This is a genomic window from Geotoga petraea (genome assembly GCF_900102615.1).
Classification (GTDB): domain Bacteria; phylum Thermotogota; class Thermotogae; order Petrotogales; family Petrotogaceae; genus Geotoga; species Geotoga petraea.
The window spans coordinates 57,672-115,342 of the sequence record NZ_FMYV01000006.1 but is presented as its reverse complement, the minus strand read 5'-3'; the positions used below and the strand labels follow the sequence as shown (position 1 = coordinate 115,342).

Sequence of the window (57,671 nt, the reverse complement as noted above, 5' to 3'; positions counted from 1 at the left end):
GGATAGTGTTAGGAAGTCTCTTAAAGCCAATATGACAGCCAAAGAAAGTCGTACCCTTATGCGTGAGAGGTATATCCTTCTTAAACGAAAGCATGACTTGAATGAACGAGATTCATTCCTTTTGGATACTTGGTTAAGTAATTTACCTGAACTAAAAGAAGCCTACGAACTTAAAGAAGAGTTCTACTTGATATGGGATACAGATGACCTTGAGCAAGCCAAAGATCGTTACAGGTATTGGAGACAATGCTGTTTATCCAGCAACTCTAAAAACGCCTATAAAGACCTATTAAGAGCCGTAGACAACTGGCAGGATGAAATCTTCAATTACTTTGATAAAAGGCTCACTAACGCTTATACAGAGTCTATAAATAGCATCATTAGGCAAGTAGAACGAATGGGTAGAGGGTACTCATTTGAAGCCTTACGAGCTAAAATAATTTTTAATGAAAAGCTCCATAAAAAGAGGAAGCCACGATTTAATTCAAGTGCATTCAGCAAAGCTATGTTATACGATAGTTTCAATTCGTATCAAATAACAGACCGAGACAAAACAGGCAACTATGGTGTAGATTTTTCCACACTTATTAAGAAATTGGAAAAGAGTAACTTATAGGCCCTTTTCCACCATAAAATCCGAATACCCAAAATTAATTCTTATAATAGTTTTGAGTTTGATTCAAGTTCTTTTTATTATGGTAGAAAAAAGTTAATAGAAGCCTTTTTTAATGATTTTAATAAAAAATATTTATTTGATTTTATAAAAATTTATTGTAATCTTAGCTTTCAAGAAAAAGATGTTTTAGAAAAATTTATAAGAAATTATAAAAGATATGATTTTAAAAATATACCAAAAGTTATGTTACCTAAACCAAATAAAGAGTTTATTCCTTTTATTCAAAAATTTGGATTAAATAAAAGACTTTCTTCAACATCTTTTTGGTGTTTTGAGGAAAAAGATAGGAAAGATTTCATTGAGATAATTAATAAGTTTTTATAATTTTCATCCTCTCTTTTTTCATATATTTTTATTACCAAAACTTCTTTTAAAAATTGATTGAGACGCAAACAAAATTATTAATCCTACTACTATAACCAATAATCTACTAAACAAAAAAGAAGTGCTAAAATTAAAGTTTTCCAATAAAAATGTTTTCGTCACTTTTTGCCACGTGAAAATAATCAGACTATAATTTGTATAATCGAGATTTTGCTTATTCCTAATATATCTAATGCCCATTTACCATTTGTATTTAAATATATCGGTATTAATATTTGAGAAAAATAGAGAAATATGAATGCTATTAATCCAAAAATTCTTTTTAAAAAAGGTACTACTTGAAATAATATAGAAAGAGTAGCAGTAAAATACATCAAAGGCAATATGATTATCAGCCAAGGCGTCAACAATTCTATTAAGTTAAGAGGATTTTCTCCTCTTATTACTTGCATTATTCCTCCCAAAACAAAAATTATTAAAGTAATTAATGATAGAATAATAAAATTTGAAAAGTGTTTATATATTATATAGTTTTTATTCTCATATGTTTTATCATTTTTTATTTTGCCATTACTTCTCATCATATTATTCTTTAAAAATAAAAATCCTAATGGATATATAAAGAGTATTGTTATAATACTCATTTTCAAACCAACCCAAACAGAGTTGTTTATTCCTCTTCCTAACTCACCAGATACAATAACTTGAAGATCAAAAATATATCCAAACATACTTAAAAAAACTGCTATTAAAGATATCAAAATCATAAAAATAAATTCTCCACTTTTTATGAACTTAATCGAATCAACAAAAGACTTTTTTACTATATTTTTCATTAAATCCCCCCTAAATACAATTTATCCTCTGAAATATTTTACGAGTTATTACCTATTTTGATTTCTCTATCAAAATTTTTTAAAGAAGAATTTCTATGACTAATGCATAAAATAGTTTTATTTTTAAATTTAGAAAGTATTTTATTCAATATTTTTGATTCAGTTATTTCATCCACACTACTTAACGATTCATCTATAAGTATTAGATCAGGATTTTTAAATAAATTTTGAGCTAAACTTATTCTTGATTTTTCTCCTCCAGATAATACATTATTGTTTATTCTTTTTTCTGATTTATAATTTAATATTTCATTTAACTCGGAAATTTCAATTATTTCTGATAGATCTTCCTCATTTTTCCCCAATAAAATATTTTCTTTTATGCTTCCAGAATAAACTTCCTGACCTTGAAATGATATTCCTACTATATTTCTAACACTTTTTGAAGAAATCTTTTTTAAATCTATTCCATTTATTTTAATTTCTCCACTGTAATCATTTCTAAGTTTTAAAAGAGTTTCAAAAAAAGAGCTTTTACCTATTCCACTTTCACCAGATACTAAAATTTTTTCTCCTTTTTTAATATTCATATCTGGTATATCCAATAATCTACCTTCAGATATTTTTATCTTTAAATCCTTTGTTTCTAAACTTTCAAAATTATCTATGTAAATACCTTCAACATTTTCTTGATCTAGTTTTTCTAACTCGTCTAAACTTTTTAAATATGGTTTTGAGCTAAAAAATTCCATTATTAAAGAATAAAAACTTTTAAAACTGGATAAAAATAAGGGTATAAATGAATATAAAACTATTATATTTCCAACAGAAATATTCAATAAGTTAGTAAATTTCATTATTAAGTATATTATTGTTATTGGCACCAAGGAATTTATTAAAGAACTGACATAAGACCAATAATTTTCTACAACAGCTGATTTTATAACAGCTTTGTTTAGTTCTTCATTTTTAGCTCGTATTTTCTCTAAAAAAAAGTGATAAGCATTTTTTACTTTTATATTTTTCACTGAACTAAATGATTCAATTGCTGTTGAGGATAATTCTCTTGATTTCTCTAACATTTTCATCTGATATTCTGACATTTTGTTTTTTACTCCTAATGTCGTTAATAATATTAAAGGAATAGCTATTAAAGTAAAAACACCTGCAAATATATTTATTTTTATAAGTATATAAAAGTAAATGGTCATTTCAATTATTTTTGTACTCATATATATTATTGACGTATAAAAACCAGATACTTTCATAGAAGACATGTTTAAATTAGTCCATATTGCTGCAGAAGTCTTATTTAGAAAATAATTATAATCTGTTTTAAATAATTTTTTTGCATAGAAAACATTATAATTTTTTGCCCCTCTCCAATTCATCAAATTATTTATCACCGAAGATAAAATATTTAAGATAAAAACAAATAAAAAAATTATAAATATAATGAATAAATTTTCTTCAATGACATTCAATTTATTTTCTATGATTCCTTCATTAAAAAATAATTTTAGTTTTTCTGATAATACAAACGACAAAATACCTAATAATATAGAAGAAATAAAAGCTATTATTGAATTTAACTTGTTATTTTTTATGTATATTTTAAATTTATTCATTAAAAATCACCTTTTAATCATTAATATTCTAATAATTTGTTATTTTTAATTTCATATTTTTTATCAGCAATTTTATCAAAATCATCTAGATGACTTATAACAAAAATTATTTTGTCTTTTTTTAATTCCATTATTTTTTCAACTAACTTTTCTTTAGTTTTCTTGTCAAGGTTATTTGTAGGTTCATCAAACAAAATAATATCTTTTTCTGATTGATTGAAAATTCTTGCAAGATTAATTTTTTGTTTTTCTCCAAGAGATAATCCAATATTTTTCATATCAATAAATTTTGAACTGTTTGATATATTTAGTAATCTTTCTATGTTTTCATAATTTTCTTCTTTATCTCCAAATATTATGTTTTCTTTTACAGTACCTTCAAAGATAAAAATTTGATTTCCTTGATAAGACAAGTTACTTGAAACATCTTTGTTTATTTTAAAAATATATTCATTTTTATCTTGATTTTCTCTATAGTCATTTATTTTAGATATAAGATTAAAAAATGTTGATTTCCCAGAGCCATTATCTCCCTTGATTAAGTATAAGCCAGGTTTATTTTCTATAATTAAATTTTCTATTTTGTATAGAATTTTATCTGCTTCATTTATAACATTGTAGTTTCTTATTTCAATTAATTTATCTGTATTTTCAAAATCAATATCTTCATTGGTTCTATTGTAAAAATCATTCACTCTTTTTAAAATAGGTTTATTAGCTTTCTTTTGAATAACTGCCTGAACAATATGATGTAGTGGTTCAAAAAGCATTGTTGAGTATTGAGAAAACATTACTAAACTTCCCAAGGATAACTGATTTTGTATTACTTGGTACGATCCTACACCAAGAACCAAAAATGTTGAAATTGTGCTTAAAAAATTTGGTATTTCAACTGTGAAATTATACCAATAAGAATATTTTATTCTTTCATTCTGCCAGTTATTTTTTTTATTTTCAAATTTTTTTAAGAAAAAGTTTTCTTTATTATTCAAATTTATAGATGTTTTACCTTCTATTATTTTATTTGCCATTAAAATAAATTGATCAGCAGCTAGCCTTTCTGATAACGAATATTTTTCAAGTTTTTTTCTATTAATAACCATTGAAAATATGTAAAATGGAATAAATAATAAACTAATTATTGTTAGCTCTGGACTTATCAATAATAAAATGATATAACCAAAAATAATTCTTAAAATTGAATTAATACCTGTAGCATAATATGTCACAAAAACATTACTGTAATTACTAGAATCTTGAAGTATTATATTTAAAAGTTCTCCTTTATCAATGTTTTTATAGTCGTGTTTTTTTATATTTAAAACTTTTTTTATTATTTTTTTTCTAATTTTATTGGATAATTGAACAGGTATTTTATCCCAAAGGTATTTTTGAAAATAAAATGTATAAATATGTAAACCAACAGAAAATATGACAGTAATTATAATCCATATTTTTATTGAATTTAGATTTTGTTCCATAATTAAATCATCTATAAGATATTTTGTAAAATAAGGGATTAAATAATAAAGCGCTACCCCCAAAAAACTAAAAAGAATTAAAAAAGATATTTTTAATAAATTGCTTTTTTCCTTAAAATTTAAAATTTTTTTCATTTTTTGACTCCTTATAATAAAGCTTTATTAAATCATTTATTATATATTTTTCCGGTATACATTCATTGATTTTTTTTACTTTTAAAAAACCACATCCACCCATACACCAAGGCATAACTTTACAGTCAAAACACTTTTTTGATTCAAAAGGATCTCTTAGCATTTTATTATAAAAACTCTTAGCATTTTTAAATAATTCACCTTTGGAATTTATATCTCCTAAATAAAAAGCTTCTTCTTTTTCAGAAGAAGAACATCTATAAAATTTCCCATCTGTATTAATTAAATAAGTATTTAATCTATCAAATTCGCAATTATAGCCTTTTGTAAAGTAAAATGGTATTTTTATTTTTTTATTTAATAATAAATTATATATTAATAATAAATCCTTTGAATACTCTTTAACGCTTTGATAAAATATATCTTTATTTGTATAACTAATATCCATTTTTTTTGCTTCATTGAAATGAAAGCTAATTCTATTATTATTCAATAATTTATTTTTTTCCATTTGAATTAAAAATTTATTAATATCACTATTGTTTTTATTTACATTTATCCTTATTAAAATTTCAAAATTTGATTTTTCTAATATATTTTTTATATTTTTCAATATTTTATCATAAGTATTTTCACCCTGGTTGGTTTTCCTTGTTTTATTATGTTCATCACTATTCCCATCTATAGTTATTTGAAAAGAGTTTATTTGAGTATTTTTTAATTTTTCTATATTTTTTTTATTTAATAGATATCCATTAGTTGTCATCGAAGATTTTAAATCAATATTTTTATATTTTTTAAGTATATAATTTTCTATATCAAATATAGGTTGTGGATTAATTAAAGGTTCTCCTCCAAACCAATGTATAAAAATATATTTAATATTATCATTCTCAACTTTTTTATCAATGAAATTTTTAATTTTTAGAATTACATCATTTTCTAAATTTGTTTTTAAATGATCTTGATAGCAATACACACAATTAAAATTACAGTTATTTGTTGTTTTTATTGTTAGATTCAGATAGTCACTTGAATAAATTTTCCTCAAATATAGCATTTTTAGTTCTTTAATTTCGTCATAATCTTTATCTAACCATAAACCATATTCATAAAATTTTTGAGTTATTTTTTCTGAAACTATCTTATTATTTTTATAATATGAATAGAATTCTTCGTTTAACTCTAACATACTATTTTTAAGAGTATTATAAATAACCCAATTTCCATTTAAAGATATTTCAATGTTATATTTAGATTTTTTTATTTCATTTATATTTTTCATTTCTGCCTCCATCAATATAAGAAAGATAAGTTAAAAACTTATCTTTCTTAATTATTTTAACTTAATTTTGATGATGTCCCTGGACAACAGTTACTTACTCCTCCAACTCCACAACTATTTGTGTGATAAATAATTTTTTTTGGTTTTATAATCTCAATCATTATTTCACCTCCTTTCGATTAAAATAATTAATAAACTGAATCACTAATTTTATAGCTGTCTAAATTATTTATCTTTTCATCATTTTTATTTCCTTCTGCAAATACTATAGTATTTAGCGTTAAAACAACTACAATTAAAATAATTATTAAAATTTTTTTCATTTGTAACCCTCCATCTTAAACAGACATTTACAAAATTATAACAAATCTGATATGGTTTGCAACTTTGGATAAGATCTCTGGAACTACTATTTTATGAGGGTTTTCATTTTTTGATTTTCCTGCAATATATTAATAACTTTACTTCTTATCACTATAAATTTGTTATAATGGTATATACAGAGATTTTATTTTATTTTTGTTTTTTAAATATAATTATGTAACTATTTTGTTACTTTTTTAGAGAGGAGCTTTTTATGAATCTAAAAGAAATATTATCAATAATGAAAATGGGTTCTTTTATTTACCCAATTATAAACTTTTTTGAAAATATGGAAGAAGATGATATAACTAAATCTTTTTTTAGAATGAACTTATATAAATGGTTTGAAAAAAATAAGGATTTTTTTAAAGAAGTTGATAAAATTATTTCAATTTGTTCCGATGAAAAAACACTGTGTAAAAGATCTCATCTAAGTATTAAAATGCTTGCTTTAGTAAGAAAATCTGCTCTTTTGAGTAATAAGGAAAATAAAGAGGATGTAATTAAGATATATAAAGAGTTAAGAAATAATTTTAACAACTTACCCGATTATGTAAGAACTATTGTAGCGATATCCATGAAGAATTTATACAGTAAATTAGATACAAAAGAAATAAATGATGTTAGGATTTGGAGTGAATCTTATAAAAAAGATAAATCAAAATTATCTTTCCTTACTTTTGCAGAAGCAAAAAAAGAAATAAATAATAAAAATTATAAGAAAGGGATTGAGTTGTTTTATAAAGGAGCTATGGAGTCTTGGGATGTTCCACACCCTACAGCTATACTAAACGGTATTGATTTTGCAAGTTGGTATTCTATTGAAAAAAACTTTTTAGAGTTTTCATCACTTTATGGAGAGCTTGAATTTTTAGCAGGATATTATTATGATAAAATTTCAATTATATATGACTATCTTTATACTGTATTTAGTTCTTATAAAAAATTGGATAAGATTGACATACACAAAATCGCTTCATTTATGATAAATAACAAAAAACAAATTCAAAAAAATGAATATTATAAAAAAAGAATAGATTCAGTCAAAAAATTTTACTATGATTTAAATAAAAATTCTTATAAATTGAAAAAATCAGATATCTTATTTTTTGAAAAATGTTTTGAAGAAGATTCTATAGAAAATATTTTTATTTCAAAAGTAACAATGAACTCTATTTTAAAAAGAAAAGCTTCTTTTATTAAATCAAATACTATCCGAAAAATAATATCTTCTTATAACATTTCTTATAAAACTTCCAATCCTCAATGTATAAACAGTGAACTAATTAAAATGAATATTGAAAATAATTTTTCTCATTTTTCCAGTTTTGTATCATTTGATAATGATTTTTTTGAAAAAATCCTCTTAACATATATGTCTTTAGATAATAAAAGCATTGATATCAGCTTAATTTATAACCTAATTAATAAAAACAACAAAAAAAGTCTTATAAAAATATTTAAAAATAATTATAATTCTATGATTTTATTTAATTCTATATTTGAGTCTATTCCATTTTTCAACGCAAGAAAATATTTGATTAGATTATCTATAGACGAAATAAAAATAAAAAACAAATATCATGATTTTATATCATTTTATTTTAAGTTAGATGAGGATGAAAAATTATTACTCAATATCTTTTTTAGAAACTACCAACGATATAAAAGAACTAAATTTTCTTTTAATTTAAATAAGATTTTTAAAAACAATTCAAAAAATAAACTTTGGAAGAATAAAATTGACAAAATTTCAAGATTTTTTGGTTTTGATCAATACTTTTCTTATACATCTTTTTGGTGTTTTGAGGAAAAAGATAGGAAAGGTTTCATTGAAATAATTAATAAGTTTTTATAATTTTCATCCTCTCTTTTTTGATTTTTTATCATGAGTTATAATATAAATGGATGATTACGGAGATAATATTTTATCGTATTATTATTTGGAACTTCCAAAGGGAGGTTAGAGGGATGGAGATGGGAAAGACGAAAGAATTTTTAAAAAAAAGATTTAAAAACCCTTATGTTTTAGATGTTGGGACTGGTCTTGGAGGTTTGGTGAATGAATTTTTAGAGATTTTTCCAGAAGGGAATTTTGTTGGAATAGAAAGTGATGAAACAGTCTTTGAACATTATAAGAAGCATGGAGAAGAACCAGCTATTGAAATAAAAATTATGGATGCTGAAAAAATGGATTTTGAGGATAATTCTTTTGATATTGTTATTCTTTCAAATACTTTTCACCATATTAAAAATAAGGGGAAAATTTTTGATGAAATCAAAAGGGTTTTAAAGAATGATGGAGTTTTTATTTTGGGAGAAATGCGATCAGATGATTTGAGCCAAAAACAGAAAAACCACAGAGACTTGCATCATTTATCCGCAGAAATAGATATGCATAACGGTATTTACCATGAAAATACTTATACAGAAGAAGAGATTGTTGATTTTGTAAGTGAGTTTTTTGATGTTTTGTTGACAGATTATCTTGATTATGAAAGTGATGTTTCTGATTATACCGATATGGTGAATAGACTAAGAGATATTTTGGATAAAAAAATTGATAATTTGGATATAGGTATTGATGAAAAAAAAGTTTTATCAAATAAAGCAGATGAGATTTTAGAGAATATTCTTGAGAACGGAAAAGATATTCCAACAATGGTGATTTTAACTATGAAAAAATGAATATATAATTAAAAAGATGATTTCATAATGAAATCATCTTTTTATAATATTACCTCTAAACTGCCTTTTTTATAATTTCCTATGCCTTTTTTTAGCAAGTATTTTTCTTTTAGTTCTGAAAAAATTTCAAACATTTTTGAAATATAATCTGCTCCGAGATCAGGTGTGAAATGCCCGGAATATATCCCTTTTAATTCAGGGTAATTTTCATTCAGTCTTTTTAAAGATTGATAATACTTCACTGGATCATTATCTGGAGTGCTTGCCCACAGTTCTCCTTCGTACATAAAATCGCCTATAAAGATATACCCTCTCTCATCATAAACACTTACAGAATCATCTGTGTGGCCTGGAGTAGAGAGTATTTTTAGCTTTCTGTTTCCTAAATCGATTGTATCTCCGTCTTTTATTATCTTTGCGTTTTTTGGGTTAAAAAATGCATATTTTTCTACTATTTTTTTTGGTGGTATGTATTTTTCATCTACATTTTTTATGAGTAATTTTTTTACTTTTTTCTTTTCTTCTTCGTCGTATTGATTTATCTTATTTTTGGTTATTTCACTCATGAATATTTCTTCAAATTGGTCATTGTTTCCAAAATGATCCCAGTGATAATGTGTGTTGATTACTTTTATCTCTTTATCATCTATTTCCTTTAGATGGCTTTTAAGTTTATATAATCCCATCCCTGTGTCTATACAAACATTAAATTTTTCGCCAATTAAGTAATAAATGTTTGTTTCTTCGTAATGCTTATTTTCACTGATAACATATGTTTCATCGTCAATTTTCTCGATATCAAACCATCCCATTTTTTCATCTCCTTTTTGCTTATATTTTTATAATACCAAATTTTTGATTATAATACTTATGAAAGAAGTAATGAATTCTATTTTGAATGAGGTGTTTATTATTAAAGAAAAAATACAGGAAATTCCAATTTGGGATGCTTTTAACGAAGATAAAGAATGCCCTGTTTGTGTTTTAAAAAAGCAGGTTGAAGAGAAGATTATGACGAGAATTCTTGGGAATGATTTTTTTATAGATAACAGGTTTACAGATGATTTAAAAGTTTTTGGATTTTGTGATGTACATCTGGATAAACTTTTAAAAAAACAGGATAGACTTACTTTTGGGATTATTTTAAACAGACTAATGGAACAAGAGATTGCTCAGATTGAATCTCTGAAGAATAAGAAAAAGAATATTTTCAAAAAGAAGAAAGATGTTGAATATCTTCATGATAAAGAGTGTTATGTTTGTCATAAAATTGATGAGTTTATGGAGCTTTATTATGATTCCATTATCACTCTTTACAAAGAAAAAGATGATTTTAAAGAAAAATTTGTTAATTCTAAGGGATTTTGTCTTGAGCATTTTTGGAAACTTTATGATTCGACAAATTCAAAGTCTTTTATAAATGATCTCTTAGATGTCCAATTAAAAACCATGAAATCCACAAAAGAAGACCTCGTTTATTATTTGGATAAGTTCGACCACAAAAACGATCATTTACCCTGGAAAAATACAAGAGATTCTATAGAAAGAACTATTATTAAATTAAACGGTGAGATATGATTTGGAGATGAAGAAATGGAAATAACAAAAGATAAACAATATTATAAATTTTGTGCTTACGGTTTTTTAAAAAACCTAAGATTTTTTGAGCCCTTTTTCTTGTTATTTTTACTGGAAAAAGGCTTTTCTTTCACTCAAATAGGTGTTTTATTTGCGATCAGATCTTTACTTATTAATTTTCTTGAAATCCCTACTGGAGTTATTTCTGACTCTGTAGGAAGAAAAAGAGCCATGCTTTTTTCTTTTGCTTCTTATATTGTTTCTTTTGTTATTTTTTACCTTTCTAATAGTTTTTTATTATTTGCTTTTGCTATGATTTTTTTCTCTTTTGGAGAAACTTTCCGTTCTGGGACTCACAAAGCCATGATTATGGAGTATTTGAAACTCAAAAATTGGGAAAGTATAAAAGTCAATTATTATGGACATACGAGGTCAGCTTCTCAAATAGGTTCTGCAATTTCTTCTTTGATTGCGGCTGCACTTGTTTTTTATACCAATAGTTATTCTATTATTTTTCTTGCATCTACCATTCCTTATATTTTAGATCTTTTGAATTTAGCTACTTATCCAGCTGAACTCGATGGAGAAATAAAAAAATTGAAGTGGAGTGAAGTAAAAAAACAGTTTGTCATTGTTTCAAAAGAAACTTTTTATAGTTTTAAGAATAGAAGATATATAAAAATTCTAATTAATTCTTCTTTTTATGCTGCTTATTATAAGAGTTTGAAAGATTATATTCAACCTATCATTAAAACTATGGCTCTTGGATTTCCATTTTTGCTTGCTTATGATAATAAACAAAGAGCTGCTTTTTTTATAGGTATTATTTATTTTTTTGTTTATCTTATAAATTCTTTTGCTTCGAGAAAAGCTTCTGCTTTTCAAAATCTTTTTAAAGACAAGGATTTGCCTCTTAATTTAACCATGTTTTTTGGTTTCTTTTTGGGGATTTTGACAGGTTTTTTCTATGAATTTAATATTTATTATTTGTCTATTTTGTTTTTCATTTTTATTTTTGTCATTGAAAATGTTAGAAAACCTATGGCTGTTTCAAAAGTTTCTGATGAAATAGATAGTAAAAATATGGCTACTGGCTTGTCAGTTGAATCCCAATTGGAGAGTATTTTTACTTCTCTTATTGTTTTTATGACTGGTTTTTTTGCTGACCTTTTTAATGTTGGGGTCGCTATTTTGATTGTTTCTTTTTCTTCAGTCGTTTTTGGTTATTTTATTAGAGTTGAGGATTAATTTCTCTAACATTTTTTCTGTTTTTGAAATGCTGTAATTAGTATTGTTTATTACTTTATATTTTATTTTTAAATCGTTTAATATTTTTTGTTCTATTTTTTGTCTTTTTTTAAGCACTTCTATAGCGCCTTTTAAATCTTTTTTGTTACTTTCTTTTCCATATCCTTGATTAGTGTAATAATCTATAAAAAAATTCTTCCATTCAGTTGGTCTTTCTTCAACTATTTTTTTAAATGATTTTTCATAGTCATCTTGTTCTACGTATATCAATAAAGGATTTGAAGATATTATTTTATCTTCAATTTTTTTAATGTATTTTAGAAAATTTTGCTCTGATTCTCCTTCTCTTATGAAACTATAAGTGATTGGATTTTGTATAAAACAACATTCTATTATATAGACTTCATCTTCATTTTTTATCTTTTTTGAAAACTCATCCCATTTTTCTAAAATTAATTCTTGATGTAATTCTAATGGTAATTCGTATATATCTTTTTCCTTTATTTTTTCAAAAATATTTTTGTTTTCTTCTCTTATAAAATAATCTATTTCCTCTTTATAATTCAATAAATATCCCTTTTTATTTTTTTGGGTAATTTTCTTAATTATTTCTGAATTTTCAGGATGTTTTTTTATTATTTCTTCATACTCTTTTTCATTAAAAAAAGCAACTGATTCATAATCTGCTGGTTGATCTATTTCCCCTTCAAGGAATAATTTGCTCTTTATATTTTGTTTATGAAAAATTTGTTTTATTGTTTTGGATATTGTTGTTTTACCTACTCCGGGCAGTCCTTCAACTAATATGAGTTTATTTTTCATTTGATTCCTCCTTGATATATAAAAAAACCAGCTTTTAAAGCTGGTTTATATTATAACACTCATTTTATAATTTTTATCTTCTATTTCTTCTTTTTCTATTTTTGGTTTTGTTTTGAATTTTTCACAGGTAGCAAGGTATATATGACTTAAAACAATTCCAATGTCAAAACCATTTAGATGATTTGCAAGTAATTTTTTCATTACTCCTGGATTTTCATATACTCTTATTCTGTCTTCAAGAATTTCAAAGTTCCAAGGTTGAGAATTCATTGCAGATGGAGAAAGCATTACCAAATCCATTATTTTATCAAATTTGTCTGTTTCTTTGCTCATAATTAGTCTATTTAATGATTTTCTCTTTCTATCTGTTTTAAAAGTCAATTTTTCTTTTGGATAACCAACAGCCATCAATATTTGAGGTGTCATATTTTTTTCTATACCCAGTTTTTCATTGACTAATTTTTTGTCTATTTTACCCCCTATCCAACAGGTTCCAATTCCTTCATAGGCAAGCTTTAAAGCAAGTTGTTCTCCAACAAAACCACAATTCATCTGATAATTTTCTTTTTCTTCAGAGGATATTAAAAGGTAATTTGGAGAGGTTATTTTACCATAATTACCGACAATACCTTTAAATAAGTCCATCATTGTATTTTTATCTACAATGTCTATTCTGTACTTAATGTTTTTATTTAGTGGTATTAAATTTTTTATTTTTTCTTTCAAAATAGCACAAGAAGGATATGTTTTTTGTTCGTATTTACGGACAGATATCCTTTTTTTCATTGCTTCTATATAATTCATATTTCCACCCCCAGTAAATATTATAATAATTTTACACTGAGAGTATTAAATTATTATTAAAGTTATTATTTAAGGTAATTAAATAATTTTTTCAATTTCATTTAACAAATGTTCTTTTTATATATCTTTTAATATTAAAAGACTTGTTTTTTAAAAATCAAATATATTTTTTTGATTTTTAATGATTTTATTAACACTTATGTTTTTAATAATCAAAATATATTATTTATTTTGATATACAATTTTACCTTTGAATATTGTTTGTTGTATATTTATATTTTTATCTAATATCACTATATTAGCTATATAATTTTCTTTTATTCTGCCTTTATTTTCAATATCTAAATCTTTTAGAGCATTATATGAACTCACTTTTGCTAATTCTTTTAAAGAACATTTTGTATATTTTTGGAAATTTCTAACTCCTTGATCGAAAAGTAGTGTGGATCCAGCTATGTTTCCACTTTTTAATCTGGCTACTCCACTTTCAACAAATACATCTAATCCACCTAAGTCATATTTCCCATCTTCTAAACCTGCAGCTTCCATTGAATCAGTTATTAGTATAATTTTTTCAGGCCCTTTTATTTTATAGGTTAAATCTACAAATTCGGGAGTACAATGAACTCCATCACTAATTAGTTCTATATTAAAATCAAGATAAAGGGCTGTTCCTGTTCCGCCTAATTCCCTATGATGTAGTGTTGATAAGGCATTAGGATAATGTGTGATTCTTTTTGCACCTTTATCAAAAGATTTTTTCAAGAGTTCATAATTAGCTGTTGAATGACCAATAGAAACTTTAATGTTTTTTTCATTTAGATATTCCAAACTTTTAAAAAAGTTTTTTCTTTCGGGAGCCATTGTCATTATTTTTACTTTTTCAGGAGTTATTTCTTTTAGTTCTTCTAAAGAAGGATTTCTTATATAATTTCCATTTTGAGCACCTTTTTTATCTGGATTTATAAAAGGTCCTTCAAGATGTATACCTTCTATAGATAATACTGATTCACCCATTTTTTCCAAAACTTTTTTTATTTGATCTGTTGAAGCTGAAACTGTTGTAGGTAGAAAGGATGTCACACCATATTGAAAGTTCATTTCTGCCCATTTTTTAAATTCATAATTACTGGCTTTCATAGTGTCAATTTTTTTTAAAGCATGGGTGTGAACATCTACAAACCCCGGCATTATTATATGCTCATAATTTTTTGAATTTGTTTTTTCAATTTTTATTATTTTTTCATTTTTGATTTCTATATTTCCCGTGTACTCTCCATCAATTGGATCTACAATTAGACCATTTTTTATAATCATAAGATCACCGTTTATAAGTAGATTTTTATTGTTTTTATCTCACCTTTTTTTATTTTTATTTTCTGAATATCTTGTTTTATCGTTTCCTCTGCCATGTTTACTTCATCTATCTTTTTATAATCATGATTTAATTTTATTTCAAAATCTTTTTCATTTTCATGATTTGCAAATCTAACTATATAAGTATTTTCTTGGTCATTATAGGTTCTTTTTATTGAATAAATATTTAAACCTGAAAAATCTCCTATAACGTTTTCGTTTAATTGATTTTTTGAATTATATGCAAGAGGTTTATTTATATAGCTTTTGGCATGTTTATATATTTCATAGTCTGTTTGTTGATTTTGAAATATATACGCATATTCATATTTATATTTTCCCATACATTGAGCTTCTGGAGTTGGAAGGGTTGGCCCTGCTCCTACTTTTCTTGTTTTCAATCCATTTTTAGATAACTGCCCAACCGATCTTATTAATGTGATTTTTATTTGATTTTTGTTTTCCACCTCATATTCATGTAAACCTCTTGAAACAAAAGTAATTTTTTTATCGGTAATAAAAGATTCTGTGGCATATCTTGGGACATTTTCTTCAATATAACCATCAGAATTTAGCTGCATATAAGATGTGCCTCCACCATTTTGAGATATGGGTTCTTTATTTTCTTGAATTGTTGGATGTTCAACAAGCCCATAATATCCATCGTTATATATTTTTTCTGTAGCTTTAGATAAAGGCATTTTTATTCTTAATCTGTGATCTTTTGATTTGTTTTCATAAATTAAATCAACGTCTACTCTTGATTTTGTTTTATAGACAATATATTTTATCTTCGCTATATTAATTTCTGTTTTTTTGCTTCTTTCTGTGTTTGTGGAATAAGCGGGCAAAGGTATGTCTTTTTCAATGAAAAATTCTACAAAATCTTTGTATTCATAATAATCAAGATTTTTATATTTTGAACCAATTAATTTTTCTTCATCGTTTTCAATGTAAGAATAATTATATTCGTCTCCTACATCTGCGGAATCCCAGAAGGAATTGACTTTTTCATATTTAATTTTGTTGATTTTATCTTTAAGATCAAATGAACCATCTTCATTTATTTTAAACTCTATTAAATCATTTTCATATTTATTCTTTTTGCCAATTATTATTTGATTTTTACTTTCTTTTATTTTATATGTTTTAAAAGACAAAGCGGGGATTTTAGCCATGAACGATATTTTATAGATATTTTTATCGAGTTGACTTATGATACTTGTTTTGTTTATGTAAGAATCCATTTCTGATATAAGCTTAAAATGTTTTGTTCCTCCTAAAATTAATCTAGTTTTTTCATGGTTTAAAAGCCAATACCCTTTATTTTTTATTTTTGTAGGTATTTTTTCATCTCCATCAAAAATAGAATATTCGTCTTTATCTAGTGTCATATAGACTTCTACTTTTTCTTCTATATCAAATTCATTTGGATTAAAGAGAATTATATTGTCTCCTTTTTCTTTACTACCAGATATTTCATCCATATACATAGCTATTGTTGTATCACTTATTTGCAAGGCTTCTTCAAGTCTTGTCATAACATCTCTGTGTACTGAATCAACACTACATCCACAAATACTATCATGCGGATGCGATTTTACAAGTTTTTTAATTCCCATTTCTATCTGTTTTGTATATGATTTCTTGCCTTTAATCATTGAAATCACCGATAAAGGTTCGAGATATTTATAATAATTATTTTGATTTTCAAAATTTAATAATTTTAAATATATTCTTGTTGAAGTTATGTCTTTCAACGTTGGTTCATATGTTGGATCTCTTAATTCGCCTTTTACCGTTTCTAACTTTAAATTATTTGAAAATGTTTCTTTATAAAAGTCATCAAGAGTTGAATGTATCACTTCGTGTTCTTTAATATTTTTGAATATTTCAGGAGTTTCAAAATATATTTTTTCATGATCTACCCCATTCATAAGCAAAACGGAGTTTGATTCTGTGGTTTTTTGAAGTTCGTTTATTTCAGTATTTATTATTTCGTACATTTTTTCTTTTGAATTGTCTCCCTGATAAGCGTTTGTATAGCTTCTAAAATTATTTATTGTGTTTACATTGTCTAATCCATTTTCTGATTGCCAAATAAATTCATTTTTTCTTGAACTTGTCCCTACTCCCCTCCAAACAAGTGCCCCTTGAAGATTTAACCCTTTTATTAAAGAAGGAGTATATGCATTGTGCCCAAACATATCTGGAAGATAAGCAAGTTTCATCCTTTCTATTTCTAATTTTTCCATTATTTTTTTTGCTATTAGATAATTTCTTATGAAAGATTCTCCTGAAATAGTAAATTCATCTGGAAGAATATACCATGGACCAACGTAAACTTTTTTATCTCTTATTAATTTTAAGAGTTTTTCTTTGTTTTCTGGTCTTGCTTCTATATAATCTTCCATTGCAATTACTTGTCCATCAAGAGTAAAATATTTAAAATCTTCATATTTATCTATATTTTCTATTAATTCATCTATAAGTTTTATCAACCTGGCTCGATAAATTTCAAAAGGCATATACCATTCTCTGTCCCAATGTGTATGGGTTACAACATGAGCTTTCATTTTTTACCTCCTTAAGTTATTAAAAGTTTTCGAAAGGGATGTTAAAAAATATTAGTTTCAATCACTTTTAAAGATTACGTTTTTTTGCTAATATGGTTATATATCCCCATAGTATGGGTTTATTTAATTATAGTTTTTTTAATAATTTTAGTCAATTTACTAAATTAATTTTATTTTTTGTTTTTTTTATAAAAAAATATATAATAATAAGGACTACGAATTAATGGAGGGAATACAATGCTGTATTTTTTTGTTTTTTTGGGTGGAATCCTTTCTGGATTCATTAATGTTAATGCTGGTGGAGGTTCTTTGATAACACTCCCTTTGTTAAATTTTTTAGGTTTACCTTTGGACGTTGCAAACGGAACAAACCGTATAGGAATTTTATTTCAAAATGTGACATCAGTTTCCAAATTCAAAAAAGAAAAAGTTCTTGATTTTAAAAGGGCTCTTTTCTTGGCTATTCCTACAACAATAGGAGCTATATTGGGTTCTAACCTTGTTGTTGAAATTGATAAAGATATGTTAAAACCTATTGTAGGAATAATCCTTTTGATAATGAGTGTTTTTATAATTTGGAAACCAAAAGTTTGGGTAGAACAAAAAGATGTAAAAGCAAACAATTTCGTTAGTTTTATTGTATTCTTTGCCATTGGTATTTATGGAGGATTTTTGCAAGCAGGAGTGGGATTCTTTTTTATAATAGCTCTTGTTATGCTTGAAGGATACGATCTTTTAAAAACAAATGCAATCAAAGTATTCTTAGTTATGGTTTATACAGCATTTTCTTTGCTAATTTTTGCTCTAAATGGTAAAGTTGATTTAATTGCTGGTTTATTTTTGGCTGCAGGTAGTTCTTTAGGTGCATACTTTGGAAGTAAATTTGCAATTAAGAGAGGCTCTAACTGGATAAGATTTATTGTTTTTGCAATGGTTATTATTAGTGCCATAGTTTACTTAGTTCAATCTTTTACATAATTATTTCATAAATATCAAATATTAGTCTTCCAGAATTTATCTGGAAGACTTTTTTTAATTCTTTATACTAATAATGGTATAATTTAAAAAAAGCCCTTTTTTAAGGAGGAAAATAAAAATGGATCAAAGTAAAAATGCCAAGGCAATGAGAATGTTAAAAACAGCGAAAGGTCAAACTGAAGCTGCAATAAAAATGATTGAAAATGACAAATATTGCATAGATATTTCCAATCAAGTTATGGCTTCTATAGCTTTATTAAAAAAAGCAAATACAATGATACTAAAAAACCATATGGAAACTTGTGTTAAATCTGCTGCTATGTCAAAGGATGAAGAAGAAATCGATGAAAAATTTAAAGAAATTGAAAATATTATCACCTACTTAAATAAAAATTTGTAAGGAGTGTTTGTTTTGAATAAAAATGAGTTTGAAACTTTTAGAGAAGAAATGAATCAAAAAATTCTCGAGAAAGGCACTTTAAATACTAAGAGATTTTTTAGTTTGGATAATTCAGTTTATAAAAAAGGGGCTATTCCAACAAAGTATAAAGAATTGATGGGCTTGGCTTCTTCAATGGTTTTGAGGTGTGAAGGGTGTATTTCTTATCATATTAATCAATGCATTAAAGAAGGGGCAACAGACGAAGAAATATTCGAAGCTTTTGATATTGCTTTGATTATTGGTGGCTCTATTGTAATACCTCATCTCCGAGAAGCTGTAAAATTTTTGGAAGAAGCAAGAAAAAGTGAGGAGATATAATGTCAGATTTATATCTCATAGATGGCTCTGGGATTGCTTATAGGGCGTTTTTTGCTATAGGAAATTGGATGCAAAATTCTGAAGGTGTTCCAACAAACGCCACTTTTGGTGTTGCAAGAATGCTTTATAAACTTATAAAAGATTATGTAAAAAAAGGCAGTGATTCTGTCGTCTTTGTTATGGACAAAAAAACTACCACATATAGAAACGAACTTTTGGAGACATATAAGGCAAATAGGCCAAAAGCTCCAGATGAATTTGTTCAACAATTACCTTATATAATTGAAATTGTTGAACATATGGGTATTAAAACTCTTGGACTTGAGAATTACGAGGCAGATGATGTTATAGCCACTATGGCTACTGAAAGAAGCAAAGATTTTGATAATGTTTATATTATCACTTCTGACAAAGATATGATGCAACTTGTAAAAGATAATGTTTATATTTTGAGGCCTGAAAAGGGTACAAGTGATATTGTTAAATACGATAGAGAACAAGTTCATAAAAAAATGGGAGTTTATCCAGAACAGATTAACGATTTATTGGCTCTTATGGGAGATTCTGCAGATAATATACCAGGAGTTAAAGGGATTGGAATTAAAACTGCTCAAAAATTGTTGAAAGAATACGATACTCTTGAAAATGTTTATGAACATTTAGAGGAAGTTAAAGGTGCTGCGAAGAAAAAGCTCATCAACGACAAAGATAATGCCTTTATGAGTCAAAAACTTGTTAGGCTTATGTATGACGCTCCTTTGGATTTTGAAGATAGCGAGATGAAGTACAATGGCCCTAAAGATTCTCTTATTGAATACTTAAAAGAACTTGATTTTTCTTCTCTTATAAAAGACATGGAACTCGAAGATGAAAAAGATGATGAAGACGACCAAGATTATTCAAAAAAAGTAGAGTACAAACTTTTAAAACCTGAAGAGCTTGATAAATTCATCAAAAATACCCTTAACAAAGCAGAGAAAGTAGCTTTTGACTTAGAAACAAATTCTTTAGATCCTATAAAGGCAGATATTTACGGTGTCGCCATGGCAACAAAAGCTTTTGAAGGTTTTTATTTAGATGTATCGAAGTTAGATAAAGATAAAAAAGATAAAACTGTTAAAAAATTATTGGATGCTTTGAAAGATAAGAAAATTATAGGCCAAAATTTAAAATACGATATCTCTGTTTTGAAGAGTAATGGATATGAAATGGAAGAAATTTATTTTGATACAATGATCGGTGCTTATCTTCTCAACCCAGATTCAAGAAAGTTTAACATGGATGATCTGGCCAAAAAATATTTGAATTATGAAACGATAAAATATGATGATTTAATTGGAACAAAACTCTTTGCTTCGGATATACGGGATTTAGACCAAAAAGATGTAGTTAAATACGCCGGGGAAGATGCAGACATTACGTTTAGACTGTATAAAAAATTATCAAAAGAGTTAGAGAAAAAAGAGATGGTCAATGTTCTACATGACATAGAAATGCCTATAGTTCCTATTCTCTCTGAAATGGAGAATAATGGAGTTTATTTTGACAAAGATGCATTAAAAAAACTCGAAGATGAATTCCAAAAAAAGATAGACAAAGTTTATGAAGAAATGGTCGATATGGCGGATTACGAATTCAACCCTAATTCTCCAAAACAAGTTGGTGAACTTTTGTATGACAGACTTGGGCTTAAAGGCAAGAAAAAAACAAAGAGTGGAAGCTATTCTACAGATGCCGAATCTCTGGAATTTCTAAGGGATAAAAACCCAATAGTAGAAAAATTACTCGAATATAGAAAATATCAAAAATTACAATCTACATACGTACAGGCAATTCCAAAATTGATTAACGATAAGACCGGAAGAATTCATACTTCTTTCAATCAAACGGGAACAGCTACAGGAAGACTATCCAGTTCTGAGCCAAACCTTCAAAATATACCTATAAGAGATGAAGAAGGGGAAAGAATCAGAAGAACTGTAAGTGCCCAAAAAGATGGTTGGACTTTGATATCTGCTGATTATTCGCAAATAGAACTAAGAGTACTGGCTCATTTAACAAAAGACGAAACACTTTTAAAAGCATACAAAGAAAACAAAGATATTCACGCCATAACTGCATCCCAAATATTTGGTGTTGATTTGGATGATGTTACAACAGAGATGAGAAGAACAGGAAAAATGGTTAATTTTAGCCTTGTTTATGGAGCTTCTCCATATGGGTTATCACAAAAGTTGAATATTTCCTTTAAAGAAGCCAAACAATTTATAGATAGATATTTTAAATTATACAAAAAAGTAGAAGAAAACCAAGAAAATGCCATTAAATTAGCGAAAGAAAAAGGGTATGTTGAAACTCTTTACGGTAGAAAAAGATTTGTAAAAAATATCCGAACTGGTAGTCACGATATCAAAAGAATAGCTATAAACACTCCAATACAGGGAACAGCTGCTGACATAATGAAATTTGCGATGATAAAAGTTTATAAAAATCTACCTGTTTATGCAAAAATGATTTTACAAATTCACGATGAAATCGTTCTTGAAATACCAGAAGATAAAACAGAGGAAATCAAAAAAATCCTTATAGAAAATATGGAAAATGCTGTTGAATTGGACGTACCTTTAAAAGCAGATGTTTCTGTGGGAAAATACTGGAGTAAATGAAACATTTTTTAATTTTTGTTTAAGGCCCTTTTTTGATATAATTTCACTGATACAAAATTAATGAGGGCGAACATTTCGTTCGCCCTTAATGTAGTAATAATTTATATTTTTACCTTGGAGGAATAAAATGGAAAAATTTCACATTGTAAGACTTGGATGCCCTAAAAATGACGCTGACATGGATATTTTTAGAGGTATTATGGAAAATAAAGGTTATATATATTCTGAAGATCCAAAAAGTGCAGACACTATTTTTATAGATACCTGTGGGTTTATTGAATCTGCAAAAAAAGAATCTATCGATACAATATTTGACTATAATTCTTTAAAAGAAGAAAATCCAGATTTAAAGATAATACCCATAGGGTGTTTAATAGAGAGATATTATGACGATTTTAAAGAAGAACTAAAAGAAGTAGATGGGTTGTATGGAGTAATCCCGCCTGCTGTTATAGCAAATAATTTTGAAAAAGGAAATTACTATTTACAGTTGGAAACTCCTTATGATACTTATAACTGTGATTTTAGACATGTCCCTGATACAAATTATGCTTATATAAAAATCGCTGATGGATGTAACAGAAATTGTAATTTCTGTTCTATCCCTTATTTCAAAGGTAAACCTGCAAGTAGAGAAATAGAAGACATAGTAAACGAAGCTAAATTTCTCGTGGATAACGGAATAAAGGAAATTATCTTAGTCTCACAGGACAACACTCTTTACGGTGCAGATTTATACAGAAAACAGTCTTTGCCAGAGTTGTTGAACAAGATAAATCAAATAGAAGGTGATTTCTGGGTAAGGGTTATGTACTTACACCCAGATTTTATAAATGACGAGATAATAAACGCAATTCACAACAATGAAAAAGTGTTAAACTATTTTGATATTCCTGTCCAAAATGGTTCTGATAATGTTTTAAAACTAATGGGTAGAGTTAGAATGAAAGACAAAATAAAAGAAATTGTAAAAAAAGCCAAGGCAAATGGTTCTGCTGTTAGAACTACTATTTTACTTGGTTTCCCTGGTGAAACAGACCAGGATTTCAAAGAAACTATGGATTTCATAGACGAAATCGAATTTGATAGATTAGGTGTGTTTTCATTTTCCCCTGAAGAAGGGACTCCCGCTTTCGATTTTGATTATGAAGTTGATGAAGGAACAAAAGATCAAAGGGTTGATGCTTTACTTGAGCTTCAAAAGGCTATTTCAGAAGATATAATGGAAAAATATATTGGTAAAACTTTAGACGTTTTAGTTGAAGAATATTCAGATGGTGTCTACGTTGGTAGATCGTTTTTAGACGCACCTGAAATAGATGGAAATGTATTTTTCAAGACAGATAAAAAGATTGAATTAGGTTCTTTTGTAAAAGTAAAGATAACGAACTCTCTTGACTACGATTTGGAAGGAGAATTATTATGAATGTACCAAATGCTGTATCAATTTTAAGAATCATAATGACGGTACCGGTTTACATATTGACGGTTATGGGACCGGATTATAAGATAGCAGCTTTGATATTGTTTGCAATCGCTGCTTTAAGCGACCTTTTCGACGGTTGGTATGCAAGAAAATTTAATCAAATCACCAATCTGGGAAAATTCCTCGATCAAATTTCAGATAAAATTCTCATAAATGCAGTTTTTATAGCTTTATTAGGTGCTGGGATTATTCCTGGCTGGTTTGTAGCTATAATAGTATCAAGAGATACATTTGTAAGTGGTATAAGAATGTTTTTGGCAAGCAAAAATGTTGTCGTCGCAGCTGATAATTTTGGAAAACTAAAAACTTTTCTACAAATTGTTTCAATCCTCTATGCTTATTTGTTTGTGAACGAACCAGTATTAATTTCATTGCTGATATTTACAGCTGTAGTTAGCGTTGTTTCTGGGATAAATTATTTTACAAAAAACAAGCATTACATATTATAAGATTTTTTATCGATAATTTAGGGGGATACAGATGAGAAAACAAGAAAAAATACATCACAATCAAAGAAAAACAATCAGAACTTTTGTAGCTATAGAACCTGGTGAAAATTTAAAAATGCTACTTACAGATACTATAGAGAAATTAAAGAGAATGGGTTTTAAAGGTAACTGGACTAAACCAGAAAATATACATTTAACTTTGTTCTTTCTCGGAAATTTGAATATGCATAAAATCGTAGATATTGCGTATAAAATGGGAGAAAGAATTTCTGGATTCCCATCTTTTGTTTATGATGTTGAAAAATTAGGTTATTTCGCACAAGGTGACAATTTAAAAACTTTGTGGTTTGGTGTTCACGGTGGAAAAACTTTGGAAGGTATTTATTCTGAAGTTAAAAAATCTATCATATTTAATTCTATCGATGTTTCTAAAGAAACCTTTGTTCCCCACATTACAGTGGGACGTATTAAAAAATATCCTGATCATTGGAAAGCTTTATTAGGATCTATAGACTTTGAAAAAATAGAGGTTCCTGTAGATTCTGTAGGACTTTACTCATCTACATTGACTAAAAAAGGTCCTATTTACAAAAAAATGTACACGATCGATTTTGAGGGAGGCGTAATAATTAATGGCTAAGAAGAAAACCGATAATAATAATAACGGAAAAGACCAATTACTAGAAAAATTAGTCAAAGAATTAGAAAAAAATCACGGTAAAGGTTCAGTTATGCTAATGGGAAAAGGCAATGAAAATAACCACGTTGCATCAATTCCAAGCGGTGTACTTTCTCTTGATAATGCCTTGGGAATTGGTGGCTTACCGAGAGGAAGAATTGTTGAAATTTATGGTAATGAAAGCTCAGGTAAAACAACTTTAACTCTACAAGCTTTGGCAGAAGTTCAAAAGCACAATGGTGTAGCAGCTTTTGTCGATGCAGAACATGCTTTAGATATTGAATATGCTGAGAAGCTTGGTGTAGATATTGACAAGTTAATTGTTTCTCAACCAGATTATGGTGAACAAGCTTTAGAAATAGTGGATTCTTTAGTTAGATCGAACATGGTTGATATGGTCGTTCTTGACTCTGTAGCTGCATTAGTACCAAAATCAGAAATTGATGGGGCTATGGGAGATTCCCATGTTGGCTTACAAGCGAGACTTATGTCTCAGGCCCTAAGAAAATTAGCTGGAAGTGTAAGCAAATCAAAAACAATAGTTGTTTTCATCAACCAAGTAAGGATGAAAATTGGTGTAATGTATGGTAACCCAGAAACAACCACTGGTGGGGTTGCTTTAAAATTTTATTCAAGTGTAAGAATTGAAGTAAGAAGAGGAAGTCAAATAAGAGAAGGTAAAGACGCTATAGGTAACGAAACTAAATTAAAGGTTGTTAAAAACAAAGTTGCACCTCCTTTTAAAGAAGCTCAAGTAGATATGATTTATGGAAAAGGTATTGCAAAGGAAAATGATATCTTTAATTTAGCTGTAGAGGAAGGATTGATCCAGAGAAAAGGGGCTTGGTTCTCTTATGTAAATGAAGACGAAGAAGAAGTAAGCTTGGGGCAAGGTAAAATAAATTCTTTGGATTATTTAAAAGAACATCCAGAACTTCTTGATTATTTTGAATACCAAATAAGGAAGAAGAAAGATTTATATATTCCAGAAGATTTAGAAAAATCCATAAAAGAAATGAAAAAAAATGAAAAAAAGGCATTAAAGGAAGAAACTCAGGACAAAGAAGAAACTCAGGATGAATCTGATGAAGAAAAATGATCCTGATTCTTTAGCTGATGCCGAAAATTCTGCTGCCCATTTGATAAAATATAGAATGAGAGCAGAAAAAGAGTTACGACACAGGCTCCGTGATAAGGGGTATAATGATAAAATTATAGATGAGCTAATTATAAAATTAAAAAAAATAGGTATAATAGATGATCATAAATTCGCTTATTTATATATGTACGACAAGGTAACATTGAATAAGAAAGGTGTTATTGCAGTTTCTAACGATTTATTAAAGCTCGGAGTTGAAAAATATATAGTAGATGAAACGGCCCAAAAAATAAAAAATGAAGTAAATATGTACGATATCGCAAAAGAACAAGCAGAAAAATATTTATCGACTAATAATGATTTTCTTAAACTTAGAAAATATTTATTTAGAAGAGGATTTGACACAGAAATAATAGAGTACGTTATTAAAGATTTAGGAGGTGATGCGGATGATTATTAATATAATAATCGCTGTAATCGTTGCTATTATTGGACTATTTGTTGGTTTATTTTTAGGAAATTCAAAATTTATTGGAAGCTTAAAAAATAAAAAAGAATTACTAGAAAAAGACATCGAATATGCTAAAAAAGAAGCAAAAGAAATAAAAGAAAAAGCAAATGAAGAAGCAAAAAGTTTGAGAAAAAAAGAAATAGTAGAAGCCAGAGAAGAAATACATAAAATGAGAAAAGAGTTTGATAAAGAAATCAAACAACAAAAAGATGAGGCAAAAGCTTTAGAAGATAGATTAATCAGAAGAGAAGAAAACTTGGATAGAAAAGAAGAAAACTTGGATAGGACTAAAGAAAAAATAGAAAAAGAAAAAATAGAAATTGAAAATATGAAAAAAGAAGCTCAAAATAAACTAAATGAAATTGCAAATCTAACTGAAGAAGAAGCAAGACAAATCATAATGAATGAAGTTAAAGAAAAGTACGAAGTAGACATCGCTCAAAAATTCAAAGAAATAAAAGAAAATTACGAAGAGGATGCTAAAAAATATTCTAAATGGGTTATAACTACTGCTATTCAAAGATATGCATCTGATGTAACTTCTGAAATCACAACTTCTACTGTTGTTTTACCCGCTGATGACATGAAAGGTAGAATTATTGGTAGAGAAGGTAGAAACATTAGAACTTTCGAAAAACTAACTGGGACTGATTTAATTATAGACGATACACCAGAAATAGTAGTTCTCTCATGTTTTAATCCTTTGAGAAGAGAAATAGCTAAACGAACACTTGAACAATTAGTTGCAGATGGAAGAATTCATCCAGCAAGAATAGAAGAAATGTACGATAAAACAAAAACAGAAGTAGAAGAATACATTAAAGATGCTGGTAAAGAAGCAATTATGAGAGTTGGAATTAAACAACCTCATCCAGAAATTGTCAAACTTTTAGGTAGACTAAAATTCAGAACAAGTTATGGTCAAGACGTATTGGAACATTCAATTGAGGTTGCACAATTTGCTGGCCTTATGGCTTCTGAATTGGGATTAAATGTGGAACTCGCTAAAAGAGCTGCTTTATTCCACGACCTTGGAAAAGCCATTGATCACGAAGTTGAAGGCTCTCACGCTCTCGTTGGTGGACAAATTGCTAAGAGATACAACGAAAGATTAGAAGTTATAAACGGTATGCAATATCATCATAACGAAGTTGATCCTATGACTCCTGAAGCCGTTCTTGTTGGTGCTGCAGATGCTTTATCTGCTGCAAGGCCAGGTGCAAGAAGAGAAACTCTTGAAAACTATGTAAGAAGAATAGAACAATTAGAAGACATTGCAAAATCGTTCAGATATGTTGATAAAGCATATGCAATTCAAGCTGGAAGAGAACTCAGAATCATCGTTCAACCAGATAAAATAGACGATGCAATTGCAGAAAAACTGTCTCAAGATATATCAATTCAAATAGAAGAAAAAATGCAGTACCCTGGTGTAATAAAAGTTACTGTAATAAGAGAAAAAAGAAGCGTTTCTTACGCAAGCTAATAAATCAAAAATCCCCAAGCTAAAAGCTTGGGGATTTTATTATATCTTATATCTCAAATTTTTTTATTTCTTGGTTAAGATCGTCCGAAATTTGGTTCATGGCATCTACTTGTTCTAATAAAGAATTTATGACCTCTGTTTCTTTTTTCAAATCGTTGTTCAACGAGTTAACTTGTTTTTTAGTGTTTTGAGTTAATTTGTCAACATCTTGCATATCTTTTCTGAAGGATTCTATTACATCATTTTCTTGAGAAACTGTTTGCTTTAGATTGTTTGCAAAGTCTTTTAAAGAATAAGAACTCGATTTTAGATTTGAAAATCCCTTTTCAAAATTTGAAATAGTATTCTTTAAAATTTCTATTTCGTCTACAGTTGATTTTACCCTATTTTTAAGATCATCTAACCTTCCGAAAGATTTATCCATTTCATCTGCTATTCCGCTTGCTGTTTGAGCTGTTTCTGTGGATAATTTTCTTATTTCATCTGCAACTACAGCAAAACCTTTTCCAGCTTCTCCAGCACGTGATGCTTCTATAGAGGCGTTTAACGCCAATAGGTTAGTCTGCTTTGAAATATCCAAAATACTGTCTATATATGAATTTATATTTTGGAATTCTTTTAAGAAATTATCAAGTTTTTCTTCTGTACTCATAATAAATTCTCTTAAACTGTTTGATACCTTGTTGATATTTTGAACTTCTTTGTCTCCTTCTTTCGCTATTGAAACAGAATCTTCTGATATCTTCTGTATATTGTTTGCCCCTTTATCAACTTCGTTAGAAGAGCTTCTTAATCTATCCAAATATCCTGAAATGTTGGTATTTAGATTTTCTATAGTTCTTTCAATATCTCCAACAAAGCTTATCATGTTTTCCAATTTTTGCTTGGTATTGTCCAAGTCTTTTGCTTTTTCTGAAACATTTGAAGAAGTTTCAACTATTTTATCTGAGTCATTGATTAGATTTTTTATCATGTCTTTCAAAGAATTTGATGTTTCTCTTAATTTGTTCATCATTATATCAAATTCATCTTTTGATTTGTTATTTTTTATATCGTTTTTTAAGTTTCCTTTAGATATATTTTCTAAAACGTTGTTAACTTCAATAACTCTCCTACCAAAACTTTTTCCAAAAAAGTATGCGAAAAATCCGATTAAAACAATCATTATCGTAAGAACTATTAATATATTCTTTACAATTTCGTTTAGACCTAATTCAACGTCGTACTCTATATCTTGCATCTCCAACTTGGCTAAATCAAAATCTGTTTTTAAAGGGATTTCAAATGAGGTGTCTATATTTTCAAAAGGCTTTGATATTTGAACATATAACCCATCGAAAAGTTCTGTACTCGAATAATAGCTCCTCATCTGCTTACCCATTATATTTTCAGTAATATTTTGATCATTTAATTTATCATTCGTCAAATTCAGTTGATCTTCTGGCATATTGGCATAGAGAACTTCTTTGTTTTTAGAATAAAGGGCTACATTAGCGTCTAATAGCTTTGTCAAATCTATCAGTTTTTGATAATCAAACTTGTCCAGTACAACTAAAAATGACTGTATAGTCCCTGTGTTCGTTTTTCCCATAACAGGAAAAAAGCCAACAAAATATGGTTCCCCATTGATTGTTCTTGTCAGTACTCTTGGATAGTTGTTTTGTTGATTTCTTAGATATTCCAAAAATATTTCCTTATTTAGTTCCATAGTATTTAAGTCTTTTATATCTGAATAACCTGGTAGATAAAATTCTGATTTTTTCTGTACAACCTCTTCTCTTTCGTCAAATTCGATTAAATTTGAAGGTGTAGTACTTGAAGGATCAACCATCCAAAGCTGCATACCTGAATAATATTGAGATTCTACAAATGGTTTTAAAAGGTTGAACCTATCCATTAATCCAACTTTTTTAGATTCACTGATGGAAACTATTTCCTGTGTTCGTGATATGAGTTTTCCTGCTTTCTCAATAGTGGATTTTCTATCTTCTAAAAAATTTTCAAAGACACTTTTTAGAGTTTCCATTGAATTATCAAAAGAGTTTATATAACTCGTTTGTAATTCATTGGATATCTGTTCTTCGATTTTTTCTACTTCACTTTGAAGATATATATTGTATTCATTAATATCTTCTTGAATGTTCGAATTGTATTCTTTCAAATCTTTTTGATACTTTTCCTGCATTTCTGCTATTGTGTTGTTTAAATTTTTTTCTATTTCTTCAGTTCTGTCATTTATAGAAATTGCAAAAAAAGCAACTATAAATAAAGCAGGTACAAGAGTTATGATAATAAACAAAAATGTCAGCTTATTGCTGAACTTATTCCACCATTTTATTCTATTTTTCTTCATATTTACACCTCCAAAATGAAACCGTTTCCCTAAAAAATATTATATCAAACTTAACAATAATTAACAATACATATTAATTCTTTTATTTAATTCTTTATGGTAATTTTGTTCAATAAAGTAAATATCTAAAACCATTTTTTGTATCAGATAAAAATTGATATAATTGTATTGGAGGTGAAAATAATGGCAAAAGTAGCTGTTATTATTGATGACTTATTTGAAGATGTGGAATATTCAAAACCAGTAGAAGCTTACAAAAAAGCTGGACACGAAATCATACATATAGGTGTTAAAGAAGGTAAAAAAGTTTATGGAAAAAAAGACAATACAGAAGTTATCATTGACAAAGCTGCAAAAGATGCAGACCCAGAAGAATTTGATGCGCTTTTAGTACCTGGAGGATATTCTCCGGATCATTTAAGAGCCAACGATGATGCAGTGGAATTCACCAAAAAATTTGCTGAAACAAATAAACCAATATTTTTGATTTGTCATGCTGCTCAACTTCTTGTCACAGCAGACGTTCTAAAAGGGAGAATTTTAACAGGGTACAAGGCTGTTATTCAGGATATTAAAAATGCTGGAGCAGAGTATCAGGATAAAGAAGTTGTTATAGATGATAACTTGGTATCGAGTAGACATCCTGGAGATTTACCGATATTTATAGAAGAAACTTTAAAAAAACTGAATTAAAATAACCCCCCTCAAATTGATATGGAACAGTTCAAATTTGAGGGGGTTATTTTTTTATCTTTTAAAATAGGTGATAAACTTTGAAAACCGATACCATTATTAAAGAAGTTACTGACATTATTTTTATCAAAATATCAAGTGAAGGGCCTACTGTATCTTTCAAAGGGTCTCCAACTGTATCTCCTACAACGGATGCTTTGTGAGCATCGCTGCCTTTTCCTTCGCCTTCAACATTTCCGGCTTCTATATTTTTCTTACCATTATCCCAAGCTCCTCCAGAATTGGCAGAGAATATCGCAAGCATTATACCACTTAATGTTGTTCCTACTAATAATCCACCAACAAAGTCAGGGCCAAATATAAATCCACTAATTATAGGTGTGGCTACAGATATAAAAGCAGGTATTTTCATTTCCTTTAAAGAACCTTCAGAACTAATTCTTATGCATCTTTCGTAATCTGGATCACTTTTACCTTCCATCAATCCAGGAATTTCCTTAAACTGTCTTCTAACTTCCGAAACCATTTTATTAGCAGCATTTACAACAGCGTCTATTAAAAAAGCACTAAAGAAAAATGGGAGTGATGCACCAAATATTGCCCCTGATATTGTTTTAGAACTAATCAAATTCAATTGTAAAACTTGGTTTAGATTAACTATGCCAGAATCCCCTGGCCCCGCTTGGGCATATATGTAAGATGCAAATAGTGATAGAGCTGCCAATCCAGCGGAACCTATTGCAAATCCTTTCCCTATAGCTGCAGTTGTGTTACCAACTGAGTCTAATTTATCTGTTATTTTCCTTACAGATTCGTGTAAGCCTGTCATTTCACTTATTCCGCCTGCGTTATCTGCTATTGGTCCATAAGAATCAACTGATACAGTTGCAGCTACAAAAGAAAGCATTCCTATTGCTGCCATCGCAACTCCGTATAAACCAGACATTTCATATGAAATCAAAATACCAAGCATAAGCATGAATGCAGGCAAGAAAACACTCCTCATACCAAGAGCTAATCCTTTTGTGATTACTATAGCTGGCCCGCCTTTTGCAAATTCAGATAAATTTCGAGTTGGTTTATATTTTTCACTGGTATAATACTCAGCTAACAATCCAATAATTATTCCAACAACTATACCAACTACAGCTGATATCCAAGGAGATAAAAATCCAAATTTAAAGCCAATTGTATCAAGCTCTTCTGCAGGTATTCCCCCTAAATAAAACCATGTCATAACAAAAGTAAAAACAAGAGTCAAAAACGCTGACATAAACAGCGATCTATTTAACTCTCCATGTGGATTTTCTGAATTTTTTCTAAATATTATGTACATAATTCCTATCATGGCAGAGATCAACCCTAAAGCTGTAAAAAACAACGGAAACAGAGATAACTTTATTGTTGAATCGTGCGAAAATTGTTCTGGTCCCAAAAGAAAATTTGTATATAATATCAAAACAACTGCTGAAATAATAGAACCAATATAACTTTCAAGTAAATCTGCTCCAAGTCCTGCAACGTCACCAACATTATCTCCAACGTTGTCTGCTATTGTAGCAGGATTTCTTCTGTCATCTTCTGGTAAAGCTAATTCTGTTTTACCTACCAAGTCCGCTCCCATATCAGCGGCTTTTGTATAAATACCTCCACCAACTCTGTCAAACATAGCTATTATAGAACAACCTAAAGCATATCCTGATACGGTCATAGTGAATGGAATATAGTTAATATTCAACCAATTTATTCTTATGACAATATTTTCTGGATTTAATTGTCCAAAAATATCACCAAAAATAACATACATCAATATCAATCCTGTCAAGGCAAATCCAGCAACAGATAGTCCCATTACACTACCGCCTGTGAAAGCTGTTTTTAAAGTTTTACCAATTTTTCTCTCTTCTCTTGCAACATTAGCAACCCTCACATTAGCATAGGTTGCAATTTTCATACCCACCATTCCAGCAAGAGCACTCATCAATGCTCCCGAAACAAAAGCAATTCCTACATACCAATCTATTAATATTGACAAACCAATTCCAATAAAAACCACATAGATAGAAATCATTCTGTATTCATGGTTGATAAAAGTGTTAGCTCCTACCCTTATAGCTTTTGCCACTTCCTGCATTTCCTTTGTTCCTTCAGGCAACTTAAGTACACGTTTGAAATTAAGTCTTGCTAAAAAAAGTGCAAATACTGGTACTATTAATAAAACCCATAAGCCATTCATTAGAACACCTCCGTTTGGTTTGAAAATGAGAAAAACTATAAAACTATAAATATTAGCCCATTATAATTTTACTCTTTTTTTGGAATTGAAAAAAATTAGATTATTCATAATATTTTTCAATAAGGAATTGTATAAATCGATAGTTCTCCATTAGCTAACTAATTCTTATAAAATAAATCATAGTTTTTATTTATGCTATAATAATTGTAGTATTGCTTAATTAAAAAAGGAGATGTTTCAATTGAATATATGGGATTACATAACCACAAATTGGAGCTCCATTTCAGCTGAGTTATTAAATCATTTAAAAATAATCGGTCTATCCCTTCCTTTTTCGATAGGCATAGGCGTACCCATAGGTGTTTTCATATCAAGAAATCAAAAATTAGCCAATATAATTATTTATATTGCAAGCGTTTTAATGACTATACCATCATTAGCGTTGTTTGGAATAATGGTTGTTGCTTTAGCCCCTTTCAACGCTGGATTAGGCATTACTCCAGCTGTTATTGCTTTAACAATTTATTCATTCTTGCCAATAATAAGAAACACAGTTGTTGCCGCCAGATCTTTGGACCCAAATACAATTGAATCTGCAAAAGGGATGGGCATGACTGATACTCAAATTTTGTTAAAAATTAGACTTCCACTGTCTATTCCCATTATTATGTCTGGTGTAAGAAATGCTGTAGTCATGGGGGTTGGTGTTGCTACACTTGGATACTTTGTAGCTGCAGGGGGTTTAGGTTATTTTATTTTTGCTGGTTTAACCAGATCAAGATATGAAATGGTTATAACTGGAGTTTTGGCGGTATCTATATTAGGGATTTTGAGTAATTATGGATTGATGCTTTTTGAAGATCTTATAACACCAAAGGGACTAAAAATAAAAGAATAGGAGGAACTTATGTCAATACAATTAAAAAATCTCAAAAAAAATTATAATGATTTCACTGCGGTAAATAACATAAACTTAGAATTTCAAGATAAAAAATTATCTGTTCTAATAGGTCCTTCTGGTTGTGGAAAAACTACCATCCTAAAAATGTTGAATAGGCTTATAGAAAGAACATCTGGAGACATAATAATCGATGGAAAATCAATTGATAACATAAACACTATCGATTTAAGAAGAAGCATGGGATATGTTATACAAGAAATTGGACTGTTCCCTCACATGACCGTTTTTGACAACATAGCTGTTGTTCCAAGATTGTTGAAATGGGATGAAGCCAAAATAAAAAACAGAGTTTATGAATTGTTGGATATGGTGAATTTAGATCCATCCATAAATGCCAAAAAATATCCTGCTCAATTATCTGGAGGTCAAAGGCAAAGAGTTGGTGTTGCAAGAGGCTTGGCAGCAGACCCGAATATTTTGCTTATGGACGAACCCTTCGGAGCCATAGACCCAATAAACAGAGAAACTTTGCAAGATGGTTTTTTAGAAATTCAAGAAAAAATACAAAAAACTATAGTTTTTGTGACACATGATATTAGAGAAGCTATAAAACTTGGAGACAGAATTGTCATACTTAATCAAGGGAAAGTAGAACAAGAAGGGTCCACTCTGGAAGTTGTTAAAAACCCAAAAAATCAATTTGTTAGAAATATTTTGGGGGAGGACAGTGAGTTCAAAACTCTAGAATTTTTGAAGGTTTCTGATTCTTTATCTGAAATACCAAAAACATATGACGTTGATAAATTTGACTTAGAAAAAGCAAAACAAGAAGATTCAAAAATAATAATTTTAACAAAAAACGATAAATTTTTTGGTTTTGTTGAAAATAGAGGATTAAACAATTTAGGGGATAATAAAAATTTGAAAAGTATCATGAAAACGTATAAATTAAAGAATCATTTAAGCCTTTTCGATGCTTTAAATATAATGCTTAGAGCAGGAGTAAGCACATTACCAGTAGTAGATAACGACAATAAAGTAGTTGGTATAATAGACTTCAGCTCTATATTCAAAAAGATAAACTCTGGTGGTGAGTGATATGCAGGATGTAATCACTTATATGACAGAAAATTTTGGTTATATAATGACAAAAACTTTTCAACACACTTATCTATTTTTAACCTCTTGGGTTCTTGCAATAATAGTTGGAATGGCCATAGGTATTTTTGTCAGCAGACCAGGAAGACAAAAAGTTGGAAAAGTAGTTCTCTCTATAACAAGCATTACCCAATCTGTTCCTTCAATTGCAGTAATAGCTCTTGTTTTTGTCTTTATGGGCATAGGAGCAGCTCCCTCTATTTTTGCCCTTTTTCTATATTCATTAGTGCCAATTGTTTTTAACACCGCTTCTGGTTTGTTAAGTGTGGATAAAAAAATGATAGAAGCTGCAAAAGGAATGGGGATGACTAAAAATAAAGTTTTGTGGTCTATCGAAATACCAAACTCCATTTCAACGATTTTTTCTGGATTGAGAAATTCAGCTATAATTAACATAGGAACTACTACTATAGCTTCGGCTGTCGGTGCTGGAGGATTGGGAGAAATTATTTTCATAGGTCTTTCTTATTTTGATTATGCAATGATTATAAGCGGTGCTATACCAGTTTCTCTAATGGCAATTTTTACAGATGTAATACTCGCATTCATTGAAAAAAGTTTGACTTCAAAAGGATTACGCCTTATAAATTAAAAAAGCTGTGAATTTTGCATTCACAGCTTTTGTTTTTTATTCTTTAACAGCTTTAGCCATATTTTTAGCCAATTCGTTCAGCTTCTTCAAATCTTCTCTATTTGCCGATAACTTAGCTTCTACAGATTCACCCACTAAAGGCATTTTCATCTTTTCTGCATATTTTTCAAGGGTACTAACACCGCCTCCTGACCAGCCGTATGTTCCAAAAATACCCATTACATGGTTTTTAATTCCTGTGTGTTCTAACCAATGTGCCAACTCTTCCATCGGAGGGAAAAGTCCGGTGTTGTATGTGCAACTTCCTAAAATAATACCTTTGAATCTCCAAATTTCATTTATTAAATGAGAAAGGTGCACCTTTGAAACATTCATTATCTTTATGTTTTTTATTCCTTCTTCGGATAGTTTTCTAGCCAAATAATCAGCCATATGCTCTGTGTTTCCATACATAGAACCATAAATTATAACTACCCCTTCTTCTGTTTCATATCTACTCCATTTATCATAAATATCTATTATTCTTGATGGGTTATCTCTCCAAACTGGGCCGTGTGTGGCACAAACATATTTAACTTCTACACCTTCCAATTTTTTTAAAGCCCTCTGAACCATCATAGAATATTTACCAACTATATTTGAATAGTATCTTCTTATTTCACTTTCATAAAATTCAAGGTTAACTTCATCATCAAAAACTCCGCCGTCCAAAGTTCCAAATCCACCAAAAGCATCACCAGAAAAAAGAATCTTTTCTGTAGTTTCATATGTCATCATAGTTTCTGGCCAATGAACCATAGGAGTCATGACAAATTTTAATTTGTGGTTTCCAATATCGAGTTCGTCTCCGTCTTTTACTTCATAGAGGTTATCTTTTACACCGTAAAAATTTTCTAAAAATTCAAAAGTCTTTTTGTTTCCAACTATCTTCAAATCAGGGTATTCTTCCAAAATTTCTGTTATAGAACCTGAATGGTCTGGTTCCATATGGTTTATAACTAAGTAGTCGATCTTTTGACCATCTAATAAACTTCTTACCTTTTCTAAAAATTCCCTAATTTTAGTTACTTTTACCGTATCTACAAGTACGTTTTTTTCATCTCTTATGATATAGGAATTATAAGATACCCCTTTATCTAAAGGCCACATGTTTTCAAAAAGATGGGTATCTCTATCGTTTACACCTACATAAAAAACATCATCTGTGATATTTAAAAAACCGTTCAATTCTAAAACCTCCTTGTATAGTGTAATTATTAGCTTATATTTTCTTCCTCAAAAATTATATCATATTTTATCAAAATTAAAAGGGTGAGTAAATTTTTGAAAATATTTTAATCAGGATTTTTTTAAGATAAAATGCTATGCATTTTGGTTGTGATTTTTTGTTGTTTGTTTTTGGTTAAATATTTTTCTTAATCTTAATGTTTTTTCTAACCACTAACAACCAGCTTCTAACAACAGAAGTCTCTGATTTCCATTCTTTCAAGTTCCTTCTTCTAACTGAAAATTTTTACCATATATTGTATTTTTAGTTTATATATGATACGATATATAGAAGTAGGAGGGATTAAAATGAACAAAAAATATAAAATAACTTTAGAAGGAAACATTGGTTCTGGAAAGACGACTTTGGCAAACGCACTTTTTGAAAAAATGGATGCAGATTATTTAATTCTTGAAGAGTTTGAAAAAAACCCTTATCTTTCTTTATTGTATGAAAAAGCTGATGTGGCTTTTGAAACAGAGATGTTTTTTCTTGTTTCAAGATATTCTCAACTTAAAAATGACAATCAAGACGGTCTTATTATATCAGATTATGATATGTTTAAAAACCTTGTTTTTGCTGAAACAACTATTAAAAACAAAGAAGAATTAAAAAAATTTAAATCAATCTATAACATTTTGAATATCAAATCTGCAAGAAGTGATTTGATAGTTTATTTAGATACATCTGTAGATACTGTGGTAAACAGAATAAAAAAAAGAAATAGATCCATGGAAATAAAATTGGACAAAAATTATTTGGCAAATTTGAATAAAAACTACAAAAAATATTTAAAAGATATGGATAACGTTATCCTTATTGACGCTAATGAATTTAACGTTTTTGATGAAAAGCAATTAGACAATTTAGTCAATAAAATAAAAAAATATATGGAGGTATAGATATGAGTGCAAAGATGATCGTTTTAGCTGGTAATGTTGGTGCGGGTAAATCTACATATACAAGGATTTTGTCAGAAAAAATGAACTTTCTTCCTTATTACGAATCTGTCGATGATAATCCCTTTTTAGAAGACTTTTACTATGATCAGAAACAATGGTCTTATCATCTTCAAACATATTTTTTGTTTCATAGATTTAAGAGTATTAAAAAAATAATTGAATCTGGGAAAAATGCTATTTTGGATAGAACTATTTATGAAGATGCAGAGATTTTTGCTAAAAATCTACATTTAACTGGTAAAATGACAGATAAAGAATACTCAGCTTACAGAGATATTTTTTATACGATGTTGGAATTTATCAAAAAACCAGATTTGACAATTTACATTGATACCAACGTGGAAACTATCAAAAACAGGATCGCTAAAAGAGGGAGAAAAATGGAAATGCAAGTCCCAGATGATTATTGGAAACAGCTCGATAGACTTTACAAATTGTGGATATCAAAATACAACCATTCTAATTTGTTGATCGTTGATGGAAATAAAAACGATATTGTTGAACACGAAAATTTTGTGGATGAATTGATTGAAAAGATAGAGAACAAAATATACAAAAACGCATAATACCCCTTAACCGTATTTTTATAACTCATTTTAATAAATTAAATCTAAAAGTGATACAATTTAAATGAAATAATTTTAATCGTGTTTATATTGCCGGGGATATCTACACGTTATTTAGGAGGGCTTTTATGAAAATTGCTATTATTGGTTTAGGTAGAATGGGTAAAAATATGGCAAAAAGATTATTAAACGATGGACACGAAGTTTGGGTTCATAACCGAACTATAGAAAAAGCGAAAGAATTAGAAAAAGAAGGGGCTATTGTTGCAGAAAAACTCGAAGACATTTTGAAAATGGATAGACCAAGAATTGTCTGGTCAATGCTTCCAGCAGGTGAAGTTACAGATAAATATTTTGAAAAATTAAAAGATATTTTGGAAAAAGATGACATATTAGTAGACGGGGGTAACAGCCACTACAAAAAAGATAAATTAAGGTTTGAAGAATTCAAGAAATTGGGCATTCACTATGTAGATGCTGGAATTTCTGGTGGTGTCTGGGGATTGACCAGGGGTTATTCAACAATGATTGGCGGAGAAAAAGAAATTTACGATCGTATGTTGCCTATTATAAAATCCTTAGCTCCAGAAGATGGTTACATGTATTGCGGTCCCACAGGTGCTGGACATTTTGTTAAAATGGTTCACAATGGAATTGAGTATGGACTTATGGAAGCTTATGGTGAAGGATTTGAAGTTCTCAAGGCCTCTGAATATGGGAACATTGATATGTCAGAAGTTTCTAAGATTTGGAATCATGGGAGTGTTATAAAGTCTTGGCTACTTGAACTTATAGAAAATGCTTTTAAGGAAGATGCAGAGCTTGATAAAATCCAAGGATATGTAGAAGATTCAGGAGAAGCTCGCTGGACTGTAAACGCAGCTATTGAATCGGGGGTATCAGTTCCTGTTATTAGTAATTCTCTTTTCAAAAGATTCCAATCAAGACAGGAAGATGTGTTTTCTGACAAAGTTGTTGCAGCTTTGAGAAACCAGTTTGGCGGTCACGTAATATACTCAAAAGAAGAAACTGTAAAATCAAAAAAAGCTGGTGCTGGAAAAATTCAAGCAGCAAACCCCCAAAAGAGTGATGAAAAATGAAAGAAACTATAAATAATTCTGAAACTTGTGAAGATATAAAAGGAGATCCCGCTTCAATTGTAATATTTGGTGGAAGTGGTGATTTGACATTAAAAAAACTCATACCTTCACTGTTCAACTTACAAAAAAGAAACCTATTGTCTGAAAACACATATATACTTGGAGTTGGCAGAACAAATTTAGATAGTGAATCATATAGAGAACTTATAAAAGATGCTTTGAATAAATCTAATAAAGAAGTTAATAAATTATTAGAAAAAATTTACTATTTAAATGGAGACTATACAGACAAAAATTTATATCAAAATTTGAAAATAAAGATGGATGAGCTCGATGAAAAACACAAGACAAACTACAACAGATTGTTCTACTTTGCAACTCCTCAAATAGTTTATATGGATATAATAAAAAAACTTGGAAATAATGGCATGCTTAAAAAAACTGATACTATATTTCCAAAGGTGATAGTTGAAAAACCCTTTGGAAGTGATTTTAACAGTTCTAAAAGATTAGACAAAGAACTACATAATTATTTAGAAGAAGAACAAATATTCAGAATAGATCATTATTTGGGTAAAGAAACTGTTCAAAACATTCTTATGTTTAGATTTGCCAACACTATTTTTGAGCCTATATGGAATTACAAGTACATTGATCACGTTCAGATAAACGTTACTGAAGATTTGGGTATTGGTTCAAGGGCTGGATATTTTGAAAATTCTGGCCTTTTAAGAGACATGTTTCAAAATCATATGCTTCAACTCCTTGCTTTGGTAGGAATGGAACCACCTGCTCAGCTTGATGCTGAAAGTGTGAGAGACGAAAAATATAAACTTTTAAAATCCGTTCGACCCTTAAAGGTAGAAGACATTAACAAAAAAATAATTAAAGGCCAATATATAGAAGGAACCATAAATGGAGAAAAGGTAAAAGCTTATAGAGATGAAAAAAATGTTGATCCAAATTCTCAAAGAGAAACTTATGTAGCTGCAAAAATGTATATAGATAATTGGAGATGGAGTGGTGTCCCTTTTTATTTGAGATCGGGGAAAAGATTAAAATTAAAAAACAGTCAAATATCTATCCATTTCAAAGAAGTTCCTTTTTCCATATTTTCAAAAAATAAGCTGAAACCACACAAAAATATTTTAACTTTGAACATTCAACCTAACGAAGGTTTTAGCTTAAACTTACAGGCAAAACAACCCGGCTCTAAATTATGTTTAAACGATTTGAATATGGACTTTAGATATTCTGAATTTTTCGACTTTGACCCACCAGAAGCTTACGAAAGATTGTTTTTAGATGTAATTTTGGACGATCAAACTCTTTTTGTAAGATCAGATGCCATGGAAACAAGTTGGGAAATAATAGATGAAATTCTACAAGAATGGGACAACAATCCAGATATTTTACATTTTTATAAATCTGGTTCTTGGGGGCCTGATATTTCAGAAGGCTTGTTCAATGAAGATAATTGGGTAAATCCAGGGGAATGATTATATGAGTATTTTTATTTATGATGATAAGATGTCTTATTTAAAAAGTGTATATAATATCTTCAAAAAAAGTTATTTTAACGCTATAAAAAACAAAAAAAAATTTAATGTTTTTCTTTCTGGAGGTTCAACTCCTCTTGAATTATACGATTATATTATTTCTAAAAAATCGCATCAAAAAATAAAGTGGGATAAAATCAACTTCTTTTTTGGGGACGAAAGGTTTTTACCTTATGATTCATCTGATAGTAATTTTGGAAATACAAAAAAACACTTTTTTGATCATTTGAAGGGATACGATTTACATTTGTATCCCGTTAAAACTGATTTGAGTATAGACAAAAGTGTAGAAAACTACGAAAAAATTATTAGGCAAAAGAAAGCTACTTCTCCAGATTTGGTGCTTTTAGGAATGGGGGATGATGGACACACTGCCTCTTTATTCCCTGATTCTGAGATACTGAATAGCGAAAAGCTGATTGATTATGTTGAAAATTACGGAAATCCGAAAACACATAGAGTTTCAATAACATTCAATTTGATAAATAGAGCTGAAAAAATAGTGGTATTTTCAAAGTTTAAAAACAAAGAAAAAATAATTCAACACTTAATTTTTCAAAATGAAGAAAAAAAATATCCGGTTGAAAAAATAGAGAGTAAAAAAACCAAATATATATTTATGAGAGAATAAATCAATGCATAAAGCATTGATTTATTTTTTATATTCACAAAAAAATAATGTATAATTAATTTAGAAGCTACAGAAAATGAAATGAGGGGGGGATTTCATGTATTTTGTGCCTTTTGAATTCAGCAATTATAAATCCTTTGTAATGGAAACGATAAACAAAGTAACCCATTATGTAGATAAAAACTACGATGACTTAGACCAACTATATAAACTTGGAAAGAAAAAAAGCTATTATATAATGTTCTTAATCGATTGTTTTGGTAGCAATTTTTTAATGAACTTAGAATTAGCTAAAATGTTTGCAGAAAGGTATGCAGACCCAGAAAAAGAAAGGCCAAAACCTTTGGAGATTCTTCGAAGATTCTATGTTGATCTTTTCTCTAAAATATCTGAAAATTCACATTTTCCAAAAGAAGAATTTTTTGAAAAATCATTTTCCGAAATATACAAACTTTTTATGAAAGACTATGATAGAAAATTGCAAATATTGAAAAAAGATTTCAAAGAGAAATCTGAAGCAGATATAATAGAAAATCTTTTTAAAAATAAATACGATAATTCAGAAGACATAATACCAACTTACAACGTAATCATATTTCACTCTATTCACACAAACAACAAAGAAGCTGCTCAATTCATACTGGATATAATGAAAAGAGCCATAAAAGAGCATGAAGTTCTTGAAGAGTCAGAAAAAAAAGAATCTTGCTCAGTAAAAAACGCTGATTACGAAAAATTAAAAAAAGAAAACGAATTGTTGAAGAAAGAAAATGATGAATTAAAAACCATTTTAAAAAATGTTTACGATAAAATAGAACACGTTATTTAATAAAATCTTTATGATATAATTATTCGAAAGCATTTTTATTTGGAGACGTGTCCGAATTGGCTAAGGGGCCGGTCTCGAAAACCGGTGAGACTCTGTCTCATGTGGGTTCGAACCCCACCGTCTCCGCCAAAAATAGATATAGTTTCTGAGGAGGCTAACCATGAAAGTATTAAATAAAGTTTTGGAACATCTTAAGGAAAAAGTAGATCAAGGAAATTATGATTATGCAATACCGAAAAGATGGATGCCAGAAGGATACGAAGGACAGGTAAAATTAAAAGGTAGAAAGTTTTTTGTTAATCCTTATGAATTCCATTCAAAAATAATAGAAGAAATTATAAAAAACCGTGAATCAACTAACGATTACTCAAAACCACTATCATTTGTAACCGGTGAAAAATCAGCTGATTGGATTAAAAAATCTGTTATTTATGGGGCTCATGTGAGGGCAACTGCTGCTTATACTCACGATAATTCTTCAATTTTTATGCCCGTTGATAAAAAGGGATACACCGAATCAGGTACTTTCTTAAAAATGATCTCTTTGTTACCATATCTAAAACAATACAATGTAAACTGTATATATTTACTACCTATTAGCCAATCGTCTAACAAGTTCAAAAAAGGGGAAGTTGGCTCTCCATATTCTGTAAAAGACTTTTTTAGTGTTGAACAAGATTATAAAGACACTCTTTTAGGCAATGAATTTACCCCAAATGAACAATTCGGTGCTTTTGTAGAAGCAGCTCATATTATGGGAATCAAAGTTATGCTTGACTTTGTCCCAAGAACTTCTGCAAGAGATAACAGGCTTATTTTGGAGCACCCAGATTGGTTCTATTGGATAGACGTAAAAGAATTGAACTCATTTAAACCACCGAAAATTAAATCTTTGAAGTTTGAATTACCTTCTGAAGATAATTTGGAAACTCTTTACAACGATCCAGAAGTAATCAAGCATTTGAAAAAGTTCAGGTGGGATCCAAAAACTCAAAATCCAAAAAAATGGGGAAAATTTGTTAAAAACAACAAAGATAATCCTGATTTCTTGGATGAAATAGCAAAAGAATTTAAAGTTATAACAGTTCCTGGTTTTTCTGATTGGATAAATGATCCACAGCCTCCATGGGATGACGTGACTTTTTTAAGGCTATTTAAAACTCATCCATCTGCAGCTCAGAAATTTGTTTCTGATGATCAACCGCCATACGTTTTATTCGATGTGATTAAATCAAGTAATTTTCCTGGGACAGAAAAAAACGAAGAATTGTGGAAAATCATAGCTGATATTATGCCATTTTACCAAAGAAATTTTGGAATAGACGGCGCCAGATTGGATATGGGCCACGCTTTACCAGATGAGTTAGAAGGGATGATCATTAAAAAAGCAAAAGAATACGATCCAGCTTTTGCTATAATTGCAGAAGAATTAAATATGGACAATGATAAAAGGGCAAAAAACAACGGATACGACGGTATTCTTGGCAATTCTTGGTGGTCAGAACCAAGAGTAGATGAAGGTTGGCTTAAAAAATTCTCACAAAAAATCATGCCTGAGTTAGTAACGCCTGCTTTTGCAACTGCAGAAACACCAGATTCTCCAAGAGCTGTAACAAGAGTTTACGGAGAAAAGTTTTCCAAACTTTCAGCAGTGCTAAACACATTTATGCCTAATGGAATTACATTTATTAATTCAGGATACGAAATTTTTGAACCACAACCTATGAATACAGGTTTAGATTTTGAAGATCCTGTAGAAGAAAAGTTTAAACAGTTACCACCAAACGATCAGTTCTATGGCAAGCTTGCGTTTTTTGATTGGTATGCTTTACATTGGGACACCGACCATCACATGGTCAAACTGTTAAAACTCTTGGGAACTATAAAAGAAAAATACGTTGATCTAACTTCAGATATGAACAGTTTTAGATTCATTGACTTTGGAGAGAAAGCTTTTGTTTTCTTCTATTGGAATGGGCAAAAAGGCATTTTAATACCTGTTAATTTGAGTGATGAATTTCCTTTCTTCTTTGATATTGACCTTGGATTCCACACTTGGAAAGGGTATCACAAAATTACTACGCTTGTAGAAAATTACAGAAGAGGAGAAAGCAACTGGGAAATTCAAGATGGAAGATTAAAAATTACAATAAATCCTTTTGAAGCAAGAGTTTTTGAAATTAAATAATACTTTAATAAAAAGAAGATGCTTAGAATATAATCTAAGCATCTTCTTTTTATGCTGGACTATTATCTTTTTACAACCAGATAAAGATCTATCTCTTTTGTATCATCTATTAATCCCTTGAACTTCAAAATATTTCCATCTACAGAAACTTTCATCTCTTTTCCTTCAACAACAGAAGGAGGAGTTATATTTATAGAATAACCTATTTTTTCCATAGAAATGGCTACTGCACCCGAAATCATATTTCCAAGTTCACCAATAGCTGATAAAGCCATATCATCCATAGAATCTACTTGCATCATGCCTTCCATCATATTGTTTACTATGTTTTTACCTGACTCTTCATTCAAGGTATAAATTAAATTACCCTCTAATACTCCATTAAATCCAATAGTGGTAACTACTTCATAGCTCTTATCAATTTTGCTCATTAACTGGGGTTTATCTATCTTTATATCCGTTTTTGCTGCTGATTTAAATGTCGTAACCAATGAATTTAAAACAGCGTTAACTACTTTTACATCTATCATTAGCAAACACCTCCGGAAAATATATACTTATTAAATTATATCATTTTATTACTTTATATAAATATTCATTGTTTATTTTTTATACTATATTCAGTTCCATCCGGGGTGTCTTTAAGAATTATTCCTTTTTTAGAAAGATCATCCCTTATTTTATCTGCAGTATCAAAATCTTTGTTTTCCCTTGCTTGGTTTCTAATTTGAATATGTTCTTGTATTAAAAAATCTACTATGTTTTCACCACCACTTGAATTTTCTGGAACTTCAAACAACCCCAATATTGGGCCCAAATTATTTTTTATCAAATGATATATTTCTAAAATTTTCTTTTCTTCATTGTCATTTATTGCTTTGTTCAATTCTTTTGATAAGTCAAATATCATTGCTATAACTCTTGGTGTGTTGAAATCGTCAGACAAGTATTTATTAGCTTCTTCTATAATTTCTTTCATATTTTTTGAACAATTTATATTTGGAACATAGTTATCGTATTTTTCTTCTACTTTTTTTAGGGTCTCTTTTATCCTTACAACTGACTTGTTTTGAGATATTAGCCCTTCTTCGGAAAATTCCAAAGGTGCTCTGTAATGTTTTGACAGTATGAAGAATTTCACTGTATCAGCATCAAAGTTTTCTAAAAGCTCTCTAACCAGCCATATATTACCTATGGATTTTGACATTTTGTCTCCAGAAGATTTTATCATACCGTTGTGCATCCAGTAGTTTGCAAATTCTTTACCTGTTTTGGCAAGAGATTGGGCTCTTTCGTTTTCATGATGTGGGAATATGAGATCATTTCCACCCGCATGAATATCAAAAGTATCCCCTAACAGTTCAGTAGACATAACTGAACATTCTATGTGCCATCCAGGTCTACCTTTTCCCCAAGGAGAATCCCAGAAAGGTTCTCCCTTTTTAGATGTTTTCCAAAGAGTGAAGTCTAAGGGATCTTTTTTGTCGCTGTTTACTTCAATGCGAGATCCTGCTCTCATGTCATCTACTTTTCTATGAGATAATTCTCCATATTTTTTAAACTTTCTGACGTTAAAGTAAACATCGTGATTTTTAGCTTCATAGGCATAGCCTTTTTCTATAAGAGTTTTTATAAACTCTATTATTTGAGGGACATAATCTGTTGTTTTTGGATGGAAATTGGCTGACCTTACGCCAAGTTTAAGGGCGTCCCTATAATATTCGTTTATAAATCTATTTGCAATTACGTCTATTGTAGTTCCATCTTCATTAGCTTTATTGATCAATTTGTCGTCTATATCTGTAAAGTTCTGAACCATAACCACTTTATAACCAGAATATTCCAAAAATCTTCTGAATGCATCAAAAACAATCATCGGTCTCGCATTACCAACATGAACGTAATTGTATATGGTTGGTCCACAAACATACATAGTGACTTTATCTTTTTGAATAGGCTTAAAATCAACTAATTGCCCTTTCAAACTATCAAAAATCTTAATATTCATTTTCTATCACCATTTCCAATCTTTCAATGGCTCTTGCCCTCCCTATTAAGTGTACAGATCTAACAAGATCAGGTCCATGAAATTGATTTGTTAACGCTTTTCTCAATGCCATGTAAAAAGGTTTTTTTGCTGGTTTGGCATCTTTCATAGCTATTTTTAAGTTGTCTAAAACTGTGCTAACAGTCCAATCTTCATCGTTGTTAAACTTATCCAGAGTTATTCTAAAAGCATTTTTAACTCCATCTGCGTTTAAATATTCAATGAATTCTTTGTTTTCCAAATCTGGTTCAAAATTTTTTATAAAAATAGAAATTTCATCTGGTACTTCTGATAGTTCTTCAACAGATGTTTTTACAAGTTCTATAGCTTCTTTTAGCCATTTTTTATTGCCCTCACATTGTTCTTCTGTTAATACACCAGCTTTTATAATGAAAGGAATAGATAGTTTTAGTATTCTATCTGTATCGGCACTTCTAATGTAATTTCCATTCATCCATTTTAATTTCTTTTCATCGAATACAGCCGGACTTGAATTTACTCTATCAAAAGTGAAATTATCTATAATTTCGTTTAATGTTAAAATTTCTTTGCCTTCTGGATGGGACCAACCCAAGAGAGCCAAATAATTAAGAACAGCTTCGGGAAGATATCCCCTATTTCTAAATTCTTCTGCTGATGTGGCTCCATGCCTTTTAGACAATTTCTTACCATCTGGTCCAAGAATCATAGAAACATGTGCGAATTTAGGTACTTCAACTTCAAATGCTTCGTAAACAGCTATTTGTCTCAAAGTATTTGAAAGATGGTCATCTCCTCTAATAACGTGTGATATTTTCATCATCATATCATCAACAACAACTGCAAAGTTGTATGTAGGAAGGCCATTACTTCTGATCAAAATGAAATCACCAACAGCACCATTTTTAAATGTCACTTCACCTTTTATCAGATCATTTAACACATAATCTTTTCTTGGCATTTTGAAAAATACAACTGGATGTTTGTATTTTTTCATATATTCTTCTTTTCTCTCTTCAGAATTGAATTGAGATATCATCTCTTCGGTAAAATGTGGTGGTTTTCCTTTAGAAAGTAGGTCTTCTTTTATTTTATCAATTTCTTCAGGGTAAATATATGCTTCATACGCCTTACCCAATTCAATTAATTCATTTGCTTTCTCTCTGTATATTTCTATTCTCTCTGATTGTCTGTAAGGTCCAAAATCTCCTTCCATTTTTGGCCCTTCGTCCCAGTCTAATCCCAGCCATGTCATTGCATCGATAAGTTGGTTTTCTGATTCTATGGTTGATCTTTCTATATCGGTATCTTCTATTCTTAGAACAAAAGTACCTTTTTCATGTTTTGAATATAAAAAATTAAATAGAGCTGTTCTGGCTCCTCCAACATGTAAATATCCCGTCGGGCTTGGTGCAAATCGAGTTCTTATCATATATTTCCCTCCTGTGATTGTTTTAATAATTCATACCTGGCAAACGCTGCCAGTGTTTTTGAATCGGTGATCTCATTTTTTAAAATTTTTTTCTTAAAATCCTCATAGTCCAACTTAATTATATCTAAAAATTCATCATCGTCTAATTTTTGAGATGAAATCGTTATATTTTTTGCCAAATAAAGATAAATAACTTCGTCTGAAAAACCAGCTGTTGTATATATTTTGCCAAGAGAAATCAAATTTTCTGAAACAATCCCTGTTTCTTCCTTGAGTTCTCGTTTTGCAGTTTGTTCTGGAGATTCTCCATGATCCATTTTTCCAGCTGGTATTTCCAAAAGATTTTGTGCTATTGGAAATCTGTATTGTTCTACAAGCCATATTTTATTCTCATCATCTATTACAAGAACCCCCACCGCTCCAGGATGCCTTATAACCTCTCTTGTGGCTTTTTTCTTGTTTGGTAACTCTATGTCGTATTTTTCCATGTCTATTATATTACCTTGAAAAATAACATTTTTATTCAATTCCTTCTCGTAAAATTTCATAAGGCACCTCTTTTGTTTTTTTATAGAAATCTTTGATTTCTATTTCTACAAATTATTTTTAAAAAAAGCCTTAATAAATTAAGGCTGATTTTTAGAATTTATTTAACTTTTTTACCCACTAATAAAGTTATATCATCTTCAGGTTTCTCTTCATTTAAAAAATCTGAAAATTCTTTTTTAATTTTTTCTATAATATCCGTAATATCTTCAAAATCCCCTTCTCTTAATATATTCCTTATCGTTTGATCTCCAAATTGTTTTCCTTCTTTGTTCTCTGCTTCAACTAAACCATCTGTAAACATTACGAATATATCATTTTTATTGAAAGACGTTTCGTCTAAAATTATTTTCTCTTTTTTGTCAATAAGTCCCATTCCCAAAGGAAAATTGTTGTTTTTAAATGTCTCTATTTCTCCATTTTTATATATTATAGGGGATATGTGCCCTGCATTACAAATTGTAATTTTATCATCTTCCAACTTTACGATGGCCGCTGTAAAATATACTCCATCAGAAAAAAGAGATTTTTCTTTATCATCAAGCTGAAAAAGAATCTCTCTAAGGTCTGAATTCCCTTTATCCACAATTACACTTTCTATCTCTCTCTTTATGATTAATGAAAGCATTGCAGAGGCAGCTCCATGTCCAGAAACATCGACGATATAAACAAAGGTCTCATCTTTTTTTTCTATTATTCCAAAAATATCTCCAGAAACGTTAAAAGATGGCTGAAAATCCCATTTTATATTTAAACCATCAAAGGTTTCTTTTGTGGGAAGCATTTCTCTTTGAAATTTTTGAGCCATTTTCAAATCTCTGTCAACTTTGTTAACATATTCTTTTAGATCTCTTTGAATTCTATATAACTTGGAGTGCGTTTTTATTCTTGCTATTATCTCTTTTGAATGTGCTGGTTTTGTTATGTAATCAACTCCACCTACCTCAAAACCTTTTGTCTTGTCTTCTATGTCATTCAAAGCACTGATAAAAAGAATGGGAATTTCTTTTAATTCTTCTTCTGATTTTATTTTTTTACAAACTTCATATCCGTTTAAATCAGGCATCATAATATCAAGCAAAATGACGTCCGGTTTTTCCTGTTTTGCTTTTTCTATTCCCAGTAGTCCCAAATCTGCTTCTATATAATGATAGTTTGGTAAAAAAGTATTTATAAGCTTTTTTATAAAAACTCTATTTATATAAGAATCATCAATTACTAATACCTTGTAATGATCTTCTTCTTTATTTTTCATCCATATCTTCCTTGTTGAAATTGTAAGGCAAAAGCTCAAAAGAGGTCGCTTCTTTTATATCGCCTTTTAAATTAGCCAAGTATACATCGTAATCTCCAAACTCAGCCATTACTTGTCTGCAAGCTCCACAAGGACTTATAGGTCTTTCAGTATCTGCAACAACCATCAAAGCTTTGAACTTTCTTTTCCCATCAGCATTGGCTTTGAATATAGCGTTTCTTTCAGCACAAATACTGAGACTGTATGAGGCATTTTCTACATTTGCTCCTAAATATATCTCTCCATCTTCAGTTAAAAGCGCAGCTCCAACTCTAAAATCAGAATACGGAACGTAAGCATTTTCTCTTACTTCCAATGCTTTTTTATATAATGTGTCAATCATTTGCTTGTCCATTTTTGCCATCACCTTCATATTCTTCACTATGAATCAAATATGTGACTTTAACTTTATCAATTCTGTTTATTGTGACAGATATTACCTCAAATTCAAAGTTATCAAATACTATATTTTCTCCTGGTTTAGGAAATCTTTCAAGTTGCTCTAAAAGAAATCCCCCAATAGTTTCAAACTCTGTCTCTGGAAAGTCTATGTCAAATTCTCTTTCTATATCGTTTATAGGAGTAGAACCATTTACTAAAAGGCTATAATCATCTATTCTTACTATATTTGATTCTTCAACCTTATCGTCGTATTCATCGAGTATTTCTCCTGTTAATTCTTCTATTATATCTTCAAGCGTAACTAAGCCTGCTGTTCCGCCGTATTCATCAACAACAATTGCCATATGTGTATGGTTTGCAAGAAACAATTTGAGTACATCATTTATTTTCATTGTAATGGGTACAAATGAAGGGTTATGCATTAGATTTGTTATTTCATTTTTTTTTAAAGAACTTAAATCGTCTGTTTTATCTAAAAGTTTGAAAATATCTTTAGCATAACAGATTCCAATTATCGTGTCCATAGATTCTTTAAATACAGGAAGTCTTGAATATCCTTCTTCGTTAATTGTCTTAATTAGGTCTACAAGCGTTTCATTGTCTTCCATTGCAACAATTTCTACTCTCGGAGTCATGATTTCTTTAACCGAGGTATCTCTCATTTCAAGTGATCTTTGCATTAAATATTTTTCGTATTTTTCTATTACGCCTTCTTCGTGTCCCATGTCAAGATATGTCATAATTTCACTTTCTGTTATAAAAGGAGGAGCTTGATCAATTTTTTCCCCGCCAAAAGCTTTAATAACAACATTTGTGATTTTTACAAGTACCCAAACAATAGGGGTCAAAATCAAATTTAAAAAATGTATTGGATTAAATACAAAACTAAAAAACTTCTCCCTATTTTCTCTGGCAAATACTTTTGGAGTTATTTCACCAAAAATTAAAATCAGCAAAGTCATAAATCCAGTTGCGATACCAACTGCAGTACCCTGTGAACCAGGAAATAAATTAACAACAAAAACAGTTGTCAAAGATGATGCCAAAATATTAACAATGTTATTCATAATTAGAATAGTTGTTAGATATTGATTTGGTCTATGCATAAATTTCTCTAATTTCTTTTTCTTTTTCTCATCATTCTCATTTTCCAGGTAATCTTTTATTTTCCCTCTTCCTAAAGCAGTCATCGCAGTTTCTGAACCTGAAAAAAATCCAGATAATACAAGTAAAACCAGTATTGCTAAAAGTGTGTAAATCAGTTCACCACTTTGGGGGTCATCCACTCTGTCATACACCTGCCTTGATTTATTTTATTTTTTTAAACCCATAACCTAAAGCTTCATTATTTGGAAGTATTATTACAAAAGCATTTTCGTCTATTTCATGTAGGTTGTTTTTCAACATACCGACTTCAGATCTTGATATGGTAACCATCATAATCTCTTTGTCTTTATTAGTATACCCACCGGCACCTTTTATGAATGTTATTCCTCTGTCTAATTCTTTGTATATCATCTCTTTTATTCTATCATGATAGTCACTTATTATCAAAACAGTCTTTGTCGACTCTAATCCTGTCACAATACCGTCTATAGTCCTTGCCATTATGAAAATTGTTATGATACCATACATTGGTAGTATAGGACTTATTAATATCGAAGAGGCTGTAATTACGGAATCTGCAATTAATAAACCAGTACCAACTGAAACGTGGAAATATTTATTGAATATTATAGCAAGTATATCAGTTCCGCCTGTAGTGGCTCCTCTCCAAATTACAAGTCCCATACCAGTTCCAGTTATAATGGCTCCATATACAGCCGTCATCAGCATCATGTCTAATCCAGGATTTTGTGTTTGATTAATCATATTTGGTAGTATTTCGTTCATCTTAAACACTTGTTGAAATAAGTCTGTAAAAAGAGAAAGAGCTATAGCACTATATATACTCTTTACACCAAAACCCATTCCCAATAATTTAAAACCTAACGCAAACAAAAAAAGGTTGTAGACTATCATTTGTAAGCCTACCCACCAACCAAATAATTCATTCATTACTATGGCAAGTCCACTGACTCCGCCTGCCACTATATTGTAAGGGACAAGGAATAATACTATACCAACAGCTGTAAGTATAGTGCCTATGGTGATTATAGAGTAATCGAATACTTCTTTTTTGATATCTATACTTTTTGAATTTTTTGTCATTTCCTGCCCCCTTTATATTATATGTTTATTTTTTTCAATTTTGCTAAGTCTCTTAAATGCTTTTTCTCTCTCAAACCTGGTTTATCAATTTTAACGTTTATTTTTACGTATATATCTCCTCTTTTTTTGCCTGAAAAATTTGGCATTCCCAAATTTTTTAGTCTTATAACTGTTCCAGGATTTGTTCCTTCTGGAATTTTTTCTACAATTTCTCCTTCAAGAGTTGGTATCTTAACTTCTGTTCCAAGTGCTGCTTCAACATAATCTACGGTTATTTCGGTTTCAAGATCAGCACCTTTTCTTCTGAAATTTTTGTTTGGATTAACTTTAACATGAATAATCAAATCTCCTGCAGGGCCACCGTTTTTACCTGCATTTCCCTTTTCTCTCAACCTTAGCACGTATCCATCTTCTACCCCGGAAGGAATAGTTACTGTAAGTTTTTCTTTTTTGTGTAGCTTTCCTTGTCCGTTACAAACTGAACATTTTTTTTCTATAATTTTTCCTTCTCCATTACAAGTTGGGCATGTATAAGTTTTTACAAAAGTTCCAAAGAACGTTCTCTGTTCTTCGTTTATTTGACCTTGACCATTACATCTTGGACAAGTTGAATAAGACGTTCCATTTTCTGCTCCAGTTCCTTTACATGAATTACAAGGTTCGTATCTATCGTATTCAATGGTCTTTTTAACATCATATAAAACTTCTTCTAAATTTAAAGATATAGTTGCGTGTATATCTTGACCTCTCTCAGGTCTTTTTGCTCTTCGGGAACCTCTTGATGAGCTTCTTTCGGATCCAAAAAACATGTCAAAGAAATCTCCGAAGCCTCCGCCACTTTCACCAAAGTTTCCAGAGCTACCTCCAAAGAAATCTTTGAATATGTCTTCTACTCCACCAGCGCCTGGCTGACCACCTCTTTGTTGGTATCCTCCACCTTCAGGTATAAATCCAAATCTATCATATAGTTTTCTTTTTTCAGGATTACTTAAAACTTCGTAAGCTTCTTGGATTTCTTTAAACTTTTCTTCAGCATATTGTTTGTTTTCTTGATGTCTATCTGGGTGCCATTTTTTAACCATTTTTCTGTAAGCTTTCCTAATCTCTTCTTGAGTTGCATTTTTATCGATCTCCAAAAGTTTATAATAATCTTTCTTTTGAGGCATTATTCATCACCTTCTTTTTTATTTTCCTCTTCAGATTTTTCCTCTTTTTGTGGCTTTTCTTTAACCTTTTTAGGCTTAACTGCAACATTAACTTTAGCTGGCTCTATTACCTTCCCATCCATTTTGTAACCTGGTTTATGAACTGAATGAACGTGATATTCTGTTATTTCTTCCGTTTCTATTTTATCGGCAACATCATGTTCAAAGGGATCAAATGCAGTTCCCTTTTCTGGAAAGATAAATTCTAAGTCAGATTTCTCAAATGCACTTTTCATTTCCTTATAAACCATTTTAATCGCTTTTGCAAACTGTGGATCATCTTCATATTTCAACGAAATAGTTAACTGTTCAAAAGGATTTAAAAAATTTCTTATTACTTTCTCTTTTGTTGATTTTTTTAACTCTTTCTTTTCTTTTTCAACAAGTCTTTGAAAATGATCAAATTTGTCTTTTATGTTTATTGCAACTTCTTTGTATTTTTCTTTTTCTTTTTTAGTCTCTTCTAATTCACTTTCAATTCTTTCTATGATTTCTATTAGTTCTTCTTTTGGTAAATTCTCATACAATTCTACTGATTCCTCTTCTTTCTTTTCATTTTTTCCCTCTACTTCTTTTTCTATTTCCTCATTTTCAGCTTTTTGTTCTTTTTCATTTGTTTTATTTTCTTCTTTATTTAATTTCTTCTCATTTTTTTTATCCATAAAAATACACCTCCATATACTTTAACCTATATTTTTTAGTTTAAAATTTCTTTTACTACAAGTTTTTTGATATAATTTCAGAGAAGCGTGAATTATATTCTCTTATAATTTTATAAATCATTTCGTAATTACAAAATTTGTCAGTTATAAAAAGCATTCTCCCTATAGGATTTGAACCTAAACTATAAGAAGTACTGAAAAAAGCAAAGTTTTTTAGCGATTTGTTTTTTAAATCTGAACCAAAAAATACATTTAACTCATGACTATAATCAATATTTTCAAAAATTTTATCTTTTATATAATCATTTTCGATTATTTTAGTTAGACTCTCAACGCTTTCTATATTTGGTTTGAATTTGTTTATTATTTTTTCGAGTCCCTTTATAAGATACTTGTTTCTTGAAAACTCATTCAGCAGTACTTCTATGAGGTTAAACATATTAGTTAACCTAATATCATCAGTTTTGAGCTTCTGTGTTTTTGAAGCATAAATTATATCAAATAAAGATTTACCAGATAATCCTTCATTCAACATATTTTCAAGTTCCTTTGCAGCAGGTAGTCCATAGGATTCTACAGTTCTTGATATTGTCATACCCAAATTAGTCAACAGAATTACAACATAATGATACTCTGTTAATTGTGTTACCACGGCACGAGTTACGTAAATATATTTAGGATCTGGATACTCGAAAATAACCATCCCATTTAGTGTTGTTGATATAATTTCAGACAAATTTTCAAACATAATATTTAAATCATAGAATTTATAGTCTCTTGGCATTTCTAAGTAGTTTTGTTCTTCTCCGTATGCCTCTGCTATAATTTCGAAATACAATTTCAACGCTTTGTCAGTGGGTATTCTTCCCCCACTTGTGTGTTGTTGATAGATATATGAAAGATGCTGTAATTTTTGCATATCATTTCTTATTGTTGCGCTTGAAGCTTTTATCCCTGAGTTCTTTATAACATCATCAGAACTGACAGGTTTACTACTCCTTGAGTACAATTCAACGATTGTCAACAAGACATCTTTTTGTCTTTTTGAGAGCTTCATCCCCATTTTAATTATCACTCCTTTTTATTGAGTGCTAATTATATGATATCAATATTTTTTTTTATTGTCAAATTTCCAATTAGATAATTAGGGGGTAATTTATAGATGAAAATTTCTGAAATTTTGGACTTCTTAAAAGATGAGATTATAGAAACTCGAATAGAAGTCGATACCGACCTTGAAATTAAAAATTTCAAAGATAACAGCGAACTTGTTGAAAAAAACGATGTTTTTATTGCTGTAAAAGGTTTTAAAGTAGATGGCCATGATTTTATACATTCAGCTCTTAGTAGAGGAGCTGTTTTTGTAATTTTAGATAACCCAGAAAAAATACCAGAAGACTTGTCTCTCGACTACGTTCTTATAAAAAACACCAGAAAAGTTATTGCAGAACTGGCATATAAAAATAAACACATATCTCCAAAAGACTTTAAGATGTTCGCCGTTACTGGTACAAATGGAAAATCTACCGTTGCCACTTTAGTCCACCACATTTTACAAGAAAGTGGTAAAAAGTCGACTCTATTCAGCACTGTTGAAATAATGATCAAAGATCAAGTCATTGAAGAGCCTTATAATACCACCCCAAGTGTTATAAAAATTTCAGAAATTTTGGAAAAAAGTAAGTTAGAAAATGTTGAATTTGTAAACATGGAAGTATCTTCCCACGCCATTCACCAAAAAAGAGTTGAAAAACTGGAATACGATTTGATATCATATACAAATATAACACGGGATCATCTTGACTATCACCACACTTTTAAAGAATATATGGACACAAAATTGTCTTTAACAAATTATTTGAAAAAAAATGGAAAAGTTATAGTAAATATAGATGAGATAGAATTGGATAATTTTCACGTTGACAAAAATAAGATAATTACTTATGGGTTTGACGATAAAGCTGATTATACAATAAAATCGATCAACCAAAGTATTTATCAAATGAATTTTAAAATCGACACTCCCGAGGGAGAAGAGTTATCTATTTACTCTTCTATAATAGGGAAATTTAATGCTTATAACATAACAAATGCTTTAATTGTTTGTAAAGAGTATGGATTATCTTATGATCAGATAAAACATAGCATCATAACCTTTAAAGGCGTTCGAGGTAGATTCGAACTTATCCCAAGTTCTAAAGCCCTTGGTTTTTCAGTTGTCATAGACTTTGCCCACACTCCAGACGCTCTTGATAAAGTTTTATCAAATGCAAAAGAAATAGTTAAGGGTAGAATCATACTTGTTTTTGGAGCTGGTGGTAATGCAGATGTTGGCAAAAGAAAAATAATGGGAGAAGTGGCTAGTAAATACTCGGACATTATAGTTCTCACAACTGACGATCCAAAAGACGAGGATCCGGAAAAGATAATAGAGCAGGTCAAAGATGGCATCACAAAAGAAAGAAATTTTATAGTTATTCCAGAAAGAAAAACAGCTATAAATGCAGCAATAAATTTTGCCAATAGAGATGATTTGGTAATTATAGCTGGTAGGGGTCATGAAAAATTCCAACTTTTTTCAAACGGGAAACAAATAAAATTCAACGATTTTGAAATAGCCTCAGAATGTATAGACTCCTTAAGAAGGAGTATGAAAAAATGACACTTGAACAACTTTTTGAAAGAAAATATTATTTTCAAATAGATTCGAGAAAAATAAAGAAAAACGATGTTTTTGTTGCTTTAAAGGGAGAAAATACTGATGGACATAGATATGTAGAAGATGCGTTCAAAAAGGGCGCATCTTTTGCTGTGGTTGAAGCTGGCTATCCAGATAATTCTGAAAAGATTATAAAAGTTCCAAACGTCCAAGAAAAGCTTTTATCTGTTTCTTCCAAAATAGTTAACCAAAACGCTAAGATGAAAATAGGAATAACAGGCTCTA

At 29.4% G+C, this 57,671-nt stretch carries 52 protein-coding genes and 1 tRNA gene (2 of these 53 cut by a window edge); 29 read left to right on the top strand and 24 right to left on the bottom strand.

The genetic code is table 11. The features are described from left to right. Window positions 1-616 carry the final stretch of an ISL3 family transposase gene (locus BLS00_RS08075; protein ID WP_009384779.1) on the top strand. It extends 707 nt beyond the left edge of the window, so the window shows 616 of its 1,323 coding nt (coding positions 708-1,323); the start codon falls outside the window, past its left edge; the stop codon is at window positions 614-616. A gap of 566 nt (window positions 617-1,182) precedes the next feature. Here the strand turns inward: BLS00_RS08075 and BLS00_RS08070 are convergent. The 5 genes from BLS00_RS08070 to BLS00_RS10830 form a co-directional block, all read right to left on the bottom strand. After that, a complete protein-coding gene (locus tag BLS00_RS08070; RefSeq protein WP_091404652.1) occupies window positions 1,183-1,836 on the bottom strand; it encodes a hypothetical protein in 654 nt (217 codons plus the stop codon). 38 nt (window positions 1,837-1,874) lie between these two features. After that, window positions 1,875-3,464 (bottom strand): ATP-binding cassette domain-containing protein, encoded by a 1,590-nt coding sequence (locus BLS00_RS08065; protein WP_091404648.1) that lies wholly within the window; start codon window positions 3,462-3,464, stop codon window positions 1,875-1,877. A gap of 20 nt (window positions 3,465-3,484) precedes the next feature. Beyond that, window positions 3,485-5,080: an ABC transporter transmembrane domain-containing protein gene (locus BLS00_RS08060; RefSeq protein ID WP_091404644.1), complete on the bottom strand. Its 1,596-nt coding sequence runs from the start codon at window positions 5,078-5,080 to the stop codon at window positions 3,485-3,487. Next, a complete protein-coding gene (locus BLS00_RS08055) occupies window positions 5,058-6,365 on the bottom strand; it encodes a radical SAM/SPASM domain-containing protein (RefSeq protein WP_167848981.1) in 1,308 nt (435 codons plus the stop codon). The genes BLS00_RS08060 and BLS00_RS08055 overlap by 23 nt, the downstream gene beginning before the upstream one ends. Before the next feature lie 188 nt (window positions 6,366-6,553). Further along, window positions 6,554-6,688, bottom strand: coding sequence for a hypothetical protein (locus BLS00_RS10830; RefSeq protein ID WP_259699993.1), 135 nt, complete (start codon window positions 6,686-6,688; stop codon window positions 6,554-6,556). A gap of 254 nt (window positions 6,689-6,942) precedes the next feature. Between BLS00_RS10830 and BLS00_RS08050 the strand changes: the two genes are divergently transcribed. Next, window positions 6,943-8,586, top strand: a complete 1,644-nt coding sequence (locus BLS00_RS08050; protein ID WP_091404637.1) for a hypothetical protein — start codon at window positions 6,943-6,945, stop codon at window positions 8,584-8,586. 113 nt (window positions 8,587-8,699) lie between these two features. Continuing rightward, a complete protein-coding gene (locus BLS00_RS08045; protein WP_176759875.1) occupies window positions 8,700-9,416 on the top strand; it encodes a class I SAM-dependent methyltransferase in 717 nt (238 codons plus the stop codon). Window positions 9,417-9,457: 41 nt separating this feature from the next. Here the strand turns inward: BLS00_RS08045 and BLS00_RS08040 are convergent, their stop codons facing one another. Further along, complete coding sequence (locus BLS00_RS08040; RefSeq protein WP_091404629.1) at window positions 9,458-10,228, bottom strand: MBL fold metallo-hydrolase; 771 nt, start codon at window positions 10,226-10,228, stop codon at window positions 9,458-9,460. 58 nt (window positions 10,229-10,286) lie between these two features. Here BLS00_RS08040 and BLS00_RS08035 point away from each other — a divergent pair, with 58 nt between their 5' ends. Both BLS00_RS08035 and BLS00_RS08030 read left to right on the top strand, forming a co-directional pair. Beyond that, window positions 10,287-10,994, top strand: coding sequence for a DUF6062 family protein (locus BLS00_RS08035; protein ID WP_091404627.1), 708 nt, complete (start codon window positions 10,287-10,289; stop codon window positions 10,992-10,994). A 15-nt stretch (window positions 10,995-11,009) separates the two neighbouring features. Continuing rightward, on the top strand, window positions 11,010-12,242 hold the full coding sequence (locus BLS00_RS08030) for an MFS transporter (protein ID WP_091404624.1): 1,233 nt from the start codon (window positions 11,010-11,012) through the stop codon (window positions 12,240-12,242). On the opposite strand, the gene BLS00_RS08025 is transcribed toward BLS00_RS08030, so the two are convergent. The 4 genes from BLS00_RS08025 to BLS00_RS08010 all read right to left on the bottom strand — a co-directional run bounded on the left by BLS00_RS08025 (window position 12,204) and on the right by BLS00_RS08010 (window position 17,800). Continuing rightward, complete coding sequence (locus BLS00_RS08025) at window positions 12,204-13,064, bottom strand: P-loop NTPase family protein (protein WP_091404620.1); 861 nt, start codon at window positions 13,062-13,064, stop codon at window positions 12,204-12,206. The two genes, BLS00_RS08030 and BLS00_RS08025, sit on opposite strands and share 39 nt — an antisense overlap. A 45-nt stretch (window positions 13,065-13,109) precedes the next feature. Further along, on the bottom strand, window positions 13,110-13,868 hold the full coding sequence (locus tag BLS00_RS08020; RefSeq protein WP_091404617.1) for a nitroreductase family protein: 759 nt from the start codon (window positions 13,866-13,868) through the stop codon (window positions 13,110-13,112). Window positions 13,869-14,090: 222 nt separating this feature from the next. Then, on the bottom strand, window positions 14,091-15,185 hold the full coding sequence (gene nagA, locus BLS00_RS08015; RefSeq protein ID WP_091404614.1) for an N-acetylglucosamine-6-phosphate deacetylase: 1,095 nt from the start codon (window positions 15,183-15,185) through the stop codon (window positions 14,091-14,093). Between the two features lie 11 nt (window positions 15,186-15,196). Next, window positions 15,197-17,800 carry a glycoside hydrolase family 38 N-terminal domain-containing protein gene (locus BLS00_RS08010; protein ID WP_091404613.1) on the bottom strand — a complete coding sequence of 868 codons (2,604 nt, stop codon included), beginning with the start codon at window positions 17,798-17,800 and terminating at the stop codon, window positions 15,197-15,199. Between the two features lie 237 nt (window positions 17,801-18,037). Between BLS00_RS08010 and BLS00_RS08005 the strand changes: the two genes are divergently transcribed. The 10 genes from BLS00_RS08005 to rny all read left to right on the top strand — a co-directional run bounded on the left by BLS00_RS08005 (window position 18,038) and on the right by rny (window position 27,914). Beyond that, entirely contained in the window at window positions 18,038-18,778 is a 741-nt protein-coding gene (locus tag BLS00_RS08005; RefSeq protein WP_091404611.1) for a sulfite exporter TauE/SafE family protein, read from the top strand. 118 nt (window positions 18,779-18,896) lie between these two features. Next, window positions 18,897-19,178, top strand: a complete 282-nt coding sequence (locus BLS00_RS08000; protein ID WP_091404607.1) for a metal-sensing transcriptional repressor — start codon at window positions 18,897-18,899, stop codon at window positions 19,176-19,178. Window positions 19,179-19,190: 12 nt separating this feature from the next. Further along, window positions 19,191-19,538 carry a carboxymuconolactone decarboxylase family protein gene (locus BLS00_RS07995; protein WP_205742423.1) on the top strand — a complete coding sequence of 116 codons (348 nt, stop codon included), beginning with the start codon at window positions 19,191-19,193 and terminating at the stop codon, window positions 19,536-19,538. Beyond that, window positions 19,538-22,204 carry a DNA polymerase I gene (polA, locus tag BLS00_RS07990; RefSeq protein WP_091404604.1) on the top strand — a complete coding sequence of 889 codons (2,667 nt, stop codon included), beginning with the start codon at window positions 19,538-19,540 and terminating at the stop codon, window positions 22,202-22,204. Before BLS00_RS07995 ends, polA begins: the two co-directional genes overlap by 1 nt. A gap of 127 nt (window positions 22,205-22,331) precedes the next feature. After that, window positions 22,332-23,630, top strand: a complete 1,299-nt coding sequence (gene rimO / locus BLS00_RS07985; RefSeq protein ID WP_091404602.1) for a 30S ribosomal protein S12 methylthiotransferase RimO — start codon at window positions 22,332-22,334, stop codon at window positions 23,628-23,630. Beyond that, window positions 23,627-24,139 (top strand): CDP-diacylglycerol--glycerol-3-phosphate 3-phosphatidyltransferase, encoded by a 513-nt coding sequence (gene pgsA / locus BLS00_RS07980; RefSeq protein ID WP_091404599.1) that lies wholly within the window; start codon window positions 23,627-23,629, stop codon window positions 24,137-24,139. The genes rimO and pgsA overlap by 4 nt, the downstream gene beginning before the upstream one ends. A 31-nt stretch (window positions 24,140-24,170) precedes the next feature. Further along, complete coding sequence (gene thpR, locus BLS00_RS07975; RefSeq protein WP_091404598.1) at window positions 24,171-24,779, top strand: RNA 2',3'-cyclic phosphodiesterase; 609 nt, start codon at window positions 24,171-24,173, stop codon at window positions 24,777-24,779. Continuing rightward, entirely contained in the window at window positions 24,772-25,917 is a 1,146-nt protein-coding gene (gene recA, locus BLS00_RS07970) for a recombinase RecA (RefSeq protein ID WP_091404596.1), read from the top strand. The genes thpR and recA overlap by 8 nt, the downstream gene beginning before the upstream one ends. After that, entirely contained in the window at window positions 25,904-26,377 is a 474-nt protein-coding gene (locus BLS00_RS07965; protein ID WP_176759874.1) for a regulatory protein RecX, read from the top strand. The genes recA and BLS00_RS07965 overlap by 14 nt, the downstream gene beginning before the upstream one ends. Beyond that, entirely contained in the window at window positions 26,361-27,914 is a 1,554-nt protein-coding gene (rny, locus tag BLS00_RS07960) for a ribonuclease Y (protein WP_091404593.1), read from the top strand. Before BLS00_RS07965 ends, rny begins: the two co-directional genes overlap by 17 nt. Window positions 27,915-27,960: 46 nt before the next feature. Here rny and BLS00_RS07955 read toward each other — a convergent pair whose 3' ends face one another. Continuing rightward, the gene (locus tag BLS00_RS07955; protein WP_091404592.1) at window positions 27,961-30,267 is read right to left on the bottom strand and encodes a methyl-accepting chemotaxis protein; all 2,307 of its coding nucleotides are present in this window, start codon (window positions 30,265-30,267) and stop codon (window positions 27,961-27,963) included. A gap of 183 nt (window positions 30,268-30,450) precedes the next feature. Here BLS00_RS07955 and BLS00_RS07950 point away from each other — a divergent pair, with 183 nt between their 5' ends. Continuing rightward, entirely contained in the window at window positions 30,451-30,960 is a 510-nt protein-coding gene (locus BLS00_RS07950) for a type 1 glutamine amidotransferase domain-containing protein (RefSeq protein WP_091404590.1), read from the top strand. Between the two features lie 61 nt (window positions 30,961-31,021). Here BLS00_RS07950 and BLS00_RS07945 read toward each other — a convergent pair whose 3' ends face one another. Further along, the gene (locus tag BLS00_RS07945) at window positions 31,022-33,196 is read right to left on the bottom strand and encodes a sodium-translocating pyrophosphatase (protein ID WP_091404588.1); all 2,175 of its coding nucleotides are present in this window, start codon (window positions 33,194-33,196) and stop codon (window positions 31,022-31,024) included. Window positions 33,197-33,437: 241 nt separating this feature from the next. Here BLS00_RS07945 and BLS00_RS07940 point away from each other — a divergent pair, with 241 nt between their 5' ends. Genes BLS00_RS07940 through BLS00_RS07930 form a run of 3 tightly spaced genes read left to right on the top strand, consistent with a single transcriptional unit; the run spans window position 33,438 to window position 35,847 of the window. Beyond that, entirely contained in the window at window positions 33,438-34,094 is a 657-nt protein-coding gene (locus BLS00_RS07940; RefSeq protein WP_091404586.1) for an ABC transporter permease, read from the top strand. 9 nt (window positions 34,095-34,103) lie between these two features. Beyond that, window positions 34,104-35,195: an ATP-binding cassette domain-containing protein gene (locus BLS00_RS07935; protein WP_091404585.1), complete on the top strand. Its 1,092-nt coding sequence runs from the start codon at window positions 34,104-34,106 to the stop codon at window positions 35,193-35,195. A 1-nt stretch (window position 35,196) separates the two neighbouring features. After that, window positions 35,197-35,847 (top strand): ABC transporter permease, encoded by a 651-nt coding sequence (locus tag BLS00_RS07930; protein WP_091404583.1) that lies wholly within the window; start codon window positions 35,197-35,199, stop codon window positions 35,845-35,847. A 36-nt stretch (window positions 35,848-35,883) separates the two neighbouring features. On the opposite strand, the gene BLS00_RS07925 is transcribed toward BLS00_RS07930, so the two are convergent. Next, the gene (locus BLS00_RS07925; RefSeq protein WP_091404580.1) at window positions 35,884-37,074 is read right to left on the bottom strand and encodes an FprA family A-type flavoprotein; all 1,191 of its coding nucleotides are present in this window, start codon (window positions 37,072-37,074) and stop codon (window positions 35,884-35,886) included. A gap of 348 nt (window positions 37,075-37,422) precedes the next feature. On the opposite strand from BLS00_RS07925, the gene BLS00_RS07920 reads away from it, so the two are divergent. The 8 genes from BLS00_RS07920 (at window position 37,423) to BLS00_RS07885 (ending at window position 44,949) form a co-directional block, all read left to right on the top strand. Then, window positions 37,423-38,016, top strand: a complete 594-nt coding sequence (locus BLS00_RS07920) for a deoxynucleoside kinase (protein WP_176759873.1) — start codon at window positions 37,423-37,425, stop codon at window positions 38,014-38,016. Between the two features lie 2 nt (window positions 38,017-38,018). Further along, a complete protein-coding gene (locus BLS00_RS07915) occupies window positions 38,019-38,642 on the top strand; it encodes a deoxynucleoside kinase (RefSeq protein ID WP_091404575.1) in 624 nt (207 codons plus the stop codon). Window positions 38,643-38,770: 128 nt separating this feature from the next. Further along, window positions 38,771-39,742: a phosphogluconate dehydrogenase (NAD(+)-dependent, decarboxylating) gene (gene gnd, locus BLS00_RS07910; RefSeq protein ID WP_091404573.1), complete on the top strand. Its 972-nt coding sequence runs from the start codon at window positions 38,771-38,773 to the stop codon at window positions 39,740-39,742. Then, entirely contained in the window at window positions 39,739-41,241 is a 1,503-nt protein-coding gene (gene zwf, locus BLS00_RS07905) for a glucose-6-phosphate dehydrogenase (protein ID WP_091404571.1), read from the top strand. The genes gnd and zwf overlap by 4 nt, the downstream gene beginning before the upstream one ends. Before the next feature lie 4 nt (window positions 41,242-41,245). Continuing rightward, a complete protein-coding gene (pgl, locus tag BLS00_RS07900; RefSeq protein WP_091404569.1) occupies window positions 41,246-41,932 on the top strand; it encodes a 6-phosphogluconolactonase in 687 nt (228 codons plus the stop codon). Window positions 41,933-42,029: 97 nt separating this feature from the next. Continuing rightward, on the top strand, window positions 42,030-42,761 hold the full coding sequence (locus BLS00_RS07895) for a hypothetical protein (protein WP_091404567.1): 732 nt from the start codon (window positions 42,030-42,032) through the stop codon (window positions 42,759-42,761). Between the two features lie 41 nt (window positions 42,762-42,802). Next, window positions 42,803-42,890: transfer RNA gene (locus BLS00_RS07890), tRNA-Ser, on the top strand. A gap of 31 nt (window positions 42,891-42,921) precedes the next feature. Beyond that, window positions 42,922-44,949 carry an alpha-amylase family glycosyl hydrolase gene (locus BLS00_RS07885; protein ID WP_091404566.1) on the top strand — a complete coding sequence of 676 codons (2,028 nt, stop codon included), beginning with the start codon at window positions 42,922-42,924 and terminating at the stop codon, window positions 44,947-44,949. A gap of 62 nt (window positions 44,950-45,011) precedes the next feature. Here BLS00_RS07885 and BLS00_RS07880 read toward each other — a convergent pair whose 3' ends face one another. From BLS00_RS07880 to BLS00_RS07830, 11 genes are all read right to left on the bottom strand, one after another. Further along, window positions 45,012-45,479, bottom strand: coding sequence for a chemotaxis protein CheX (locus BLS00_RS07880; RefSeq protein WP_091404563.1), 468 nt, complete (start codon window positions 45,477-45,479; stop codon window positions 45,012-45,014). Window positions 45,480-45,544: 65 nt separating this feature from the next. Continuing rightward, entirely contained in the window at window positions 45,545-46,957 is a 1,413-nt protein-coding gene (gene cysS, locus BLS00_RS07875; protein WP_091404561.1) for a cysteine--tRNA ligase, read from the bottom strand. Next, window positions 46,947-48,407 (bottom strand): glutamate--tRNA ligase, encoded by a 1,461-nt coding sequence (gene gltX / locus BLS00_RS07870; RefSeq protein ID WP_091404558.1) that lies wholly within the window; start codon window positions 48,405-48,407, stop codon window positions 46,947-46,949. The genes cysS and gltX overlap by 11 nt, the downstream gene beginning before the upstream one ends. Continuing rightward, a complete protein-coding gene (locus tag BLS00_RS07865; RefSeq protein WP_091404557.1) occupies window positions 48,404-48,955 on the bottom strand; it encodes an NUDIX hydrolase in 552 nt (183 codons plus the stop codon). The genes gltX and BLS00_RS07865 overlap by 4 nt, the downstream gene beginning before the upstream one ends. Before the next feature lie 98 nt (window positions 48,956-49,053). Further along, a complete protein-coding gene (locus tag BLS00_RS07860; RefSeq protein WP_091404554.1) occupies window positions 49,054-50,208 on the bottom strand; it encodes a fused response regulator/phosphatase in 1,155 nt (384 codons plus the stop codon). After that, window positions 50,198-50,602 carry a cytidine deaminase gene (locus BLS00_RS07855; RefSeq protein ID WP_244885744.1) on the bottom strand — a complete coding sequence of 135 codons (405 nt, stop codon included), beginning with the start codon at window positions 50,600-50,602 and terminating at the stop codon, window positions 50,198-50,200. The genes BLS00_RS07860 and BLS00_RS07855 overlap by 11 nt, the downstream gene beginning before the upstream one ends. Beyond that, entirely contained in the window at window positions 50,583-51,935 is a 1,353-nt protein-coding gene (locus BLS00_RS07850) for a hemolysin family protein (protein WP_091404550.1), read from the bottom strand. Before BLS00_RS07850 ends, BLS00_RS07855 begins: the two co-directional genes overlap by 20 nt. A 22-nt stretch (window positions 51,936-51,957) precedes the next feature. Beyond that, window positions 51,958-52,860 carry a YitT family protein gene (locus tag BLS00_RS07845; protein WP_091404547.1) on the bottom strand — a complete coding sequence of 301 codons (903 nt, stop codon included), beginning with the start codon at window positions 52,858-52,860 and terminating at the stop codon, window positions 51,958-51,960. 17 nt (window positions 52,861-52,877) lie between these two features. Then, the gene (gene dnaJ, locus BLS00_RS07840; RefSeq protein WP_091404545.1) at window positions 52,878-54,026 is read right to left on the bottom strand and encodes a molecular chaperone DnaJ; all 1,149 of its coding nucleotides are present in this window, start codon (window positions 54,024-54,026) and stop codon (window positions 52,878-52,880) included. Further along, window positions 54,026-54,727: a nucleotide exchange factor GrpE gene (locus BLS00_RS07835; RefSeq protein WP_091404542.1), complete on the bottom strand. Its 702-nt coding sequence runs from the start codon at window positions 54,725-54,727 to the stop codon at window positions 54,026-54,028. The genes dnaJ and BLS00_RS07835 overlap by 1 nt, the downstream gene beginning before the upstream one ends. A 55-nt stretch (window positions 54,728-54,782) precedes the next feature. Then, window positions 54,783-55,790 (bottom strand): hypothetical protein, encoded by a 1,008-nt coding sequence (locus tag BLS00_RS07830; protein WP_091404540.1) that lies wholly within the window; start codon window positions 55,788-55,790, stop codon window positions 54,783-54,785. 99 nt (window positions 55,791-55,889) lie between these two features. On the opposite strand from BLS00_RS07830, the gene BLS00_RS07825 reads away from it, so the two are divergent. After that, the gene (locus tag BLS00_RS07825) at window positions 55,890-57,389 is read left to right on the top strand and encodes a UDP-N-acetylmuramoyl-L-alanyl-D-glutamate--2,6-diaminopimelate ligase (RefSeq protein ID WP_091404537.1); all 1,500 of its coding nucleotides are present in this window, start codon (window positions 55,890-55,892) and stop codon (window positions 57,387-57,389) included. After that, window positions 57,386-57,671, top strand: partial view of a UDP-N-acetylmuramoyl-tripeptide--D-alanyl-D-alanine ligase gene (gene murF / locus BLS00_RS07820; RefSeq protein WP_176759872.1) — the 5' portion only. It continues 977 nt past the right edge of the window; only the first 286 of its 1,263 coding nucleotides appear in the window; it begins with the start codon at window positions 57,386-57,388; the stop codon falls past the right edge of the window. The genes BLS00_RS07825 and murF overlap by 4 nt, the downstream gene beginning before the upstream one ends.

What these genes read in the sequence shown, in the direction of transcription:
- BLS00_RS07915 (WP_091404575.1), top strand. Translation starts at nt 38,019, where the DNA reads ATGAGTGCAAAGATGATCGTTTTAGCTGGTAATGTTGGTGCGGGTAAA.
- BLS00_RS10830 (WP_259699993.1), bottom strand. Translation starts at nt 6,688, where the DNA reads ATGAAAAAAATTTTAATAATTATTTTAATTGTAGTTGTTTTAACGCTA.
- BLS00_RS07950 (WP_091404590.1), top strand. Translation starts at nt 30,451, where the DNA reads ATGGCAAAAGTAGCTGTTATTATTGATGACTTATTTGAAGATGTGGAA.
- zwf (WP_091404571.1), top strand. Translation starts at nt 39,739, where the DNA reads ATGAAAGAAACTATAAATAATTCTGAAACTTGTGAAGATATAAAAGGA.
- pgl (WP_091404569.1), top strand. Translation starts at nt 41,246, where the DNA reads ATGAGTATTTTTATTTATGATGATAAGATGTCTTATTTAAAAAGTGTA.
- BLS00_RS07965 (WP_176759874.1), top strand. Translation starts at nt 25,904, where the DNA reads ATGAAGAAAAATGATCCTGATTCTTTAGCTGATGCCGAAAATTCTGCT.
- pgsA (WP_091404599.1), top strand. Translation starts at nt 23,627, where the DNA reads ATGAATGTACCAAATGCTGTATCAATTTTAAGAATCATAATGACGGTA.
- BLS00_RS07855 (WP_244885744.1), bottom strand. Translation starts at nt 50,602, where the DNA reads ATGGACAAGCAAATGATTGACACATTATATAAAAAAGCATTGGAAGTA.
- BLS00_RS08060 (WP_091404644.1), bottom strand. Translation starts at nt 5,080, where the DNA reads ATGAAAAAAATTTTAAATTTTAAGGAAAAAAGCAATTTATTAAAAATA.
- BLS00_RS07830 (WP_091404540.1), bottom strand. Translation starts at nt 55,790, where the DNA reads ATGGGGATGAAGCTCTCAAAAAGACAAAAAGATGTCTTGTTGACAATC.
- BLS00_RS08030 (WP_091404624.1), top strand. Translation starts at nt 11,010, where the DNA reads ATGGAAATAACAAAAGATAAACAATATTATAAATTTTGTGCTTACGGT.
- polA (WP_091404604.1), top strand. Translation starts at nt 19,538, where the DNA reads ATGTCAGATTTATATCTCATAGATGGCTCTGGGATTGCTTATAGGGCG.
- dnaJ (WP_091404545.1), bottom strand. Translation starts at nt 54,026, where the DNA reads ATGCCTCAAAAGAAAGATTATTATAAACTTTTGGAGATCGATAAAAAT.
- BLS00_RS08055 (WP_167848981.1), bottom strand. Translation starts at nt 6,365, where the DNA reads ATGAAAAATATAAATGAAATAAAAAAATCTAAATATAACATTGAAATA.
- BLS00_RS08035 (WP_091404627.1), top strand. Translation starts at nt 10,287, where the DNA reads ATGAAAGAAGTAATGAATTCTATTTTGAATGAGGTGTTTATTATTAAA.
- BLS00_RS08045 (WP_176759875.1), top strand. Translation starts at nt 8,700, where the DNA reads ATGGAGATGGGAAAGACGAAAGAATTTTTAAAAAAAAGATTTAAAAAC.
- BLS00_RS07860 (WP_091404554.1), bottom strand. Translation starts at nt 50,208, where the DNA reads ATGAAAAATAAAGAAGAAGATCATTACAAGGTATTAGTAATTGATGAT.
- BLS00_RS08020 (WP_091404617.1), bottom strand. Translation starts at nt 13,868, where the DNA reads ATGAATTATATAGAAGCAATGAAAAAAAGGATATCTGTCCGTAAATAC.
- BLS00_RS07935 (WP_091404585.1), top strand. Translation starts at nt 34,104, where the DNA reads ATGTCAATACAATTAAAAAATCTCAAAAAAAATTATAATGATTTCACT.
- BLS00_RS07945 (WP_091404588.1), bottom strand. Translation starts at nt 33,196, where the DNA reads ATGAATGGCTTATGGGTTTTATTAATAGTACCAGTATTTGCACTTTTT.
- rimO (WP_091404602.1), top strand. Translation starts at nt 22,332, where the DNA reads ATGGAAAAATTTCACATTGTAAGACTTGGATGCCCTAAAAATGACGCT.
- BLS00_RS08070 (WP_091404652.1), bottom strand. Translation starts at nt 1,836, where the DNA reads ATGAAAAATATAGTAAAAAAGTCTTTTGTTGATTCGATTAAGTTCATA.
- BLS00_RS08025 (WP_091404620.1), bottom strand. Translation starts at nt 13,064, where the DNA reads ATGAAAAATAAACTCATATTAGTTGAAGGACTGCCCGGAGTAGGTAAA.
- BLS00_RS07885 (WP_091404566.1), top strand. Translation starts at nt 42,922, where the DNA reads ATGAAAGTATTAAATAAAGTTTTGGAACATCTTAAGGAAAAAGTAGAT.
- BLS00_RS08050 (WP_091404637.1), top strand. Translation starts at nt 6,943, where the DNA reads ATGAATCTAAAAGAAATATTATCAATAATGAAAATGGGTTCTTTTATT.
- BLS00_RS07865 (WP_091404557.1), bottom strand. Translation starts at nt 48,955, where the DNA reads ATGAAATTTTACGAGAAGGAATTGAATAAAAATGTTATTTTTCAAGGT.
- rny (WP_091404593.1), top strand. Translation starts at nt 26,361, where the DNA reads ATGCGGATGATTATTAATATAATAATCGCTGTAATCGTTGCTATTATT.
- thpR (WP_091404598.1), top strand. Translation starts at nt 24,171, where the DNA reads ATGAGAAAACAAGAAAAAATACATCACAATCAAAGAAAAACAATCAGA.
- BLS00_RS07895 (WP_091404567.1), top strand. Translation starts at nt 42,030, where the DNA reads ATGTATTTTGTGCCTTTTGAATTCAGCAATTATAAATCCTTTGTAATG.
- BLS00_RS08010 (WP_091404613.1), bottom strand. Translation starts at nt 17,800, where the DNA reads ATGAAAGCTCATGTTGTAACCCATACACATTGGGACAGAGAATGGTAT.
- gnd (WP_091404573.1), top strand. Translation starts at nt 38,771, where the DNA reads ATGAAAATTGCTATTATTGGTTTAGGTAGAATGGGTAAAAATATGGCA.
- BLS00_RS08040 (WP_091404629.1), bottom strand. Translation starts at nt 10,228, where the DNA reads ATGGGATGGTTTGATATCGAGAAAATTGACGATGAAACATATGTTATC.
- cysS (WP_091404561.1), bottom strand. Translation starts at nt 46,957, where the DNA reads ATGAATATTAAGATTTTTGATAGTTTGAAAGGGCAATTAGTTGATTTT.
- BLS00_RS07845 (WP_091404547.1), bottom strand. Translation starts at nt 52,860, where the DNA reads ATGACAAAAAATTCAAAAAGTATAGATATCAAAAAAGAAGTATTCGAT.
- BLS00_RS08005 (WP_091404611.1), top strand. Translation starts at nt 18,038, where the DNA reads ATGCTGTATTTTTTTGTTTTTTTGGGTGGAATCCTTTCTGGATTCATT.
- BLS00_RS07930 (WP_091404583.1), top strand. Translation starts at nt 35,197, where the DNA reads ATGCAGGATGTAATCACTTATATGACAGAAAATTTTGGTTATATAATG.
- BLS00_RS08000 (WP_091404607.1), top strand. Translation starts at nt 18,897, where the DNA reads ATGGATCAAAGTAAAAATGCCAAGGCAATGAGAATGTTAAAAACAGCG.
- BLS00_RS07825 (WP_091404537.1), top strand. Translation starts at nt 55,890, where the DNA reads ATGAAAATTTCTGAAATTTTGGACTTCTTAAAAGATGAGATTATAGAA.
- recA (WP_091404596.1), top strand. Translation starts at nt 24,772, where the DNA reads ATGGCTAAGAAGAAAACCGATAATAATAATAACGGAAAAGACCAATTA.
- nagA (WP_091404614.1), bottom strand. Translation starts at nt 15,185, where the DNA reads ATGATTATAAAAAATGGTCTAATTGTAGATCCAATTGATGGAGAGTAC.
- gltX (WP_091404558.1), bottom strand. Translation starts at nt 48,407, where the DNA reads ATGATAAGAACTCGATTTGCACCAAGCCCGACGGGATATTTACATGTT.
- BLS00_RS08065 (WP_091404648.1), bottom strand. Translation starts at nt 3,464, where the DNA reads ATGAATAAATTTAAAATATACATAAAAAATAACAAGTTAAATTCAATA.
- BLS00_RS07920 (WP_176759873.1), top strand. Translation starts at nt 37,423, where the DNA reads ATGAACAAAAAATATAAAATAACTTTAGAAGGAAACATTGGTTCTGGA.
- BLS00_RS07835 (WP_091404542.1), bottom strand. Translation starts at nt 54,727, where the DNA reads ATGGATAAAAAAAATGAGAAGAAATTAAATAAAGAAGAAAATAAAACA.
- BLS00_RS07955 (WP_091404592.1), bottom strand. Translation starts at nt 30,267, where the DNA reads ATGAAGAAAAATAGAATAAAATGGTGGAATAAGTTCAGCAATAAGCTG.
- BLS00_RS07880 (WP_091404563.1), bottom strand. Translation starts at nt 45,479, where the DNA reads ATGATAGATGTAAAAGTAGTTAACGCTGTTTTAAATTCATTGGTTACG.